Raw genomic sequence first — 57,671 nt, 5'->3', positions numbered from 1 at the left:
GCGGAGCGGCGGTGGCACCGTCACCGTCATCACCACAGACCTCTCATCGCCTGCTGATGTTCATGCGGCCGCCGATCGGGTGAGGTCTTTGCTCGCCGCGGGGCAACTGCCACCGCTGGCCGGAATCGTCGCCAACGCCGGAGTCCAGTTCACCAACGCCCTGACCGTCACCCCGGACGGCCACGAGGAAACGTTCGCGGTGAACGTACTGGCCAACCATGTCTTGATCCGAAGTCTTGCCTGCAGCCTTCAGTCCGGCGCACGCATCACCGTCACCTCGAGCGACACCCACTTCGGCGACCTGCGGCACAATCTCGGAATGATCCCGGCACCGGCGTGGAGTCACCCCGCCAGACTGGCGGCACCGGGCGCGTTCCCGAATCCCGAGTCGGCCGCGGCGGGCCGAACCGCCTATTCCACAAGCAAATTGGCGGTTGTGCACCTCGTCCACGCCTTCGCGCGCCGGCTACCCGACGGGCTGCAGATCGTCTCCTACAACCCCGGCTTCGTCCCGGGTACCGGCCTGGCGCGCGACGCGAACGGGTTCGAACGGTTCCTCGTCGGCCGAGTGATGCCTGCGCTGACCCTGACCCCGATCGCCACCACGAAGCGCGCTGCGGCCCGTCACCTCACCGACACCGCGCTGGGTGTCGTCGCGGCAACCTCCGGCGACTACATCGACCGCGGTCGGGTGGTCCGGTCGTCGGACGAGTCGTATGCCCCGCTGCGCGAGGACGAACTCTGGAACCATGCCGAGGAGCTGATGGGCGACCTCAGATGCTGATGCGACCCTCTTCGGCAGCCAGCCCGATGTCGGTGCGGAAATGCGAACCGGTGAGTTTGACGGTCTCGAGCCGGCTGTAGGCCTGGGCTCGGGCGGCGGCAAGATCTGCGCCGACGCCGACAACGCTGAGCACGCGGCCCCCATTGGAGACCACGGCACCATCAGCGATCGCGGTCCCGGCATGCAGCACACCTTCGGCGTCGGAGCCGATGATCGGATCGCCGGTACGCGGCCGTCCCGGGTAGTTCTCGGCGGCCACGACCACGGTCACGGCAGCGCCCTCTTCCCATTCCAGGGGCGGAAGCTGTTCGAGGGCTCCGGTGGCCGTGGCGTTCAGTGCCACACCGAGCGGCGACTTGAGCAGCGCGAGCACGGCCTGGGTCTCCGGATCACCGAAGCGACAGTTGAATTCGACAACGGCGGGGCCGTCGGCGCCGATCGCGAGTCCGGCGTAGAGCAGGCCGGAGAACGGGATGCCGCGGGCCACGAGCTCGGCCGCGACCGGCTTGACGACCTCGTCGACGATCCGCGCGACCATCTCATCGGACAGCCAGGGCAACGGTGTGTACGCACCCATACCGCCGGTGTTGGGTCCGGCGTCGCCGTCGCCGACCCGTTTGTGGTCCTGCGCAGGCAACAGCGGAACGACGGTGTCACCGTCGACCAGGCAGAAGAGTGACACCTCGGGACCGTCGAGGAAGGACTCCAGCAACACCGGATGTCCACTCTCGAGGAGGTCGGCGGCGTGGATCCGGGCTGCGTCGCGGTCGGCGGTGACAACCACGCCCTTGCCTGCAGCCAGCCCGTCGTCCTTGACGACCCAGGTCGGCCCGAAACGGTCGAGTGCGGCGTCGAGGTGGGCCGGGTTGTCGACGATCTCGCTGTGCGCGGTCCGGACGTTCGCCGCAGCCATCACATCTTTGGCAAATGCCTTGGAGCCCTCGATCTTTGCCGCTTCGGCGCCGGGGCCGAACGTGGCGATGCCTGCTGCCCGCAGCGCGTCGGCAACTCCGAGTACCAGGGGTACCTCGGGGCCGATGACCACCAGGTCTGCGGCGATCGATGTGGCCAGGGCCACAACGGCATCGGTCGACACCATATCGACCGCATGGTTGGTGGCCAACGCCGCGGTGCCGGGGTTACCCGGAGCCACATGTAGGTCGGTGACGGACGGGTCGCGGTTCAGACCCAGGACGAGGGCGTGTTCACGGCCGCCCGATCCGATGACGAGTACTCGCACGTGCCTGACCCTACCGCCCACCGCACGGGGCACATACCTACGCCTCCAGCACTTCCAGTGCCTGACGTCTGTGCTCGCTGCCCACGACCTCATCGACCACAATCCCCAGAGCGGGTGCCAGTGCCACGACGATCAGACAGGTCGCCACCGAAACCCCTGCCGCGGCAAGCACAACCGCCACCGCGAGTACCACCGCCATCCCGCACAGTTCGACCAGGTGGACGCGGTTGAAGCCGAGTAGAAAACCATAGAGCGAGTAGATGCACGCAAGGTAGGTCCCCACCGGGACGATCACGGCGACCACCGCGGCTGTCTCGCTGATCGTCGCCTCGTGCTCGAGGTAGAGCGCCGCCACATGGAGCCCGGCGCCCATCATCGCAATGGACATGAAGATCAGGATGTGGAAGTAGCCGAACGTGAACGCACGGCCACGGCGCGCATGCAGTGCCCGCCCGGAAGGGACCACGAAGTAGATCCACCACATGCCGAAGGTGATCCCCACACCCGCCAGACCGACGACGGCGGTCTCGACCGTCCAGCCCTGGAGGTGCACCACGGCCTGGAGCGCCACGGCTGTCCCGAGGATGCCCTCGCCGAGGGTGATGATCGCCAGCAGGCCGTACCGCTCGGCGATGTGGTGCGCATGCCACGGCGTCGGTCCTTCTTTGCCCACTTTCTCGGCGATCACCGGGACACACATCTCGGCCGCCGCGAGCAGCCCGATCACCGCCATCGTCTGGTAGAGGCCGGTGTCGAGGAATATCGCTGCCACCCAGGCGATCTGCACAATGCTGATGCCGACCACATAGACCAGACACGTGTGGCGGTAGCCCGAACTGCCCAGTGCCGCGCGAAGCCATTGCACAACCATCGCCAGCCGCATCACCACATATCCGAGAACCATCACGCGGTTGTTGACCACGCCGCCGGCATCGATGGACTCGAAGACCGGCTCGATGCCCAGCGACAGGATCAGCACGCCGATCATCTGCACCATCGTGGTCAGGCGGTACACCCAGTCGTCGGTGTCGAAGGCCGAGGCGAACCAGGTGAAATTGATCCACGCCCAGATCGCGGCGAATGTCGTGAAGACGAATCCGAACACAGCCGTCTTGTAGTGCCCCTCGGCCACATAGTGCGAGACCTGCAGACCCGCGAACGAGAAGGCGACCACGAACGTGAGGTCGAAGAACAACTCCAGGTTGGTCGCGGCCCGATCGTCCTCGTGCGGGTCGCGGCCGACCATGCGGGTCACCCGATGTTTGAGTTCGCTCACTGCGGCCACGGCCGACGGTCCGCCACCCTGTGTGTCGGTCATGTAGAGCCCCAGCCCTTCTCCATTGACGATCGCTTGCCTGAAACCAAGGATCGGCCCCGACCCAGGCTAAGTCAGCACGTGAAGGAGCGTGGATCAGGTGGGTTCGGTGAGGTCGTACAGCGTTACCGAACCCACCGTCGTACTGGAGAAGTTGGCCTCGACCCACTCGGTGATCTCAGACGCGGTGCCGCTGCCACCGCCCCCCATCTGGCCGCCACCGGCGATGAAGTAGTGGATCTTTCCCTCGTGCACATACACCTGGAACTCGGTCAAAGTCGGCGACGGATCACTCCCGTTGAACCCACCGATCGGCATCACCGAATGCTCGGTGGCCAGCTGATAGCCCGACGCACTGTTCGAGCCGATGGCGGCCGCCACCCAGGTGAACTGGTCGGCGTCCTCGTTCAAGGTCGCAACCATCTCGCCGGTTGGCGTCGATCCGGAGAGTAGTCCGCCACCGGCACCACCCATCTGACCTGCTTCCCCCAACTGCGCCCGGCCATCTGTGCCGCCACCCGGCCCCGGCATCGCACCTTGACCACCCGGTGCACCTCGCCCGTCGGTCATGCCGGGCATGCCTTGCTGTCCGGTCATCCCGGGCGGCACCATGTCGCCGGCGCCGGCGGTCATCCGCCGCATCCCACCGCCCGGCCCGAAACCGCCGTCGGAGGAAGGCCCGGCAGTGGGAATCGATCCCGATCTGGTGGACGAGACCGTCTCGATCGCATATGCGGCCGGACCCACCAGTCCCAGGGTCAGTGCCACAAACGCTGCGACGGGTGCGACACGCCGCAGCGCCGGTCTGGTCAGCTGTGAGAATGCCACAACGACCGCGGCAACGACCGAGCCGATCAACACGACGTAGCGCAACCACGGCACGAAGTCCGGTGAACGACTCAGGAGTACGTAAGCCATTGTGCCCGTTGCCAGAATCGCACCAGCCAAAACCATACGCGGCCACAACCGATCACGGCGTTGCCAGCACTGAACCGCCCCGGCACCCACCAGTGCGGCGATCGCCGGCGCCAGCGCCACCGTGTAATAGGCGTGGAAGATCCCCGCCATGAAACTGAACACAGCCATCGTCGTGACCAGCCACAGTCCCCAGACCACCAGCAGCGCACGTTTGCTGTCGGTCCGTACCGACTTGCCGCGCAGAATGATTGCGGCGACACCCAAGATGAACGCGGCGGGGATCAGCCACGCGATCTGACCACCCTGCGATGCGTCGAACATGCGCGTCCAGCCGGTTTCGCCCCACATACCACCTCCGCCCCCGCCACCGGGACCGGCGGGGAATCCCTCAGCGCCAAATCCTCCGACGCCCTCGCCACCGGTTCCGCCACCCCCCGGTGTGACGCTGCCCGTCTCGTTGCCACTGAGTCGACCGAATCCGTTGTAGCCCAATGTCAGTTCGAGAATCGAGTTGTCCTGTGATCCACCGATGTACGGGCGCGAGCCGGACGGCCACACTTCGACGGCCAGAACCCACCAACCCGCGGAGACGATCATCGCTCCGAGCGCAGCGAACAGATGCCCCAGTCGGGTGATCCAGGTTCTCTGTCCAAACGCGATGTAGGTCAACGCCAGCGGGGGGATGACCAAGAACACCTGCATCTGTTTCGTCAGAAACCCCAGTCCGACAAACACGCCCGTAAGGATCATCCACCGGATCCTGCCGTCGTCGATGGCCTTGAGCGTCGCCCAGACGGCGGCGATCATCAACAACACCAGCAACGCATCGGGATTGTTGAAACGGAACATCAATACCGCGACCGGGGTGAGTGCCAGCCCGACACCGGCGATGAGTCCGGCGACGGGACCAAAACGTTTACGGACAATCCAGTAGAGCAACGCTACCGACGCCGCACCCATCAAGGCCTGCGGTACCAGGATCGCCCACGAGTTGAGACCGAAGAGTCGTACCGAGAGCCCCGGAATCCACAGCGACATAGGTGGTTTGTCCACCGTGATCGAGTTCGCTGCATCCGAGGACCCGAAGAACCACGCCTTCCACGACTGGGATCCGGCCTGAATTGCCGCCGAGTAGAACGAGTTCGCCCACCCGTTGACACTCAGGTTCCACAGATACAGTCCCACGGTGGCGACCATGAGTACGGCAAAGGCCGGCCACTCCCAGCGCGGCCGGGGCGCTGACATCGGGGCGGGTTCCGGCGATGCCGGCTCCGGCTCGGCCGGTAGACGATCGACCAGCACCGTCATGCCGATACCTCCTTGTTGTGATGAGACGTGCGAAATACCAGGCGAAACCCGACAAAACGAAGGACCGTGGAGATCAGGTTGGCCACCACCAGCACGGTCAGCTCGACGTGCTTGGACACATCCGGAGCCCAAAGGTGCAGCAGCATCAACGATCCGGCGGTCAGCACCCATCCGAGTACAAATATCGCGATGCCCTGCAGCTGATGCTTGCCGGCGCCATCGCGACCGCGCACACGAAATGTGAACGCCCGGTTGGCGGCTGTGTTGAACACGGCGGTGATGAGTAGTGCGAGAAAATTGGAGATCTGCGCGCCGACAATGGAATGCAGCGCGAGATAGAGCCCCGCGTAGGCGACCGTGGAGGCCACGCCGACCAGACAGAATCGAACCAACTGGCCGGCCAGACCGCGCGGGACACCGGCCACCTGCGGACCGATTTCGCTACGGCCCAGGCTTTCTCTGAGCTCAGCAACCGGCAGACGTCCGGAGGCCAGTGCCCGGCCAACGCGCCAGCACCCCTTGATGTCTTCCGTCGCGGTCGCGACGATGTCCACCTTGCTGTGGGGATCGTCGATCCAATCGACCGGAACCTCCGCGATCCGCAGCCCCGCCCGCTGAGCGATCACCAGCATCTCGGTATCGAAGAACCAGCCGGTGTCGTCGATCATCGGCAGCAGCCGACGGGCGACATCGGCCCGAACAGCCTTGAAGCCGCACTGCGCGTCGGAGAAGCTCGCACCCATGGTGGTGCGGAGCATCAGGTTGTAGCCACGTGAGATGAACTCGCGCTTGCCACCGCGGACAACCCGCGACGACCGGGTGAGCCGGGTACCGATCGCAAGGTCGGAATGTCCGGACACCAGCGGGGCCACCAACGGCAGTAGTGCGTTCAGATCGGTCGAGAGATCCACATCCATGTAGGCGACCACCGCGGCGTCGCTGTCACGCCAGATGCACTTGAGCGCGCGGCCACGCCCCTTCGCATCGAGATGGGCGACCCGCACAAGGCGGCCGTTCTCAATCGATGCGGCGAGTTCCCGCGCGATCGCCAATGTGCCGTCGGTGCTGGCGTTGTCGGCGATGGTGATCCGTGCCGAGTACGGCATGTGCGCACTCAGATGTGCGGTGAGCCGGTGGATACACGACGCCAGATCTGCTTCCTCGTTGTAGACCGGGACAACGATGTCGATCACCGGTGCCGCGGGTGTGAGATCGACGACGATGGCGGCAACCTCGGCCGGGACCTCGTCAATGGTGTCTGCGCTCATGCCGTCACTGTGGAATCCCAGCCTGTCGCAGAGCTGCATCGCCGCTGTCAGGTTCCTGTAAGCGCTGCGACCAGCGGACGGGGATAAGGTCGAGGCATGGCATCGGTTTTCACAATGATCATCAACGGCGACATCCCCGGACGATTTGTGTGGAAGGACGACGACGTCGTGTCGTTCCTGACCATCAACCCGGTCACCGACGGGCACCTGCTGGTTGTCCCGCGGCAGGAGGTCGATCACTGGGAAAGTGTCGATCCCGCACTCTTCGGCAAGATCAGTTCCGTCGCGCAGACCCTCGGGCTGGCCGTCAAGGCGGCATTCGATGCTCCCCGGATGGGCCTGCTGATCGCCGGGCTCGAGGTTCCTCACCTGCACGTCCACGTGTTCCCGGCCTGGCAGCTGGAAACCTTCGACCTGGCAAACGCGCAGAAAGAACCCGACCCGGCGGCACTCGACGCCGCCGCCGACAAGATCCGGGAGCAACTACGCGCCCTCGGTCACGGTGAGTACGTCAGCGACTGATCTGGTCCCGCGGAATCCGCACCCAGAACGTCGCACCGGCGCCGGGCTCCGACTCGACGCCAACGGTGCCTCCGTGCGCGGCGACCAAGGCCGCGACGATCGACAGGCCCAGGCCACTGCCCGAGGAACTGTCGGTGCGATGACGTGATGAATCGGCGCGGTAGAACCGCTCGAACACTCGCGCCCGGTCCTCCTCGCTGAGCCCTGGGCCGGTGTCGGACACCGACAAGACCGCATCGTTGTCGACGGTGCCGACGCGAACGGTGATCGACGCATCGTCGGGCGTGTGCAAGATGGCATTGCCGACGAGGTTGCTCAACACCTGCGCGAGCCGGGCGGCATCGCCGGAGACCTCGGGAATGCCCGGTCCGTCGAACACCTCCACCGAGATATCCCGGTCCGGGGCCGCCGCCCTGGCGCTGTGCACCACGTCGGATGCCAGCGCCAACAGATCGACCGGCGCCCGTTCGAGTGGTCGCTGGGCATCGAGCCTGGCGAGCATCAACAGGTCTTCGACCAACAACCCCATCCGCTTGGCCTCGGTTTCGACCCGCGACATCAGTACCTCGGTGTCGGTCATCGCACCCTGTCGGTACAGCTCGGCGAATCCCATGATCGACGTCAGCGGTGTTCGTAGTTCGTGACTGGCGTCGGCCACAAACCGGCGCATGTTCTCTTCGGAACGGCGAGCCTGCTCCTCCGAGGCCGCAGTCGCGGCGAAGGCACCCTGAATCTGATGCAGCATCGAGTTGAGCGACTCCGCGAGCCGACCGACCTCGGTGTTGTGTGCCGCCGGGGGAACTCGTTGGTCCAGATCACCCGCCGCAATCGCCTGCGCTGTCTGCTCGACCCGTTCCAGCGGTCGTAAGCTGGTGCGCACCAACAGATATCCGAGTGCCCCGATCACCACTATCACACCGGCGCCGATGCCGAGCTGCAGCCAGATCAACCGGGTGACGGTGTCATCGACATCGGTCAGTTCCACCGCGACGATCGCGCTGCCGAACGATGAGGTCGTCTCGACAACCCGCCATCGCGGTCCGTCGCCGACCGACTTCACCGTCACCGGGTCAGTGCCAAAACCGTTGGCGTCGGACAGATCCGGCTCTGCTTCGTTGTCGTTGATGATCATCGTGCTGCCGTCGAACCGCTGGATCTGAACGTAATACGGCGTTGGCGGACGGCCGCTTTCGACATCTTGGGGGTCCATTTGTGGCGGCGGCAGAGCCCGCGGTCTCGCCCACCCCGCGGCAGCCTCCCGCAACGAATTGTCGGTACGGTCCATCAAGTTGTCCCGCATGGCCGACGTGACGGCGACACCCGAAACCAGCAGCCCCATGGTGACCAGGACCAGCGTCAGCGCCACCAACGACACCCGAAGCGGGACGCCCCGGCGCTGCCTCGTTGCGGTGGTGACCTCGGTAGCGTCTGTCACCGAGGCTCGCGCATCACATATCCGACACCGCGCAGGGTGTGGATGAGCCGCTTCTCGCCGGTGTCGACCTTGCGCCGCAAGTAGGACACATACGATTCGACGACGTTGACCTCGCCGCCGAAGTCGTAATTCCAGACGTGGTCCAGGATCCGGGGCTTCGACAGCACGGTGCCGGCGTTGATCATGAAATAGCGCAGAAGGGTGAACTCGGTGGGCGAGAGCGACACGAGCTCGCCGTTCTTCCACACTTCGTGGGTGTCGTCGTCGAGTTCGATGTCGGCGAACTTGATTCGAGAACTGGCCTCTGGCTTCTCGCCGAATCCACCGCGCCGCAACAGCACCCGTAGCCGGGCGACAACCTCTTCGAGACTGAACGGCTTGGTCACATAGTCGTCGCCGCCGATGGTCAGTCCGGTGACCTTGTCCTCCACCGAGTCCCGGGCGGTGAGGAACAATGCCGGTGCTTCCACGCCGTCTGCGCGCAGACGACGAAGCAGCCCGAAACCGTCCATCCCTGGCATCATCACGTCGATGATCAATGCGTCCGGACGGAACGTACGAGCGATGTCGAGAGCACTGGGACCGTCCGGTGCCGTCTGCACCTCGAACCCTTGGAACTTCAGCGAGACCGACAGGAGCTCGCGAATGTTCGGCTCATCGTCGACCACCAGCACCCGCGCACTCTGATCACTCATGTCTCACACCCTGCCTGACCGTCTTATCCAGAGTCTGCCAGCAACCTGGGAGGTTCCTGTGAATGACGTTCGAATCAGGCGGGCCGAGATCCGTGGCAGACCCGGTGGTCAGAGCACTCCGCCGGTAAACCGCGAAGCTGTGATCGCCCCGGGCTTCTAGAAGGTCGGTGGTGGTTCGTTCCTTCCTCGTTCTTCGCCGACTGCCAGGCGGCGGGCGGCTTCTCGCTCGCGTCGTCGGCGGTTGGCAAGTCGTTCCTGCTGACGGCGTGCGTGTTTGGCAGCGGTACGTGGCTGCGATCTTGACAGTGACGTTGGCGGCGATGTTTTCGGTGAGCCGCGCTGGTTGTCGAAGACGATCAACCGCAACGTCGGGAACAAATCGTCGCCGGTCCACCCCGGACCGTGATAGTGGCGGCGTTCGGGTGTGGTGAAGATCAACCGGGTCCGACCGGTCTCGGGGTCGGGGTACTGATCATCAAGCCAGTCGGAGTACGTCTTCAACAGATGGTGAAAACGGCACAGCGTCTTCATCTCTGACGGATGCGTGCAGCCACCAATATCGGGATCGTTGTGGTTGTACTCGCACGTGTGGTCCAGGTCAGCGCCCCAGGCCTTCTGCTCACAGCCGGGCCACATGCAGTACACATCCCGGATCCGGAGGTAAGTGTCCAGGACCACTGACGGACGGTACTGGTCACCCGGCTGGGTGGCCGGGAGCGGAATCACCTGCGGGAACGGCGCTGCGATCGCATTGTCGTCGCCGCCATCGGGGAGGTTCTCGGCTGGTGGGTTCTGCGGTCCGCGCATGTAGATCTTCGGCCGCTTGGGCTTCGGCGTCTCCGGTTCGAGCGGCTCAGGTTCCGATTGCACGGGTTCGGGTTGAGGCTCGGGGTGCACAGTAGCGGGTGCAGGTTTGTTGCCCATAGGTCGCTGGATCGTTTCCGGGCGGGCCGCGATGTCACGAATATGATCGCCGGAGATGACACCGTGACCATCCATGAATCCGGGATTGGTTGCGGTTCCTTCCAAGGTCGGCTGGTCGGTGATCACGTGCAGCACGATCTTCACGTCAACGCCTGAGATGACTTGTCCGGCAGGAACAGTGACGATCTCGGCGGTACAGGGGTGTTTGGGGTCGTTCGGGCATTCACAACGGAATTCGCGGCCCATCACCGTGGCGAACAACGCATCGGCCATCCGATCAGACTTCTTCCGAGGGTCGGCCTTGCAGGTGGCCATGGCCAGTTTTTCGAGCCTTGCCATGATCAACGTCAACTCTTCAGCGGTGGAATGCGCATCCAGAACCGCCATACCGTGGTAGTGTTGTTCGCCCACACCCCGCGATTGTTTTTCGCATCCTCCCGGTTCTTACGAACCAGATCGGGATCGCGGCGAAAGATGATGGCATCGACCATGTCCCGCATCCGGCCCTTCGACCACGAACCCCGCCGACCCAGTGCTTCGGCGATGCCGCGATCGATATCGGCCACGTGGGCTGAGCCTTCGATCAACTCGGTCCGCGCAATGATGTCAGGAATATGATGCGCGGCGACGCGACCGGCCTTCAACAACGCATTCACCGCAGGCAGACGGTCCCGCAACGCCACCCCGCGGCTGATCTGCAGCTCCGCGGTCCGCTGCGTCAGGCCTTGTGCGGCAGACAATCTCGCCGCACACTGCGCGAACGGATCCAGCGCCCGCACCTCCGCCTCGGACCCGGCGGTCGGCTCTACCAAATGCCGGTGCAACATCGCCGCAGCGGCGTATCGCTCCCACTCCATCCGCGACTGCTGGGCCATCGCGAGTTCAGTGTTACGCAACAACTCGTTGACACCCAGCGACTCGACAGGACCGATTTCATCGTCCCCACCTGCATCTTCGATCTCCCCCTCGAACATACATTTGAGTCTAAACGAGGGGTCCGACACTGTTGATTTCGAGAAGCGACCGATACCGGTCAGCCGTCGAGTGTGCGATGAAATGGCGCCGGATATCCGGGCTTGGGTCGGTGATCACCCAGCCAGTCACCGAGTTCAGCGGCTCGACGCGTAATTGCGGCGGTGGCGGCGCAATTCAGGTCCTCCAACAGATGCGTGCCGATCGACCCATCCGCCCGCTGATGCCATCCGCCCACGATCCGTCCGTCCCACCAAACCGTTTGCCCCCCATTGCCGTTCGAATCGAACAGGTGCGGGGCATGGGGACCCAGATACCAGTCCCGCTGCTTCCAGCCCATCAGCGTCGGATCAAGTTCGGGCAAGAGCAGGGCTGTCGGCGACACGGCCTCCACGTCGTCGAGATCATCGGGCAGGACGTACCCGATCGACCCGTCGTCAAGGTCCACCTCGACCACCTCGAGAGCTGAAAGAGCATTTCTCACAGCGGTTTTTGTGGACCCCAACCACCAAACGATGTCGGTTTCGGTGCCGGGCCCGAACTGACGCAGCCATCGCCGGATCAGTTCTCGGTGCCCGGTCGCGGGATCTTCGACCGGCAGCGGCTCGCCGAGCCAATCCGACATCGCTGTCCATCTGGGCCGCGAACGCATCCAGTTACCGTCGTTGGGTCCGCGGACGATCTCACCGGCGGCGCTCATGTGGTTCAGCACCCGCGGCCCCATCTGAGCGACACCGCCCCACGACTTGCCCTCGCCGTGGCTGATGGAGCCCGCCAGTTCAGGCAGTTCTTTCCGCAGTTCGGTGGACGTCGCCGCCCGACCGTCGACCAGAGCTCTGTCCACGGCTGCCCGCGCCTTGTCGATCCAGCCTTCCGGATCCGGGAAGTCATCGCTGCGACGCAAGTCGCGCAACATGTTGGTGCGTTCACTGGCTGCGACCCGCTGCCCCACCGCACTGACCGCATCGGCCAGCGCAGGGCGGGGAAACGCGAACAGCGTGCGCCGCATCGCGAGCTGCTTGACCAGCGTTCGGTCGTCGTACAGCGCCCGATCCATGTCGGGAACATCAAAGCCCGGCATGCGCGCCCATACCGACAGATAGACCGTCGCCGGGGTGGTCGCATGAAGCGCGACCACCGCTTCGGCGGCTTCCACCGGAGTTGCAGCCGCGGAGTCGGCGATCAGCCGGTGACGTCTGAGCAGCCTCGCGCGACGTTGTTCACTGCTGATCGCCGGCTTGGTCATGATGCGGGAATGGCCGCCACTGCTTCGATTTCGACCAGCTGGTCGTCGTAAGCCAGCACCGAGACACCCAGCAGGGTGCCGGCCGGCTTGTGGTCGCCGAAGACCTCGGTCACCACGTCCCACGCGACCACCAGATCGGCCTGCAGGTGCTCGGCGACGTACACGGTGACCTTGGCGACATCGGACAGTGACGCACCCGCCTCGGTCAGCGAGAGTTCCAGGTTTGCCATGCACTGGCGGGTCTGTTCACTGACGTTTCCCGGCGCGACCGTCACCCCGTCCCCGTCGAGCGGAGCGGCCCCTGCGGTGAAGACAAAACTCCCGGGGGCGATTATTGCGCTGCGCGTGTGACTGTTTTCCGGTCGGTTGATCTGCACTGGTGACATGGATCGATCCTAGGTGTTTCGACATCGACTCCACCTGACCCCGCGCGGTTTCCCGCACTCGACCGGCAGCACTGGCACAATGCCGTCATGGGACCTGGTGTCATACCGCAAAGCGCCTATTTTGTTCTCGGTATGCCCGACCATGCACTGGTCGGCGCCGGACTCGACATCAGCCAGGCCGAGGTGTTCTTCGAGGAAGAAGCCGCGCTCGCCTCGGTTGATCACCACTACACGCTTGCCCGCGACATCGCGTCCGAGAAGGTTCTGGCATCAACCGATTGGTTTGTCCTGACCGCACTGGTCGGCGATGGCGTCAGCCCGGCCTACGGTGATCACTTCTTTGCCTACGACGAAGACGACCGGCCATGGGCAATCGCAGGTGGCTTCACCCGCGCCGAGGAGATGACGGACTGGTTGCCGTTCATCTTTGCCGTCGAAGACCTGCACGAACACTGGTCACCGGGTGGGGTCGACGAACACCTTGTGCCCTTCGAAACAACCCGCGACGCGGGCATCGACCTCTCACGGGTCTGGTTTGCACCGGTGATGGCGCAGCGGGTGTACCCCGGCGTGACCGAATGAAAGCCGAGCGCGAACCCAGCCACACGACTCATGCCGGAATCGTCAACTCGATCGTTCCAAATGCCTTACCGCCCTTGCAGATCGGCGTAGTGGCATAGATACTCTGCCAGGTCCGCGATCATCGACCCGAAACCTGACGCGGCCGATCCTGCACATAACGCCTACGCCGAAGATGGACATCGTCGATGATGGATATGTGACCCAATTCATGGATGAGATCGACAACGCGATCCACGCGCTCAGGGAGCGACTGGACGCGCTGCAGGCGACCATGACGTACGCGCCCAATCAAATGACGCCGGCAGCGCGCGAGAAGCGCATCAAACTCGACCAGAGCATCGTCGAACTTTTCACGATCAAGGCGCTGGTCGCGCCTCCCAATACGGATCCGCCGACCAAGGAACTGCGGCAGCGTCTGCACCACGTGCTGTGGGAGAACGGTCTCCTCGCCCCGAAGGCTCCCCGCTCATAACGTGCGATGTGCCCGCATGCACCGGGCTCTTGGCCTGATCTTTAGCACTGAGTCAACCCGGCGAAACCGGCGAGTTGACCCTGAACTCTGTGGAGCCCCCTGTCAGGATTGAACTGACGACCGCTCGCTTACAAGGCGAGTGCTCTACCACTGAGCTAAGGAGGCAACTGCGTGCGTGAGTATATCGCGAGACTTCCCCGGCTCCTCGCCGGCAGTCGTCGAGCGACGATCGACACCATCGAACCGTTCGAACCGGCAGTGTCCCCCAGACAGCCGATCGACCTCACCGACGATGCCGCGGTGACCGAGGTTCTCGACCTTGCGATCCAGGTAGGCGCGGTGTTGCTCGACTCGGGCACCGGTGCGATCGACACACAAACGCAGGTGCGGTTTGTGGCAAGCATGTACGGAGTCGAGAACTGCGACGTTGATGTGACGTATAACACCATCTGGGTGAGTGCACGTCGCGGTACCTCGATGACCCCGGTCACCGCCATGAAGGCCGTGCACTACCGATCGCACGACTTCACCCGACTGGCGGCCGTCGACCGGTTGGTCCGGAAGATCCGCAACCTGGCGATCGACCCCGGCGAAGCCCATACCGTCATCGACGCCATCATCGCCGCACCTCACCCCTATCGGCGATGGATCGCGACGCTCGCGTGGTCGACGATGGCCGGCGCATTGTCTGTTCTGCTCGGTGGCGGCTGGCTGGTCGCGGTGGTTGCCTTCTTCACGACCGCGGTGATCGACCGAACCAACCGGCTGCTCAACAAGATCGGCACCCCGCTGTTCTTCCAGCACATGACCGGCGGTTTCATCGCGGTGATACCTGCGGCGATCGTCTACCAGAACAGTGAGGCCCTTGGGGTCGACATCAAACCGTCACTGGTCATCGCGGCCGGCGTCGTGGTGCTGTTGTCCGGGCTCTCGCTGGTCGGTTCGGTGCAGGACGCGATCACCGGAGCCCCGATCACCGGCGGCGCACGTTTCTTCGAGTTGCTCATCATGACCGGCGGCATCATCAGCGGCGTGGGTATCGCCATCCAGTTGACGGAGGCCGCAGGCGTCTATATGCCGACGATCACCTCGACCACCGCATTCGACCTCGCCAACACGCCGGTACGGGTGATCGCCGGTGGCGCCGCCGCCGCAGCGTTTGCCGTCGCGAGCTACGCGGAGTTCCGGGCTCTGCCGACAGCATTCATCGGAGGCGCGATGGGCGCCGCCATCGTCGCAACGGCCGGCCACTACAACTTCGGGCAGATCATCTCGGCCGGGATCGCGGCCTCCATGGTCGGCCTCGTCGGAGGTCTGCTCGCCCGGCGGGCGCTGACACCGCCACTTGTTGTCGCGGTCGCGGGCATCACGCCGCTGCTGCCCGGTCTTGCCATCTATCGAGGGCTCTACGGGTTGATCGGTGGTCAGACCGTCGACGGTCTTACCGCCATCGGATCAGCACTCGGCGTCGGCTGCTCACTCGCAGCCGGTGTCACCCTCGGCGAGTTCGTCGCCCGAACGCTGCGCCGCCCCCGGATTGCGACAAAGCCGACGCGAGCGCTCCTGACCGCACGCTCGGCAATCCGCCCTGGTCGCATGACAAGCGAACCCGAGGTCGACTCCGAGGCGGAGACACAGCCGCTGCGTAAGTCGGACCTGCACGCGGGCCTCACCGATAGACGAGTATGAGCAGGTAGAATATTCGCCATGCCTGCCAAGACCAGTGACAAAACAGATATCGCCGACGAAGATCTGGAACCAGTGGCCGACGAGACAGCAACCTCCGCGCGCCGGGTTGTCGCTGCTTATGCAGTCGATGCCGACGAATGCCGGATGTTGCTCGCAATGCTGGGAATTGCTCCGGGCGAAGCCTGATCTGTGGCAACCAAGCGATCGAATGAGTCCGACCCGCGCGCCGATTTTGTTGTGGTCGCCAACCGGCTACCGGTTGACAAGCAGGTACTCCCCGACGGCAGCGTCCACTGGCAGCAGAGCCCCGGCGGATTGGTCACCGCCCTCGAACCCATTCTCCGGTCACAGACCGGCGCCTGGGTCGGATGGTCCGGCCTGCCGGATTCGGCAGAGCATCCCGAGGTAGAAGGGCTGCAACTCTTTTCGGTGCCGTTGTCGGCCGATGAGATCGCCGAATACTACGAGGGTTTCTCCAACGCCACCCTCTGGCCGCTCTACCACGACGTGATCGTCAAACCCGAGTATCACCGCGAGTGGTGGAACACCTATGTGGCCGTCAATCGACGGTTTGCCGAAGCGGCGTCGGAGGCAGCCGCCGAGGGCGCGGTGGTCTGGATCCAGGACTACCAACTGCAATTGGTACCGAAGATGCTCCGGATGTTGCGCCCCGACCTGAAGATCGGGTTCTTCCTCCACATCCCGTTCCCCCCTGTTGAGCTGTTCATGCAGATGCCGTGGCGGACGGAGATCATCGAGGGTCTACTCGGTGCCGATCTGATCGGATTCCACCTGCCCGGTGGTGCCCAGAACTTCCTGTACCTCGCCCGCAGGCTCGCAGGCCAGGCCACGTCCAAGGGACAGGTCGGCGTCCGCGCAAAGTTCGGTGTCGTCCAGGTCGGCTTCCGCACGGTCCGTGTCGGCGCCTTCCCCATCTCCATCGACTCGGGCGAACTCGATGCGCGCTCGAAATCCAAGGAGATCCGCAAGAGGGCCGCCGAGATCCGCGAAGAACTCGGCAACCCGAAGAAGATCCTTCTGGGTGTCGACCGCCTCGACTACACCAAGGGCATCGACGTCCGATTGCAGGCGCTCGCCGAACTCCTCGAAGAGGGTCGGGTCAATCCCGACGACATCACGATGGTGCAGCTGGCCACGCCCAGCCGTGAACGGGTCGACAGCTACATCAAGATGCGCGGCGACATCGAACAGCTTGTCGGCAACATCAACGGCAACTTCAGCGAAGTCGGGCATCCGGTGGTGCAGTATCTGCACCGCCCCGTCCCCCGCGACGACCTCATCGCGTTCTTCGTCGCGGCCGACGTCATGCTGGTCACGCCGTTGCGAGACGGCATGAACCTGGTGGCCAAGGAGTATGTCGCCTGCCGCAGCGACCTCGGTGGCGCTTTGGTCCTGAGCGAGTTCACCGGCGCGGCAGCCGAACTCCGGCAGGCATTCCAGGCCAATCCGTACGACACCGACGGGGTGAAGCAGGCCATCGCCGATGCCCTCGAACAGGATCCCGACGAGGGCAAGCGCCGGATGCGGGCCCTGCGGCGGCAGGTCCTCACCCACGACGTGCAGCGCTGGGCGAAGAGCTTCCTCGGTGCCCTGGGCGGCGAAACCGAAACCATGCCGAGCGAAAACCGTGGACTTGACCTCGTGTGAGTGTCGGCGGGCCGGTGGGCCGCCGAGTTCGGACCATAAATTTGTGACGAGCACTGCAATTACACCCGCCTTGCGCAGTGGATTGGACTTGGCCGGGGTGCACAGACTTAGACTCGCGTAGTGAGTGCACAAGACCTGGCTCCGGAACTGCGGCGCGCCCTCAAAGCCATCGCTCGTATGCCCAGGCTGCTCGTTGCCTCGGACTACGACGGCTGCATGGCCCCCATCGTGTCCCGACCCCAAGATGCACGACCCAATGTCGATTCGGTTCGGGCCATGCGGGCCCTGGCCGAACTCGACTCCACCACCGCGGCAGTGATCTCGGGACGCGCACTGCGCGATCTGGCAACCCTGTCGCGTCTCCCGGCCGAGGTCCACCTCGTCGGAAGCCATGGCAGCGAGTTCGACGTGGGCTTCGTCCACGAGATCACCCCCGAGGCCACCGAACTCCTCGAAACGTTGATCGTCGAACTGCGCGCCATCGCCGCCGACTTCGACAACGTGACCGTGGAGACCAAACCGGCCAGCACTGCGCTGCACGTCCGGAACGCCACTCCGGCCGACGCCGACGCAGCCCTGCACCGGGTTCGCAACGGGCCGGCAACCTGGGATGGCGTGCAGGTGACCGAGGGCAAGTCCGTCATCGAGCTCGCGATCATCAAGACCGACAAGGGCCAGGCACTCGACATCCTGCGCCACGAGGCCGGGGCCAGCGCCGCCATCTTCTTCGGCGACGACGTCACCGACGAAAAAGCCTTCCAACGCCTGCACGGACCCGACTTCGGTATCAAGGTCGGCGAGGGCGACACCCTGGCGACCTATCGAGTCGACGACACCGAACAGGTTGCCGCCGCATTGGCTTTCCTCGTCGAGGAACGTCGCACCTGGCTGAGCGGCGACGCCGCCGTCCCCATCGAGCGGCTGACAATGCTCGCGTCCCCGCGCACCGTCGCACTGGTCACCCCGGAAGCCGACATCTGCTGGATGTGCCATCCCGAGCCCGACTCCGCGGCACTGTTCGCGAACCTCCTCGGCACCGACGAGGCAGGCGAGTTCTCGATCAGCCCGATCGTCGAGGGAGACAAGAAGCCACTCCCGCTGAGCCAGCGCTACATCGACGGAACGATGACCGTCCGGACCCGGTGGGCCGGACTGGAGGTCACCGACTACCTGCCGCACGACGTCAACGTCGGCCGCACCGACCTGACCCGCGTGATCCGCGGAAGTGTGAAGGCTCGGGTGCGGTTCTCACCACGCCCAGAGTTCGGCCAGGCCGCCGTTCGCATCGAGGTGTCCGACGACGGGCTGCGGGTGTCCGGCTCCAACGAGCCGTTCGTTCTGCGCGCTCCGGGGGTCGAGTGGGAGATCGAAACCGACCGCCAGCACCAGATCGCCACCGCGGTGATCCAGCTCTCCGAAGAACCGTTGGTGCTCGAACTGCGCTGCGGTTCCGAAGACCTCGAGCCCTCGTCGGTCCCGGAGCCCGAGCGCCGCGCGGAGGCAGAACGGTATTGGAGTGAATGGGCCGCGACGCTGGACCTCCCCGGCATCAAACGCGACCTGATGAAGAGGTCGGCGCTGACGCTGCGCGGACTCGTCCACAGCGACACGGGTTCGATCATGGCCGCGGCCACGACCTCGTTGCCCGAGGAAATCGGCGGAGTCCGCAACTGGGACTACCGCTATTGCTGGCTGCGCGATGCGGCCATGACCGCGTCGGCGCTGGTGTCCGTCGGCTCGTTCAAAGAGGCCGAAGACTACCTGGGCTGGCTGCACCGAGTGCTCGGCACCGTCACCGGCCCCGAGTGGCTGCATCCGCTGTACACACTGGCAGGCGGCGGGCTTCCGCCCGAAGCGGTCATCGATTCACTGCCGGGATACGCCGGTTCGCGTCCGGTCCGGGTCGGAAACGCGGCCAATCAGCAGGTCCAACTCGACGTCTTCGGACCCATCGTCGACCTGATCTCGACCCTGTCCCATGCCCGCGCCGCCGCCGACCACCCGGATCCGCTGTCGGCCGCAGACTGGGAACTGGTGCAGGACATGGTCTACGCGGTGGAGCGCCGCTGGACCGAGCCCGACCACGGTATCTGGGAGATTCGCGGCAACCCCCGCCATCACGTGTACTCCAAGGTGATGTGTTGGCTGACCGTTGACCGGGCTCTCAAGCTCGGCAAGGAGTTCGGCCGCGACACCGAACTCGGATGGCCGGTGCTTCGGGACACCATCGCACGCCAGGTCCTGAGCCAGGGCTGGAGCGAGGCGGCCAACTCCTACACCGCCGCCTACGACGGCGTCGACCTCGATGCCGCGACCCTGCAAATCGGGTTGTCAGGACTAATCGACCCGTCCGATCCGCGGTTCACCGCCACTGTCGTCGCGACAGAGGCCGAACTCCGCAGCGGCTCAACGGTGTATCGGTATCACCACGACGACGGTCTGCCCGGCGACGAAGGCGGCTTCCACCTCTGCGCCGCCTGGCTCATCGAGGCCTACCTCCTCATCGACCGGCGCAGCGATGCAGAAGCGCTGTTCGACCAGATGGTCAAGGTCACCGGTCCGACCGGACTGATCTCGGAAGAATACGACCCCATCGCCGAACGGGCCCTTGGCAATCACCCTCAGGCCTACAGCCACATCGGCCTGCTCCGCTGTGCCCGGTTGCTGAGCGAGTAGCACCGGGGCACCAAGCCCTCTCCAAGTGGACACCAAGGGCCGCCGTGGACAGTGTTCACATGAACTACCAACCACGGCGCGGGAAGAGCTTTACGTGGATCTGCTCGACCTGTACACCGAACCCGGAAACGCCGCTGCCCCCGCAACGATCTGCCGCGCCGCAACGATGCACCACCCCACGGCCCTGGCGTTCGTCGGTCCGTCGTCACAGCCTGTGATCAGCTAGCGCAACTGGACCTGTAACGACGGATCGTCGATCGGTAGATAGCCGGCCACGATCGCCCCCACCTGATAGCTGCGCAACACGACGTCGCCGCCGTGGCTGTCGAGGAAGGCGGTGTCGGCGGCATCGCGACCAGAGGCTATCCGGACCAGCGATTGACGTGGCGCGAGCCCCGTGGCATCCACGACCACCCACCGGCCGTCGATCAACGCCTCGGCGACGGCATGAAAATCCATCGGGTACAGACCCGGGGCGTACACCGACACCAGGCGGGCCGGAATTCCCAAGGCCCGCAACAGTGCAACCACCAGATGCGCGAAGTCCCGGCAGACACCCGCCCCCGACAGCAATGTGTCGACTGCGCCGTCGATCGGATCGCTGGCACCGAAGATGTACGAAAGTCGCTGCCGGACAAAGTTCGTGACCGCCACCAATTGGTCGGCCGCCGGCATACTCGTATCGAATTGACCCGCGGCGAAGCCGAAGAACTTGTCGGCCTCGGCATACCGGCTCGGCCGAAGGTAGAGCGAACGGTCGAATTCGGCCACTTGCGGCGGATCAGCCGGTGTCAGGACACTCGCCGAGTATTCGACGTAGAGCTCACCGGACTCCACCTGCAGCCAGTGGATACGACTACCGCTGGCCGTCACGATCTCATCCGGGACAATTCGGTTGCCATCCAACCGAATTGACAGATTCTCGTTCAGCTCCGTGCCCGGGAGGCGGGCCACTGCGATCTGCAATTCGATATCGGTGGCCTTGTTCACCAGTACGTCGAGTACAGCCGAAACGTCACGTTGAGCGGTTTGCCCGAAGTCACCTGACATGGATTGGATGATCCCTTCCCCGAATGGTCTGCCGAGTCAGGAACTCGAGTTCTGCAAGGCCCCGATGGGATCAGCGTAGAGCGCTCCGAGCGATACCACCACGGCTGCACCCTCCTGGACGCGCGCACCGAACCGCGGCGGCGACAGTTCCATCGGCCCCAGCCCGCTGGCCGCATCGAACGCCGCCTGCACCGGAGCCAGACCATGGCGATGTTCGGCAAAGACATGGCCGGCCAGGACCACCCGATCGGGATTGATCAGGTCGCGCACCAGAGCCACCATCTCGCCGAGCACTCGTGCTCGTTCGTCGTGCAACGCACCCGCATCGCCCCCGACGGCCACCGCGTCGTCGAACACCTTGCGGCCGACAACATCCTGCAAGACCGACTGCGCCTGCCCCGTCAACAGCGGCGCGTGCACCGGCAGATGGCCGATGTTGCCGGGACGCTCCTGGACTCTGCCGTCGATCGTGATTGCCAGGCCGACCGTCTCACGAACGTAGAAGAGCAGATCGGTGCCGGTGGTGTTGTCGGCGCCGGCCAGGAGCAACTCGGCCGCCGCCATTGCCTGAACGTGCTGACTCACCGATACCGGCAACCCCAACTCGTTCTCCAGGGCTTCACCGACCGGCGCCCGCCGCCACCCGAGTTGAGCATGGTCGACGCTGCCGTCCTCGTGGACCGTGCCACCAATAGCGGCACCGGCCCACAGCGGTACCCGCTGGGTGAAAGATCCGGCAACCAAAGCTGCCCGCCGCGCGATCAGCCGGAGAGCCTGCTTTGCCGGGCCGACCGGCGTCGACATCGCGACCGTCTGCAGTGGTCGGCCACCCAGGTCCGCAACCATCAGCAGGGTCGAACGCGCACCGATGTGCACCGCGATCACACAGAATCGATCCCGATCGAGGGTCAACGGCACCTTCGGTCGCCCGATCGCGCCGGACGCAACCAGGTCCGGACGTTCCCGTACGAGTCCGAGCCGGTCGAGTGCCTGTAATTGCCTGTTGACCGTCGCCGGCGACAAGCCTGTTGCCGCAGGCAGCCGGTCCCGCGTGACGGGTCCCTGCGTGCGGACAGCCCGGAACACCACCGCGGCAGCGCCATCACCCCGCTCAAAAGACACGGTCCGTGATTCACCGGTTCGGGCTCGTGTGCGAGATCCGCCTTCCGCTTCGTCAGACCCCATGGTGGAAAAATCTACCGGTCGCAGCGCACCTAGACTGCACACCATGACAATTGCAGCCAGCACCGCGTCCAATACTGGTGATCGCAAGGTCGCCGTTGTAACCGGAGCCAGTTCGGGCATCGGCGAGGCCACAGCCAGACTTCTTGCTGCGCAGGGCTATCACGTAGTGGTCGGCGCCCGCCGCATCGACCGCCTCGAGAAACTTGCCGACGAGATCGATGGAACGGCGCTTGCCCTCGATGTCACCGATGAGGAATCCGTGCAGAAGTTCTGCGCACAGATCCCGGCGGTCGACGCCCTGATCAACAACGCCGGGGGTGCGAAGGGTCTTGCCACCGTCGCCGAGGCAGACCTCGACGACTGGCGCTGGATGTGGGAGACCAACGTCCTGGGAACCCTGCGGGTGACCAAGGCGCTGCTGCCGAAACTCATCGACTCCGGCGACGGACTGATCGTCACCATCAGCTCGATCGCCGCCATCGAGGCCTACGACAACGGGGCCGGCTACACGACGGCCAAACATGCTCAAGCGGTTCTGCACCGGACGTTGCGGCCCGAGCTTCTCGGCAAGCCGGTCCGGCTGACCGAGATCCAGCCGGGCATGGTCGAGACCGAGTTCTCACTTGTTCGCTTCGACGGCGACGCCGAGAAGGCCGACAAGGTCTACGAGGGACTGACGCCACTCACCGCCGAGGATGTGGCCGAGGTGATCGGCTTCGTCGCCAGCCGTCCGCCTCACGTCAATCTCGACACGATCCTGCTGATGCCCCGAGACCAGGCCTCCGCCCGCCGAAACATCAAGACGGGCTAGGGGTTTTCGTATGTTCGTATGAACATCCCAAGGTTCGGTAACACATCGCGCACCCCGTTCGAAGTCCAGACATAATCCTTGAGCGGGTAACCGGTCCCCACCATGGCGGGCCAGGGTCCGCACCGGACCTTGGAGACTCGAGTGAGCTATCCGTACGATGCTGCACCCACCGGACCGATCTCGACTCCACCCAACGACCGCAAGCAGATCGTCATCGTGCTTGCGGTCGTTGCGGCATTGCTGCTGGCGTTCCTGGGCATCGGTGCGGCATACCTGTTCACGAACTCCGAAAGCAAGGTCAAGGCAACGACTGCGCCAGAGCTCGTATTGGAGGCGGCCAACAGCACCGGCACCGACCCGTTCACACCGTCGGTCGCAGTCAGCAACCGCCCTCTGGACTCGGCCGTGACCGGACTCGCTCCCGTGGGAGCGCCCACCGTCCGCGGTGTCGAAGGGATCGACGGCACCACCGGCGGTCTCTATGGCGCCGATGGTGACGCGGTCTGCGACACAGCAGCTCTGGCCAACTACCTGGCCGACAATCCGGCCAAGGCCAAAGCCTGGGCGAGCGTATTCGGGATCAGCACCGAACAGATCCCGTACTACCTCGACACACTCACCCCGGTTGTCCTGACCCGCGACACCTGGGTCACCAACCACAGCTACTCGAGTTCCGGTGCGTATGCATTCCAATCTGTGTTCGAGGCAGGCACTTCGGTACTCGTTGACGCCTACGGCGTACCACGCGTTCGCTGCTCGTGCGGCAATCCTCTTGCGCCACCGGCAGGTACACCGGTCGCCGGGTATCGAACCGTCGGTGACCCTTGGCCGCGCTATGCACCTCGGCAGGTCGTGTACGTGACCTACAACAACGAGCACACGACGATCGTCAACAACACCACGACCGTCGTCCCGGCACCCAACCCGGCACCGACACCGGTCGCACTGACCCTGCTGGACCTGAACACACTGCAACCACTGATCCGCGCGGTCGGCGGCATCCTGAACCTCGAAGGCCTTCCGCCACTGGCCGAACCACTGCCGTCACCGGCAGCCCTCAATACTCCGTTCACGTCCGCCGATCCAGAACAACAGGCGGCCAACGGAATCCAGGCCGACGGGCAGCCGGATCCGGAGGTCCAGCGTCGCGCGGCAGCTGAAACATCTGAGTCGTCGACAACCGACGTGCCGGCGCCACAAGCTGAGGTTCCCGGCGAATCAACGGTCCCGGCAGCTCCGGTGCCTTCCGATCCGGCAGTGCCCGTGGCCCCTTCGTCCTCCAGCGCACCTGCCAACCCGCCCGCCGACGAGGTTCCGGCAGTACCGGCGCAGAGCTCCAGCGTGGCCCCGACGCCGACGGTGTTCACCGGCAGCGGTGACATCATCTCGAGTTTCACCTTCACCGCCGAAAAAGCATCGATCACCTGCACGGTCCCCGACCCGACTCAGGCAACAGCAGAACTCAGCTGTACGGACGATGTGAAACGAACGGTGTCGACGAGCTCGCTGACACAGTCGTCGGTGACCTCGTCGACGGACAGCCTCGGGATCTGGACGGTCAAGCTGACCGACGTCACCGATCCGGAGAATCCGGCGACCGAGACGGTGACGATCACCAAGGCGGCGTGGACCGTCCTCCCGACCGCCACCGTGGCCCCGCCGGAACCCGAAGTCGCACCGGCGACGGAGACTCCGACCACGCAGGCCCCGACGGTCACCAGTGAGCCCGCCACCGCATCATCGGCACCTGCGGCGGGCTGACCCAGCACGGAACACAACGATGCCCCGAAGCGAAACCCTTCGGGGCATCGATGTGCGGCAACTCCGCTGCCATCATGGGCTGTCGTACTAGACTGGCGAGCACATTTCCAGGACGACCGGGGGGTCACTCATGGGTGAGTTCAATCTGGACTCTGATGCGTTGGGGCGCGTCACCGCGTCAATCCAGCAGTTGGCGGAGCGAATCGACAGGTACCACCTCAAAACCGGTACGACATTCAGCGAGATCTCCTCAGCATTCACCGGCGCCACCGCATCAATGACAGATGTCGCTGTCAGTGGCGACGATGCGGTACAGACTTCGTTGGACAACGCGGCCGGTCAGATCCAGTCATGGTTCGAACTGCTCTCCAACACTGCAGTGGCCTTTGAAGACAAAGACCTCGAAAATTCATAAATGATTCACAACGCGGGCGCACTGCCCACGGCCTACGTCATCGACCCGAACAACCAACGGTAACGGGCACGAATGACACCGACCTACAACAGCATCTCTACCTGGAAGCCAGAGATGCTGACCGAGATCGCAAGCGCCGTGCGCGAGATCCAACACGGACTCAACTCAGAGACCGCCAACATCGGCGACCCGGTCCTGAACCTCACCGACACAGAATGGTCAGGGAACACTCGCTCAGCTGCCGACATCCGCGCGCAGGCTGAAACCCGTTGGTTACGAACGCTCTCAGACAAGTTCGGAGATCTTGCCACGAATCTGGAAGATGCGGTTTCCGACATCAGAAGTGCGATCGATGTGCTCAAGGCCACCAAAGGTGATGCCGACGAAGCCGGTTACGTGCTCCGCACCGACGATCCCGGCTACACAGTCGACTTCGACAGCGAGCTGGCGCCTGAGGGCACCGAGTTCGACCAAGATTCGGCCGACTACTGGCATTGGCGACTCTCCTCGCAAGCCACCGACGCGGACAGCACCGTGACTTCTGCCGGAACGGCCATCGCCAGCGGTCTGACTTCCATCTCGAATCTGACGCCGGCGTCCCTCGCACAGAACTCGATGACCATCGACCCACAAGAGGCACAGTCGGACGCAATCGCCGTCATGAATGGGACCGCAACGCCTGAGCAACGCGCACGGTTCGACAATGCGATGACCCTGACACGTGATCAACTCAGTGCACTCAACCGGGGTGAGCCCATCTTCGTTCCAGAAGCACAACTGCAGTACATTGCACACGCTACAGGTGCAATCGATGTCGGCAACGGAAGAGTAAGTGGCATCAGCAGTTTCGACCAGTTCGGTACGCGGCCAGGGGAGGAGGGCCTCCGCACATCGCTTGCCAATGGTTTGCAGATCTTGTCCAATCCAAATGTGAAGTCCAGCGGAAATTGTCCGTACGACAAGGGTGGATTCGATCTCCTCCCGCAGTCGATCAAGGATTCGCTCACGAGGGAAGACCTCGCTGAGAGCGGTGACTACGGGCGCTTTTGGCTCAACGGCGTGAACGACAATCAAGCCATCGGCCGGTTGCTCCAGGCTGGAGATAGCCGCTACCAAACCGGCACGGATTTGGACAAACGCATGATCGAAGTTGGTCGCCAATATCTTGACCTGCAAACGAGGTACGAGCAGGAGACAACTGACGGTTTCCGCAACTTCTTCGTCGACGGAAAGCAAGTCGAAGACCCGGGCACCATCACCGAGGACATATTTGCCGGCGCCGGACCCGACGATATCGCGGTCCATGCGTCGCTGACCAATCCAGACAGTGGCCAGGACTTCATCCATGATCTGCTCACTCACGAGTGGACCGACGACGGAAAAGCCGCGGCGACGCTTCTGACCACCGACGTCAACGACGCAACGGTCGAGGATCCATCGAACCTCAACGACGCGTTCACCGCCAGAAAAACGGGCGAGACCATGGAAGCCGTTGCAAAATACATGGCATCCAACGACGGTTGGTCAACACTCAGCGACATGCCCGGCTTGGGTGGACAATCGGTCGGCCAAGTCAATCCCGAGCTACTCCGGACAATCTCGGATTCGATGTCCCCGTACATCCTTGAGCTGGCAGGCGGCAACACTCCGAACACACCGGGCTTCGATCCCGATGACAACTGGACAGATCCTGGCAAGACCACGAACACCGGCCACTACGCCGGCACCGCAAATATCTTCGCCACGATGAATACTGACGAGAAAGCGGGCACCAACTTCATGGGGCACGCAATAGATGACATGTGGAATGAAGAGGGCAAGTACGGCGAGGATCCAAACGCCAAGGGGTCAGGCGCACACCTGACAAACATAGGAAACCTGCATGGTCTCATCGACAAGTCGACAATGATGGCCACACAAGACGCATACGACGACGAATACGACGAAAACCTCAAAGCCTGGGAGATGAAAGGGAAGGCATTCGACTTTGCAGCCGACATTGCCGGAATAGGGATCGACAAAGTTCCTGGCAGCGAACTGGCAGAACCGGGGATCAACCACGAGAGAGAGCTCCTGAAATCGAGCCTGATCGGTGACGCGCCGACCCACCAAGAGGCCGGACTTTCCGGACCCAATTTCGATGAGATCCGATACAACGTCGCTCAACAGATACCCCCTGAGGTGTTTCGCGATATTGCACCTGAGTTTGTAGTGAAGTACGGGGACTGGTTTGACCCCAACGGATATCTCTTACCACTAGAAACAATCCGCGATATGAGGGGTGACGACGGCGAAAAACTCTACTACGACTCAGATGTCTCGAGTGGCCTGTCTGCCGCGATACGAACAATCGACACATCGCCACATAGCGATAACACCGATATCAATATCGCCTACGGTAAGATCGTCAAAGACCAAGGGTCCGAGACACCTTCGGAACAGGAGCCACGTTGAAAAGGCCTCCTCTTTCCACGTTAGTCCTGAGTGCGATTCTCTGCCTCTTCGCTTGCAGCACGACTGATCACGAAGTACCAAATTCATCGACACCACCGGAACCGACACCAGTCAACTATTCGATTCTCTGGTCCACAACACCCGGCGTCGACCTACAGGCGCGCCCCGCCGAGCTAATCCGCGCAGTCATTGGCGGTGCCGAAATGACGCAGTGGTACGGATCGCTGAAGTCATTTCCGGGCTATGCGGCTGCTATCACCGGATCGGAAGGCCGACTACTTGAACCGTGGGCTCGGCAGATTGTGCCGATCGACTTACGGAAACCAGTCCCCTCGGTGGTGTATTCGTATCATCTCCTCGATGTAAAAGCGTCCGGCGACACGATCACAGGCACGACATGTGGGTTCCGGCAAAGTATGGTCCGTTCAAATCCACCATCGTCCCCACCGTCCTCGACCTACGTCGCACCGAAGAACTTCAGATCCGCGTTCCACGAGACGGCATACCGGATAACCATGACCAAACCCGCCGATCAGCCCGCGGGAGCCAGCGGCACCCGTGACGAGGACCCCGCGGAAGAAACGTCAAGGTCTCCCCGTGTTCCCACCTGGAATGTGTATGGCTCGTGGACGATTCATGACATCGAGATCCTCGGCCCGGACTCTCCCGACCGCAATCCTGTCGGCTGCACCGACTGGTGGAAGCAACGTTTCCCGTCGATCGTCCCCGACGGCGCAGGAGACTTCACCGCGCCGCCCGAAGGATTTGAAACGAAGCTACCCCAACCCCAACCCGCGACCTTCCCCGAGTGGATTTCACCGGGAAAGACTGCAGCATAGGGCAATAGCGGCCGACCAGGTCAGCCGACCGGTGCTTGCGGTGCCCCGGCATCCCGGCATTGCCGGGATGCCGGACACGTCCGGCGCATTCGTCGGTGTGGTTCAGATGTCTCAAGTGGCCTGTCTGCCGCGATACGAACGATCGCCACATCGCGACAACACCGACATGAATGTCGCCTACGATAAGATCGTCAAAGACCAAGGGGCCGAGACACCTTCAGAACAGGAGCCACGTTGAAAAGGCTTCCTCTTTCCGCGATTGCCCTAGGCGCGATTCTCTGCCTCTTCGCATGCAGCACAACCGATCCAGAAGCCCCAAGCCCATCCACAGCAATAGAACCGACCCCGATCAACTATTCGAGTAATTGGTCTTCATCCCCTGGACTCGACCTCCAGGACAGGACCGCCGAACTCATTCGCGCGGCGCTGGGTGGTGCGGAAATGACGCAATGGTACGGCTCACTGAGGTCGTTCCCGGGCTACGCAGATGCGATAGCCGGATCTGAAGAACGGCTGCTCGAACCGATGGCCTGGCAGATTGTGCCAACCGACTTGGCGACCCCGGTGCCAACGTGGGCGTATTCATATCATCTACTGAACGTCGACACCTCAGACAGAAGCATCACCGGCGAGGTCTGCTCGATCCGGCAAAGCATGATCCGTCCAAATCCACCATCGTCCCCACCGTCCTCGACCTACGTCGAACCAAAGAACTTCGGACCCGCGTTCCACCAGACGGCATACCGGATAACCATGACCAAACCCGCCGATCAGCCCGCGGGAGCCAGCGGCACCCGTGACGAGGACCCCGCGGAAGAAACGTCAGAGTCTCCCCGTGTTCCCACCTGGAATGTGTATGGCTCGTGGACGATTCATGACATCGAGATCCTCAGCCCGGACTCTCCCGACCGCAATCCTGTCGGCTGCACCGACTGGTGGAAGCAACGTTTCCCGTCGATCGTCCCCGACGGCGCAGGAGACTTCAGCGCGCCGCCCGAAGGATTTGAGACGAAGCTGCCACAACCCCAACCCGCGACCTTCCCCGAGTGGATTTCACCGGGAAAGACTGCAGCATAGGGCAATAGCGGCGGACCAGATCAGCCGACCGGCGCTTGCGGTGCCCCGGAGTTCGCAGGCGTCGTCGGGATGCCTGATATGTCCGGCGCATTCGTCGGTGTCGCAGGCGCCGACTGCACGTCGGGCGTACCACCGATCGCCGACAACGACTTCCAGGTTTCCCAGTCGTAGATCCAGTCGAAGATGTCGCCATCGGCCTCGGACAGTGGGATCCGGGTGTTGATGACCTCGACCGGGTCGCCGTACATCGCGGTGCTGAAGTACTGCTCGGCGTCTTCGAGCGAGAGGTTGATGCAGCCGTTGGTGACGTTCGAAGATCCCTGGACTCCAAGGGTTGCCGGGTTGGCGTGGATGAACTCACCGTTGTTGGAGATCCGGACCGCAAAGCGCTCGAGCACGTTGAAGTAACCGGCGGCCGGGTTGCTCATGTAGAACTGCTCATGCTTTTCGCTGACGACATGGATGCCGGAGCGGGTGACGTTGCGGTCGAGGTCACCTTCGCCGTAGCTACACGGCAACGTCATCAGTGTGTTGCCGTCGTTCTGCACAACGATCTGATGTGAGTCGGCGTCGGCCTTGACGATCTGGTTGCGTCCGATCACGAAGTCGCTTGTGACGTCGGCCTCGCCGTAGCTGCCGTCGCCGTAGTTCACGCCGTAGAGTTTGCCGACCATCGACACCGTGGTGCCCGGTTGGTAATAGTCCTTGGTGCGCCAGTGCACACGGGACCCACCGTCTTCGCCCAGCCAGCCCCAACTACCCTCGGTCGCCGGTGTGGTGGTGACCGTCAGCGCCTTCTCGACGGCTTCCTTGTCGGTCACGACGCCGTCGAACTTGAGCATCAGCGGTGCCGCGATCCCGACTTCCTGACCGTCGGCGATGTTGATCACCAGACCGATCTGGCTGTCCGGGGTGAGGGTGCCGAAAGTACCGTTGATCGGGACAGCCTTGCCGTCCTCCCCCATCGCCGAACCCGCCCACGTGTACTGGCCGCCGTAGCCAAGCGGTTCGGTGATCGTGAAGGTGGTGCGGTCGGCCGACAGTTCGCCGGATACCACCCGTCCGCTCGCATTGGTCAGTTGCACATCGGGATTGAGCACACCGTCGGAGACCTTGACCGACACCACCTCGATGGGTGAGGCGTCGGTCACGTCAAGAGCGGGGCTGTACGAGATATCGGCTTTCGGCTCCGACGGCGCCTTGCTCCCGCCGGCACCGCCGGTCGAGTCGTCGCCGGTACTGCAGGCCGCAGCAGTCACCCCGGCCGCACCGACGGCTATCGCCGTGAGGGCCGCGCGCCGAGACAGCAGCAGACGGTCACGGTATTCAGTCATGCGCCAAACAGTACCTGCGTCGCTGGTCGCCACCATCTGTCGCGTCTATGACCTGCGCCAACAGTGTCGGCTGAACGAACTACAACGAACAGCCGACCAGCACCGGTTCCGGCTCGAGCCACAGCCCGAACTTCTCGCGCACGCCGCCGCGCACCTGGTGAGCCAGATCGATGATGTCTGCGCAGGTGGCCTGCCCTCTATTGGTCAACGCCAACGCATGTTTGGTGGACAGGCGGGCGCGCGCATCGGCGTCGGGATAACCCCGCGCAAAGCCCGCCCGCTCGATCAACCATCCGGCCGAGAGTTTCACCCCGCCCTCAGCAGGGAACTGTGGCACGGTCGCCTCCGAACCCAGCTCCTGGACGATCTGCGTCAGGACCCTGGGCAAATATTCGTGCGGGACAATCGGATTCGTGAAGAACGAGCCGACACTCCAGGTGTCGTGGTCGTCGGGGTCGAGGACCATCCCCTTACTCGCCCGCAACGCCAGCACGGCCTCGCGCACCTTCGGCGCCGGGGCTCGCGCCCCGTCCTCGAGACCCAGAACCCGAGCCAATTCTCCGTATCGGATCGGCTCACTCTGCCCGTCGTCACGGAGCCGGAACGAAACACGGACCACCAGTTCGTCATTGCGATGTTTGAGTCGGCTGGTGCGGTAACCCAGGTCCAGGTCACCCGAGTCGACCCAGTTGAGGGCGCCGGAACGGCGATCGAGGATCTGCACCGACCGCAACAGAGAACCGACCTCCACCCCATACGCACCGACGTTCTGGACCGGTGTGGCACCGGCAGCGCCGGGAATCCCGGACAGGCATTCGAGCCCGCCGAATCCACGCTCGACGCTCTCGGCCACCAGCGCATCCCAGTTCACACCGGCATCGGCGACAACATGGTCGGAACGCCAGTCGAGTTCGGTGTTTTTGATCCGGACCACCGTCCCGTCGAATCCGTCGTCACCGACCACCAGGTTCGATCCGCCGCCCACCAGCAGCACCGGAGTGCCCGCGGCATCGAGGCGACCGACCGCGTCGATCAACGACTCGGAGTCTTCGCAGTTCACGACGTCGCGGGCGGGACCGCCAACGCGCAGGGTGGTGATCTCGGACAGCAAGAGGCGGTCATGTGTTTGTGCGGCCACCCCGCAACGGTAGCCTGCACTCATGGCGACCAAGCTGCAGCATTCGATCGACTTTCCGTGTCCCCCGGCCGACTTCGCTGCGGCGGTCACGTCCGAGCAATACTGGAATGACCTGGTGGCCAACGTTGCAGCCGACGTCTCCGAGCTCGAATCGTTCAAAGCCACCGATGACGAGGTCACCGTGGTCCTGCAACAACGTGTCCCAGAAGACAAACTGCCGTCGATCGTGACGAAGGTCCGTCCCGGCGACCTCCACATCGCCCGCACCGTCATCTGGTCGATCGTCGACGGCGCCATCTCCACCGGCACGTTCGCCGCAGTGGTCGAGGGCGCACCGGCCAAGGTCCACGGCACCCAGACCCTGGCCGCGACCGCATCGGGCAGCACGGTCACGTTCGACGGCACCGCCGACGTGGCCATTCCCTTCGTCGGCGGCAAGGTCGAGAAGGCGATCATCGAGAACATCACCGAGTTGATCTCGGCCGAGCACGACTACACGATCGAATGGATCAACGCGCGCTGACCGGCGCCGCACACCCCCGACCGCAAGGCGGAGCACAGGCCTGACGTCCCCGCGGGTTACCCTGTGCCCATGGCACGACGTCTGTCCTACTCCGCCCGGTACCACCATGCCCCGAAGAAGGTGTATGAGGCCCTGACCCTCCGGGAGTTCTGGGACGCGCAGATGGAAGAGTTCCGCAAGCTCACCCCGCAGTCCGAGATCGATTCCCACATCGTCGGCGACAACGGGGTCGACGTCGTCCTCAAGCAGGTCCTCCCGCGCACAGAACTGCCACCGATCGCGCAGACGGTGATGTCCAAGGACATGATCATCACCCGCACCGAATCACTCGGCCCCTTCGACCCGGACAGCACCAAGGGCACGTATGCGGCGTCGATCCCGGCTGGCCCGGGCAGCCTGACCGGCGTGCAGGAGCTGTTCCCCACCGAGACCGGCTGCACCCTCCGGCGGACCACCGAGGTAAAGGTCTACATCCCGTTCATCAACGGCAAGCTAGAGCAGCTCATGCTGGTCAACCTGACCGATCTGTTCCGAGGTGAAGCAGAATTCACCTCGGGGTGGATTGACGCCAATCTCTGAGCGGCGGCCGGAAGGGACGATCACCCGCGGTACAACCGGTATCAACCGGCTCCGTCGTGTCGATCGCTGGATAGCCCACCACCGGCCGATACTTGCTGCCCTGGAGTCGGCGCGGCAACCGCTGGCCGTCGACCTCGGCTACGGCGCCCGCCCGGACACCGCACTCGAACTCACGGCACGGCTCCGTGCCGTGGTGCCCGCCACCGAACTCGTCGGACTCGAAATCGATCCGGCCCGCGTAGTGCCGCCGCAGGACGGCGTGCGGTTTGCCGTCGGGGGTTTCGAACTGGCCGGACTGCGACCTCAACTGGTCCGGGCCTTCAACGTGCTGCGGCAATACGACGAGTCACAGGTCGACGCGGCCTGGGCGCGCATGCAGCAACAACTTGCACCGGGCGGCTACATCGTCGAAGGAACGTGCGACGAACTCGGTCGCCGGTGCTGCTGGATCCTGCTCGACGCGCACCACCCCCTGACCTTCACGCTGGCGTGGGATCCCACGCGCAGCGCACGTCCCTCAGACCTGGCCGAACGCCTCCCCAAGGCGCTCATCCACCGCAACGTTCCCGGCGAACGGATCCACGACCTGCTGGCCAGTCTGGATCGCTGCTGGGACATCGCAGCGCCGTTCGCACCCTTCGGTCCACGCCAACGTTGGCATCGCACGCTGGAGTTGTTGTCCGGCTTCGGTTTTGCCCCGACACCTGATCGTCGGCGCCATCGCGACAACATCGTCACCGTTCCCTGGGATCAGGTCGCACCCCGAATCTGACCTCCGGTCGTAGGGTGGACGTCATGCGTATTGCCATCGCTCAGATCAGCAGCGGATCCGACCCGGACAAGAACTTGGCGACGGTTTCGGAGCAGACCGCGGCCGCCGCAGCGCAGGGCGCGGAACTGGTCGTCTTCCCGGAAGCCACGATGTGCCGGTTCGGGGTGCCCCTCGGTCCGGTCGCGCAACCTCTCGACGGCCCGTGGGCGACCGCGGTCGGCAAACTCGCCGCCGAACACCAGATCACCGTGGTCGCCGGGATGTTCACCCCCGGCAGCACCGATCGGGTGCGCAACACACTGGTCATCGCAGGCCCGGACGGCCAGATCACCGGGTACGACAAAATCCACCTGTACGACGCGTTCGGATTCGCCGAGTCGAAGACCGTGGAGCCCGGTGACCACACGGTCACGTTCGACGTCGGAGCGGTCACCGTGGGCACGGCCACCTGCTACGACATCCGTTTCCCACAACTGTTCACCACGCTGGCCGACCGCGGTGCGACCCTGATCGTCGTCCCCACGTCGTGGGGTGCCGGCCCGGGAAAGCTGACGCAGTGGCAGACCCTCGCAGCGGCCCGCGCACTCGACAGCGGCTGCTTCGTCGCCGCTGTGGGACAAGCGGTTCCGTCTGATCCCGCGGTCGCCGAATCGACGGCGCCGACCGGCATCGGCCATTCGATCCTGGCCGGACCTTTCGGAAACGTGCACGTCGAACTCGGTGAGTCGCCCGAGCTTTCGGTCATTGACCTCGACTTCGACGAAGTCGACCGGGCCCGTCGTGCGATCGCCGTTTTGCCGAATCGTCGCGACATCAATTCATTGCCCTCTACCAGCGTCGATACCGAAACACAGTAAACTCTTAGGCGCGGTTGCGCGCTGACCATGCATCATCGTTGGTGATGAACAATCGCGACGACGCCGAGTCGACACCGGACGACGAAACCCAGCCTGCGCCCTCCACTGAGGGTGCGCCGTCGCCCGCTGTGTCCGAGAATGCAACCAGTGATGACCTCAACTCGGACACCGACCAGTTCCCACCGGTTCCGTCCGGCCCTGCCCCCGAGGCCTATTCGAGCGGTCGCCAGGACACCGCGCAGCTCGAGGTGCCGCCGGACGGGTTCGAGCCGTACTCCGGTTCTGGCGGGCCCCCGCCCGCAGGCCCGGCATACGGTCCGGTATCGCCGGAACGGCCCAAACGTCGGACCGGCATGATCGTGAGTGTTGTCGCGCTCAGTGTCGTGCTCCTGCTGGTGATCATCGGTGTGGGCAGTGAGCTGGTCATCCGGAACAAGGCCCAGGACTGCCTCGAGCAGTCGTTCGGTGAACTCACCGGCGCCTCGACGTCGGTCTCGTTGAGCAAGCGGCCGATGTTGCTCCAGTGGGCCTCCGGAACGGTTCCTTACGTCCAGGTCGACACGAGCAACGAAGGCGACTCGTCGATGCGCCTGCACGCCCGCGGCGACGACATCCAGAGCGGCGACAACGAGACCACCATCGGTGAAATCCAGGGCTCGGGCTACGTGCCGTTCGCCCGCATCATGGAACTGAGCCAGACACCCCAAGCAGAACCCACCGAGCCGTCCGAACCCTCCGGCGGCGGTCTGAGCGGACTCCTCAGCGCGATGGGTGGCGGGATGACCGTGGACAGCGTCACCGGCAATGCCGCCGCAGGCACGGTCACCGTCAAAGGCAACTTCCAGCTGCTGATGCTGCCGATCCCGGCCGAAGCAGAGCTCAAGCCGGTCACCCAGAACGGCAAACTCACGTTCGAGGTGGTGCAGGCCAGCGCCGCCACCCTGGGCATCCCGAACTCCTGGGCCCAGGCCCTGGTCGATCAGATCAGCGCGGGACTGTTCCCACCGCTGTTCAACGAGCTCACCTTCGAACAGCTCACCGTCTCCGACAAGGGTGTCGAGTTCGCGGTCTCCGGCAGCGATGTCGCGCTGAACAACCAGACCACCGGCTCGAACGAGTCCGGTGAGAGCTGCACCGTCCTCTGACGACCGGGGAACGCTCGATCAGCTGAAGACGACCGTCTTGTGGCCGTGCACCAGCACCCGGTCTTCCAGGTGCCACCGCAGTCCGCGAGCCAGCACCAGCTTCTCGATGTCGCGGCCCTGCCGCACCATGTCGGCCACCGAGTCCGAATGATCGACGCGGATCACGTCCTGCTCGATGATCGGTCCGGCGTCGAGTTCGCCGGTGACGTAGTGGCAGGTGGCGCCGATCAGCTTGACGCCCCGCTTGAAGGCCTGGTGGTACGGCCGCGCTCCGATGAACGACGGCAGGAAACTGTGGTGGATGTTGATCGCCTTGCCTGCCCAGTGCTCGCACAGCCCTTCGGGCAGGATCTGCATGAACCGCGCGAGCACCACGGCGTCCGGATCGTGTGAGTCGACAAGCGCCTGCAACTCTTCGAATGCGCCGGCCTTGTCCTTGTCGAACGGGATGTGATGGAACGGCACGCCCAAGCGGGTGCTGAAGTCCTCGAGGTCTCGATGATTGCCGATCACGGCGCTGACGTCCGCGGGCAGCTCACCCCGATACGAACGGCCCAGCAGATCGCCCAGGCAATGACCCTCTCTGCTCACCAGCAGGACGGTCTTCTTGGAAACCGACGAATCACTCACGCGCCACTCGGTTTCGGGGCCCAGCTGCGCCACCACTTCTGCTTCGAAGCGGGCGCGCAGTTCCTCGAACGTCAGCGCCACCGAATCGGCACGGACGGCCTGGCGGGTGAAGAACCAGCCGGAATCGGGATCGGAGTGATAGGCGGCCTCGACGATCCAGGCACCGACCTCGGCCAGAAAACCTGAAATGCGGGAGACGATTCCCGTGGTGTCGGGGCATCCGAGCGTCAGCACGTACCGATGGCCATCTGGCGGCGAGAATGTGGTCACAACTGTCCAGTGTGCCAAGCTCGATTCATGCCCGACACCCCGACCGGTCCACAGCTCACCCGATCAGTCGTCGCCGCCATGGTCGACCACACACTCCTCAAGCCCGAAGCGACCCGCGCGGACGCTGCGGCGACAGTCGCCGAGGCCAACGACCTCGGTGTGCTCGCCGTCTGCCTCTCACCGTCGATGCTCCCCATCAACACCGGATCAGCGCGCAGCTGCGTTGTGGTGGGCTTCCCGTCGGGTAAGCACCATTCGCTGATCAAGGCCACGGAAGCGAAGCTGGCCGTCGACTCCGGTGCGCAGGAGATCGACATGGTGATCGACGTCGGCGCGGCGGTCGACGGCAAGCTCGACGAGGTGTTCGCCGACATCTTGACCGTCCGCGAAGGGATCGGCGCCGGGGTCACCTTGAAGGTGATCATCGAATCGGCAGCGCTCCTTGCCCTCGCCGGACCGGAAACCGTGACGGCGGTCTGCAAGGTCGCGGTCAAGGCCGGTGCGACGATGGTCAAGACCTCGACCGGCTTCCATCCGGCAGGCGGCGCCAGTGTCGAAGCCGTACAACTGATGTCGGCAGCCGTACCCAACCATGTCGGCGTCAAGGCCAGCGGTGGGATCCGGACTGCGGAGTTCGCCGCCGAACTGATCGCGGCAGGCGCCACCCGGCTCGGCTTGTCCGGATCTCGGGCCGTGCTCGAGGGCTTCCCGGAAGCCTGAACCGGGTTACGGGGTTGTCGCCCGCGCGATGTGATTCATCCTGTCGCATCCGGCGGGCGTCCGTGCAGGCGTCGGCTGTCACTGTCCCGCCGTCCCGAAAGCCGCTTGTGCAGAAGGGTTGACCACGACGTGGGCAGCACACCGGGTTCGTCGAGCAGTCGCCGAATGGCAGGCGCGTCCCCGCGGTCGATGTTGAGTACGCGGTGAACCTCGGCGACTGTGATGCCATGCTTGGGAGCATGTTGCAGGACGAGGCTGTCGCCAGCTGAAATACGGCCAGGCACAAGCACTCTCAGGTAGAAGCCGGTCCGTCCCGTGCGCTGGGTCGCCACTGCGAGGTCGTCGATGCCGTGGAAGGCTGCGAGTTTGAAGCACGGGCGCCGGGGCTGGCTCACCTGTACCGTCACACTTCCGATATCGAACACCGAGCCGATCAGGGCATCGGTTTCGAGTAGCCCGGTGATGGTGAGGTTCTCACCGAAGGCGGGGAGCCCGAGCGTCCCGAGCGCGTCGCCCCAGGCTTCGTAATGCTCGTTGGGGTAGACCAAAATCGCTTTGTCCGGTCCGCCGTGGTTTCTTCGGTCACCTTGTTCGTCACCAACCACGCCACGTTTGCCCACGGTGACCGGGCCCGATACCGGCACCTTGGCGATCGCGGACGGGACACCACGTCCATGCCATCGCAATGACTGCACGCTGCCGACCGACACGTAGAGCACGCGTGGCTCCGTCATCGCGCACTCTCCGCCACCAGGTCGGCGATGACGGCGTTGAACCGGTGCGGTTGCTCCCAGTTCAGCAAATGTGTTGCATTCCTCCAGGTTTCGAACCTCTCAAGCGATCCGGCACAGCGCAGGGCCTCGGCGAGTGGAACCGCGAGCCGGGGAGGCGTGAGCCGATCGCGACCTCCGACGAGAACGGCGACAGGGACCGCCATCACCGACAGGCCCCGAGCCACGTCCAGGTTCTCCAGACAGCGTCCGACCTTTTCCCTCGTACGCCGATCGGTGTCACGCAAGATCTCGCCGAGGAAGGCAAGTTGCGCCCGGGTCGCTCCAGGGAACAGCGCACCGGCGGCCACCATGCCGGATCGCATCAACAGGTCACCGCCGGGCCGGTGGATGGCACTGAACGCCAGCCACGCCATCTCGTATTGGACGCGCCGAAGGAACGTGACCGGACTGGCCAGACGGACAGGACCTTTCGTCACCGGTGAGGTTGCCGCCGTACCGGCGAGCACGATCGACCTCGCGTAGCTCCCGACCTCGGCCGGGTACTGCGTGGCCCAGCTCATCACCGACATCCCGCCCATGCTGTGTCCGACGACAACAGCTTTCCGGCTGCCGGCGACGGTGTGCTCGAGCACTGCCGACAGGTCTTGCCCGAGGTGATCGTTGATCATCGACCCGCTGCCGAGTTCAGATCGGCCGTGCCCGCGCTGGTCATAGGTGATCACCCGGAATCGATCGGCCAGACCATTGACCTGCGGATGCCAATAGCGCGCACTGACGGCGAAACCGTGCACGAGCACCACCGGATCGCCGTCGACCGGACCATATTCGTACGTGGCAATCGAAGCGCCCCCTGGGCGGTCGATGACGGTGTGCCGCATGTCGATCTGCGGGGCCTGCATCAACGGCTGCCCCCGAGACATCAGCCGGCCGTTCGATCCAGCAGGTCGGTCAGCAGTGCGTTGTAGCCCACCGAGTTCTCGATACTGCTCATGTGCCCGATCCCCGGCCACACCACCAGGTCGTCGAGATGGCCGTGGCCGCGGAGCGCGGTGGCCATCGCTTCGGCATGGACGGCCGGGGTGAGTTTGTCGTCGGCGCCGACCACCACGAGCGTCGGCACCACCAGCGCGTCCAGACCACCCGATACGTCCAGGTTGACCAGTGCATTGCCCCACTTGCCCCGCGACCGTCCCGGACAGGCTGCCACCATCTCGTCGCAGAAGTCGACATGCGATCCACGTGAGGTCGTATTCAGCGCGATGTACTGGGTGACCTTGCGCGACACCTTGGTTCGCGGCAGGTGAATGGTGGCGCCGGCGACGAGACGACTCGTCAAATACTCGATCGGCGAGAGTGCGTCAGGCAAGTCGAGCGGAATGAGACCGAGATTGGGCAGCAGATGCTCGGCGCAGGTGGAGGTCAGCACCACCGCGCGTGCCACCTCGGGTACGCTGCCCGGAAACTGCTCGGCCCACGACAGAATCGTCATGCCACCCATGCTGTGTCCGGCTATCAGCGCTTTACGGCCTTGCGGGACAACCGCACTGAGCACAGCCTGCAGATCCTGCCCCAGGAGTTCAGCGGTCAGCTTCGAGGTTCCGCGCGGCGAACTGCCATGCCCGCGCTGGTCGTAGGCGACCACGCGGTATCGGTCGGAGAAGGCGTTGATCTGCGGGTACCAGTACTGGGTGCTACAGGTCCAGCCATGCACGAGCACCAGCAACTCACCATCGGGCGGCCCGTAGGCGAGCACGTTGAGTTCGGTACCGTCCCCGGCCCGAACGGGTATCCGGTCGGGTTGCGCAGTGGGTGTGGCCAGGAGCGGATCCGGCTGGTCCTCAATGGGATCCGGCGCCAGCAGCGCTGCGCGAACGATCGATCCCAGGAACGTTCCGGTGATCGCAGCACCGGCCGCTATCACACCGCCCCCGACTATCGCGCCCCCGAGCGCGATCTTCTTTCCGTTCACGCGTACCCCCTCATGCCTGTCTAGTGACTTTCCACATCGCCTGTGGCGACCGGCTTTTCATCGTCAGAGGCCATCATCAGCTCGGCACCGCGATCAAGAGCCTTGGAGATCTCGGCATCCATGGCTTTGCTGAAGGCGACTTCGACGATGTCGTGCGCCATCGGGCGAACGGTCTGCACCAACTCGGCGAGCCGGATCACCTCGCTCTCCTCGAGTTCGAAGGGTTCTCCTTCGACGAGGTATTTGTCGGTGACGATCGAGACGAAGCTCGCGGCGATGTCCTGCAGGTCATCCTGGACGCGTTCCCAGCGGTCGAGCAGGACTTCCAGGTCGATCCCGGCTTTGACGAGGACCTCGGCGCCGGCCAGGACCTCCGGGTTGGTGACGGCATATCCGGCACCTTCTTTGACCAGCAGACCCAGACGCTGTCCGAGCGCGATGCTGCTGTCGGTGGCACCGAGACCCTTGCGCAGTTCCGAGATCGTGATCGTGGCGACGCGGCGAAAGTTCTTCCAGCGGCTGCCACGTTTGGGCTCGCCTTCGAGTACGTGCTCGACCTTGAGCCCATATCGCGCCGCCATCAGCAATTCGCTGATGGTCGCAAACGTGTAGCCCCGCTCGAGCATCTGCGAGATCATCTTCAGACGGCTCAGGTGCTCGGAGGAGTACCACCCCGTGCGTCCCTTGATCTTCGGCGGAGGCAACAGTCCGCGATCCTGATACACCCTGATGTTGCGAACGCTGACGCCGGAGACATCCGCGAGCTCATTGATCCGGTATTCAGCCATCTGCTCATTCTAGGTCGACCACCAGCGGTTCTTGGCGATGGGACCAGCGTGCTATATGACACCCGGCATTGTCAAGGTTTGGCGTCCCAGGGTCTCGACGACGTCGACCCCGCGACGACGGCGCCGATCAGACCTTTCGGAACCACGACTTGTTCTGGATCGAATCGACCCGCGGCCGAACATCCACGATGTACACCAGCGTCGCGACCACACCGACGATCCCCAAGATGCCGATGGCACCGAACAGCCAGATGAACACCGTTGCAGCAGCCAGTATCGACACCCAGATCACCTTGCTCTGGCGATCGACCGCCGGAAACGCATCCGGCCGCTGGAGCGCGGCATGCACCAGCGAAACCGCCGCCGCGATGCCGGCCACAACCGTCAGAGCGAGAAGGACAAAGCTCTGCGCGTAACCCATGAAAGATAGAATGTCCACAAGTTCACCTTACTGTCCAATTCACCTGACGGTGGCGCCGTTGCATCACAGCGCCGGTTTGAAACTCGTAGCCCGACCTGGCGGAGTCCCCTACTTCGGCGGAGCCTTCTTGGCCGGAGCCTTCTTCGCGGGGGCCGCTTTCTTGGCCGGAGCCTTCTTCGCGGGGGCCTTCGCGGCCGGAGCCTTGGCCTCGGCGATCTTCTTGGCCGGGGAGTCGCTTGCGGTCCGCGCCTTCGCCTCCACGGTCCCGGCTGCGCCGGCGATCTGTTCGGCAGCCTCCTCGGAGGTGTCCTCGATCTTCTCCGAAGCCTCGTCGATCTTGGTCGAGGCGATGCCCGCGAGCTTGGCCGCACGCTGCCCGACGGCCCGCGTCTGCGACGAGATGGTGCCGAGGGTGTCCTCGGTCAGGTCGACGGCGTCGCCGTACGCCTTCTCGACGCGGCTGAGCTGCTCGTCGACGGCGGGGGTGGCACGCAGGCGCTCCACGGTCTCTTCGCCACGCTCGGCCAGCGAGTTGTAGATGTTGGTCGCGACCTCGATGTAGGCCTCGGCGACCTTGCGTAGTTCTTCGGCGGTGAACTTCGAACGCAGTTCATCAATATTCGACGGAACCTCTTCCGGCAGAGCCGAAATCCGCTCACGAGTCTCTTCCAGACGGCTCTGCGCGGTGGTGCGGGTTTCTTCGAATCGAGCCTGCGCTGTCCCCGTTGCGGTCTCGGTGCGTTCACGCAACTGCGTGATCACATCATTCACCTGCTTCAGTGCCAGATCTCCGGCACCGACAGCGGCGTACAGCGGGTTTGCGAGATTGCGGTCAGCTTTGGTCATCATGTCCCTCCAGCGTGGACTTTGAAGTGTTTTGTGTTGTGCCACTTTCGACCTCGGCCCGGTTCTCTTTACAGAACGACTCGTAGATCTCGAGCAACACTTGCTTTTGGCGTTCGCTGATGACGGTGTCGGCCATCAACGCGTCGCGCACCGGGCTCGCAGGACGCTCTTCGAGAATCCCGGCCCGCACATAGAGCACTTCCGCCGACACGCGTAGGCCCTTGGCGATCTGGGCCAGCACGTCGGCCGAAGGCTTGCGCAACCCTCGTTCGATTTGACTGAGGTACGGATTGCTCACCCCTGCGCGCTCGGCGAGCTGGCGTAGTGACACCTCGGCGGCAATCCGCTGAGACCTGATGAAGCTGCCGATGTCTTGGGCTGCAGTGGCAACGTTGGCACTGATGTCCTGGGCCGCGTTTGCAGCGGCCGCCACCGGCCCGTCTTCTGGATCAGTTGGCATTGGAACCATCGGTGACTCCTTCAGGTTTCGAGACCCATAGTGCCACTTCTGCTAGCAATTGCAAGCAATGTGCTAATTCGTGACGAAGGCCACAAACAACCTGTCCTTTTTAGGTGGTTTGTTCAGTGGAAAAGCAGCACGGACACGGTGTATATCGCCAGCCCGGCCAGCGCACCGACAACGGTGCCGTTGATGCGGATGAACTGGAGATCGCGTCCGACCTGCAGTTCGATCTTGTTGCTGGTGTCGTCGGCGTCCCACCCACGGACGGTCTCGGTGATGACCGAGATGATCTCCTGCGAGTAGTTCTCCGACACGTGTCGCGCCACCCGCACCATCAGCAGGTTCATCTTGTCCTGCAGTTCGTGGTCATCCCGGATCCGCACGGCGATTCCGATGACCGAATCGGTCAGGGTCTTGCGCAGGGTTCCGTTCGGGTCGGCGAGCAGTTGTTCGATCAGGGCCTTGCCCGCATTCCAGGCCGTCGAGGCCGCACCGGTCACCTCGTCGCGCTCGAGCATCTCCGACTTGATCGCCTCGAGCCGCGCGATCGTCGCCGGGTCATGCTGGAGGTCGTCGGCGAGTTGCACCATCATCGTCGTCATGGCAGTCCGCACCTGATGGTGCGGGTCGGTCTTGACCTTGAACGAGAACTCGACCAGCTCTCGGTAGATCCGATCTCCCACAAAGTGATTGACGAACTTGGGCGCCCACGCGGGCCCGTCCTTGTCGATCACGCGGTCGATCAGCTCCTCACTACCGAGGGCAAAGTCATGCGCACGATCGCAGACGAGCTGGATCACCGGTTCGAGCCGGTTCTCGGCGATGAGTTGTTCGAGTACGCGCCCGGCCGGGGGACCCCATTCCGGTTCGGCAACCCACTTCATCCCCGCCAGGATCAGCTGTTCGATGTCTTCGTCATCGAGCATCTCTGCGGCAAACGCGATCCCGCGCGCGGCCTCCGCGCCGACACGCGGCGCATTCTTCGGATCGGCGAGCCACGACGACACCCGTTTCGGCAGGGCCAGCTGGGCGACCTTGTCCTCGATCACGTCCGGTGTCATGAAGTTCTCTTCGATGAACTCCCCCAACTGATCGCCGATCTGATCCTTCTTCTTACGGATCAGTGCGGTGTGCGGGATCGGAATGCCCAACGGGTGCTTGAACAATGCCGTGACAGCAAACCAGTCGGCGAGCGCACCGACCATGCCAGCCTCGGACGCCGCCCGCACATAGCCGACCCAGGCAGCGACGTTCTCTCCGTCGCGATCTTCGAGCCAGCGGCAGAAGAAGTAGATCACCGCCGCGAGCAGCAGAAATCCGGTCGCGACCATCTTCATCCGTCGCAATGCGGCCTTACGCTGCGCGTCAGCACCCCCGATCCCGGCGATGTTCCGCTTGGGTGCGGAAGGCACTGCCGGTGGCGCCTGTGTCGTTTGCATTCAACCAGTGTTACCGAATGTCGAGATTTCAAGCGGGTTGGCGTGAGCGACCCTGCTCTCAATGCACTGCCCGCGTGCCGGGGAACATAAGGTGAACGGGCAACTACCGGCAACGAAGAAGAGACTTGTGTGATGTGCCCTCGACCGAATCCGGCAGCAGCCGCGCGCGCTGCGGTCGCAGCCGCTGCGACGGCAGCCGCCAAGGGCGCGTCGCTGCCCAAGGCCATCCGCGGCCAGGTCGGCATCGACGAGGTCAAGACAGACGGTCGAAAGCGTCGCTGGGAGGGCCACAAGGAGGCCCGCCGCACCGAACTGGTCGACGGCACGCTCGCCGCGGTCCGGGCACTCGGGCCAGACGCCGGTATGGACGAGATCGCCGCCGAGATCGGTGTCTCGAAGACCGTCCTCTACCGATACTTCAGCGACAAGGGCGACCTGACCACTGCCGCGATGATGCGTTTCATCGAGACGGTGCTGGTCCCTCGGCTGAGCAGTGCGATCAACGAGGACCTCGAAGAGTTCGACCTCACCCGGATGGTCATTTCCGTCTATGTCCAGACCGTCGCCGATGAACCGCAGATCTACTCGTTTGTGACGGCGGGTGGTTCGGGCGCGCAGGTTCTTGCCGACTCGCAGAAGCTCGTGGCGCAGATGCTCGCATTCGTGATGATCAACCGAATGGTCGATCAGGGATCCGAGACCGCAGGCGTGGAAACGTGGGCCTACAGCCTGGTTGGCGCGATCCAGCTCGCGGTGCACTGGTGGATGGTCGAACAGCGGCTCGGCAAAGAAGAGCTGATCAACTACCTGACGATGCTGGTCTGGTCGGCGATCTCCGGGATCGCGGCGGCCGGCGGCTCCAGCGAGTATTTCAACGCGCAAGAACATCCCCTCCCCGAGGCGCCTTCACCGATAGATTGACGCCCATGGGCGAGGACAAGGCAGCGGCTCCGGTCGCACTGGTGACCGGGGCGAGCCGCGGGGTCGGCAAAGGAGTGGCGACCGCACTGGGTGCGGCCGGCTGGACGGTCTACGTAACCGCGCGTGGGGGCACCGGGCCCGAGGATCCGCTGGGCCAGACCGTTGCCGCCATCAACGACGCCGGTGGCTCCGGGTTCGGCGTGCGTTGTGACCACACCGACGACGCGGCGGTGGCTTCCCTGTTCGAGACGATCTCGGCCGAACAAGGTCGGCTTGACCTCCTCGTCAACAACGCTTGGGCTGCACCAAAGGGTTTCGGTGGTTTCAGTGACAAGTTCTGGGAACGACCGGTCAGCGACTGGGACACCCTGATCACCGTCGGCCTTCGAGCGCACTACGTGGCGTGTGTCCACGCGGCGCAGCTCATGGTGCCGCAAGGGCAGGGGCTGATGGTCAACATTTCCTCGTTCGGAACCCGCGGCCACCTGCATTCGGTGCTCTATGGGATGAGCAAGGCCGCGCTGGACAAAATGGCCTTCGACATGGGCCACGAATTGGCCGGAACCGGCGTGAGCGCAATTTCCCTGTGGCTGGGCCTGATTCAGACCGAATTGTTGCTGTCGTTCGGTATCGACGAGTTCGCCGGTTTCAAGATCAGCGAAGCCGAACACCCCGAGTTCGTCGGACGTGTGATCGATCGGCTCTGGCACGACCCGGATCTGCGAACCCACAACGGGCACACACTGGTGACCGCCGAACTCGGCGCCGACTACGGATTGTCGAACAACGACAGCGTCGTGCCGAAATCACACCGGGCCCCATTCGGCGGCGGCCCGCTGTTCCCACCCGCTCACTGACCCCCACCCCACCCAGCCACGAAGATTCGCGCCACTTGCCTGCGTTCGCGCCAGTTGCAACGGGCGCGAACGCAGGCAAGTGGCGCGAATTTTCGGTGGGCAACCCAGCTCCCGCTGTAATGGGATCGTATCAATTTCAACGAATTTCCATAACAGGTCAATTGACCTCCTTCAAGCCCCAGTTAATGGACACCTAAATGCACCAACGAGGATCGGTATTGCTCAATTTGTTCAGAACAGCAAACCTCAAAGGGCAGCTTTTCGCTACCAAAATACGGACGTACAGCCTGCTCAAAGCTGGTCTGGCGCACTGTTTCTCAAAACCATTAGCGGATCTCACCGATTAACATACCGATGATTCCCAGATTTAGAACCCTTGCTAAATGTCGAATAATTCAAGGACATCACCGTTTGCATTCACGCATACGACAGTTGTTAAGTTGACGTGACACCAACGCAACAAACCAACCTTCTGGGGGTCGATTCACAGCTATGAACCGCACTTTTGTTCGCGCCACCACCGCTGCCGCCGCAGTCAGCGCCGCCGCTCTGTTCTTTCCCGCCGTGGCCTCCGCCGCGCCGGTGACGGGCTCCAACTGCTCGACCGTATCCACCGGAACCGACGCCAACGGCTGGGGTAACCCGTTCCCGGAAGAAGCCGGCGCCGCGTACAGCGACACCACGGCTATCGATGCAGACGGTTCACTTGTGCTGGCCACCGAGCCGTCCTCGGCACGGAAGGCGTGGTATCACCCCGCGGGTGAACTGAAGGCCTCGGACATCGGCGGGTCCCTGACGTTCAAGCAGACCGCAGGCAATGCCAACTGGCAGATCCGGGTCACCGGCGCGGACACACAAGACGCTCCCGAGTCCGAGAACGGGTTCGCCACCTTTGCCTGGGCGAGCCCCGGCACCGCCGGCGACCAGGATGCCACCGACGCAACGAACTGGTGGTCGACCCGGAATCTGCCCGGTATTCCCAAGGGCACCCCGTCGACACTCGATGCATTGATCGCGGCCGCCGGCGACGCAACTGTCGTCACGAATTATGGGGTCTCCGCACAACCGGCCACTCCCGGCGAAACCGTATACGTCGACTCGGTGTCGTTCAACGGTTGCACCACGAACTTCAAGGCCACCGGCCCTGCGGGCGGCGACAGCAGCGGCTCACTCGGCGGTCTCGGATTGGGCAACCTGATCCCCGGACTGTTCCCGTAACCTCTGCGCACGTACAGCAACATCTTCCAGGAGTGCCCTTCCCATCATGGGGAGGGCACTTCTCGTCGCGGTGTCTCAATCTGCGACGACAGTGCCCACTCCCGGCGATACCTGCCAGATCTCGGCCCGCACCACTAGCATTTTGGGAGGTGCACCCGTAGTCGACATTTGTGGAGGGCGAAGTGATTTTCATCGTGGTGAAGTTTCAGGTGAAGCCCGAGTGGACCGAGAAGTGGCTCGATCTGGTCGGTCCGTTCACCCAGGCAACGCGGAATGAGCCCGGCAACAAGTGGTTCGAGTGGTCGCGCAGCGTCGATGATCCCAGCGAGTTCGTGCTGGTGGAAGCATTCGACGACGATGCGGCCGGCGCCCACGTGAACAGCGACCATTTCAAGAAGGCCACGCAGCAGGAGATGCCGCAGGCCCTGATGGCCACACCCAGGATCGTCAGTCAGCAGATCGAGGCCGACGGTTGGTCAGAGATGGGCGAGATCACGATCGACTGACGTTCCCATCCAAACGGATCAAGAGGTGCCGGCGGCCTGTGCCTGCCGGGCCTCGACCCGGCGCCGTTCGCGCCGGGTCGCGGCGACCATGTTGCGCAACGCCGGCTCCAGTTGCCAGTAGTGCCTGGTCTTGAGGCCGCCATCCGGATTCACCCAGAGCCGATCGGGATCGATGGCCTGTGCTGCTCGCTGGATCCGTTCGTCGATCTCGTCGATGTCCGGGATCGCCGCGCTGCGGCTCTCATAGACACCTGGGCCGACCTCACGTTTGATGGACGTTCCCGAGGCCACGATCTGATCCAGCACCCAGTCGATCGCCCGGGTTGCCACGATCGAGGTGACATCGGCATCGAGCGCGTCGAACGCGTCCACCACTTTCGCGATACTGGAATAGCCGATGTGCGTATGGATCTGGGTCTGCGGCTCGGCACCGCCGACCGCCAGCTTGAACGCCGCGACCGCCCAGTCGAGATACCCCTCGCGACCGCGTTCGCGCAGCGGTAACAACTCCCGGATCGACGGCTCATCGACCTGGATGATCTTGACCCCGGCCTTCTCGAGGTCGGCGATCTCATCGCGGACAGCCAGTGCCAGCTGTTCGGCGGTTTCATAGAGCGGTTGGTCCTGGCGCACAAACGATCTCGCCAACATGGTCACCGGTCCGGTGAGTATGCCCTTCACCGGCTTGTCGGTCAGGGACTGCGCATAGGTGATCCACTCGACGGTCATCGGGCCTCTACGCTTGATGTCGCCGTAGAGGATCGGCGGCCGCACACAGCGCGAACCGTAGACCTGAACCCAACCGAAATGTGTTGCGGCATAGCCGTCCATCAATTCGGCAAAGTACTGGATCATGTCGTTGCGCTCGGCCTCACCGTGCACAAGGACATCGAGGCCGATGTCCTCCTGCAGGTCGATGACGCGTTTGATCTCGTCGAGCAGCAGCTGCTTGTACTCGCCCCAGGCCACTCGTCCCTGGCCGTAGTCGTAGCGGGCCTGCCGGATCTCTGCGGTCTGCGGAAACGATCCCAGCGTCGTGGTCGGGATCAGCGGAAGTCCGATGGCCTGTTGCTGGGCTGCCCGGCGGACATCGTAGGGCGCCCGCTCGCGCTGATCCGGGCGGATCGCCGCAACCCGTTGGCGCACATCATGCTTGAGCTTGAAGTGCACCGACGTCGGCCGGTTGTACCAGCGTTCCGGTGCACCGTGGGTGACCGCCTTGGCCAGCGCCACCACCTCACCGACCTTCTGCTTCGCGAAGGACAACCGGTCGGCAACGTCACCGGGGATGTCATATTCGATGAGCAGGTCGACGGGGACGTGCATCAAACTGCACGAGGTCGACACGACCACGTCCGGGATCACCGCTTTGATGGCCAACAGGTAGTCGAGTGCCTGTGCTTTGTCGGCCTTCCACACATTCCGTCCGTTGATCACACCCGCGTACAGGCGCTTGCGCTTCAGACCCGGGATTTTGCCCAGAGCGGCGGCGCTGATCGGCTCCGACACCAGATCCAGACCGATGGCCTCGGCCTTCGTCGCCGCCAGGATCGGCAGGGCCGCACCGAGATCGCCGTACTGGCCGGTGACCAGCAGACGCGGTCGCTGGCTCACCGCGGACAGCGCGTTGTACACGGTCCCCAGCAGTGCCAGCTCTTCCTCGGAGCGGTCACCGGTGAAAGCGGGCTCGTCGAGCTGGACACATTTAGCGCCCTGCGCGGCCAGGTCCTTGAACAACTTCAGATAGACCGGGAGCAGCTCCTCGATCTTGTCGATCGGCGAGAAACCCTCGGGCGCATCAGGGCCAGCCTTCGACAGCAGCAGCAGCGAGATGGGTCCGAGGACCACCGGCCGCAGTTCGATGCCGTATTCCTTGGCCCGCTTGTGCTCGGCCAGCAACGATTCGGCGTGCAGCGAGAACTCGGTGTCGGCGCTGATCTCGGGCTGGCGGTAGTGGTAGTTGGTTCCGAAGAACTTCACCAGTTCCAGCGGCGGAATATCCGGTTTGCCCCGGGCCATCGTGAAATAGAAGTCCAACGGATGCAGCTCGCCGGCCAGCGGCTTGAACCGATCGGGGACGGCACCGAACATGAGCGCATTGTCGAGCACGTGGTCGTAGAAGGAGAAGATGTTCCCGGGGACCTGCTCGAGCCCGGTGGCCGCGAGCTCCTGCCAGATGCTGTCTTGCAACTGATGCCCGGCGACGATCAGGTCGTCCACCGAACCGCCGTTGTGCCAATGTCTTTCGAGCGCTCGTTTGAGTTCACGCCGGGCGCCGATGCGCGGATACCCCAGGATCGAGGATCCGTATTCGATCTTCTCCGCGGGGCTGGTCATGTCCGCGCCCGTTAGTTCTTGACGCCGGTCTTTGCTGCTTCGTACTGGTAGAAGCCGTGGCCGGATTTCTTGCCGAGCCGGCCGGCCTCGACCATGCGCAGCAATAGCGGCGGCGGTGAGTAGAGCGGTTCCTTGAACTCCTCGTACATCTTGTCGGCGATGGCCTTGACGGTGTCCAGGCCGACCAGGTCGGTGAGCTTGAGCGGCCCCATCGGGTGCGCGCAACCCAGGACCATGGCCTTGTCGATGTCCTCGACGGTGGCAAAGCCGCTCTCCACCATGCGGATCGCCGACAGCAGGTACGGAACCAACAGCGCGTTCACCACAAACCCGGAACGGTCGGACGACCGCACGACCTGCTTGCCGAGGATGTCGCGGGCGAACTCTTCGGCGCGGGCGGTGATCTCCGGGGCGGTCATCAACGTGGTGACCAGCTCGACCAGAGGGAGCACGGGTACCGGGTTGAAGAAGTGCATCCCGACAACGCGATGTGCGTTGGCGGTGGCCATCCCGAGCTTCATGATCGGGATGGATGAAGTGTTGGAGGCGAGCACCGCGTTGGGATCGGTGACCACCTTGTCGAGCTCTTTGAAGATCTCGGTCTTGACCGCTTCGTCCTCGACGACGGCTTCGCACACCATCTGCCGGTCGGCGAAGTCGCCGAGGTCGGAGGTGAAACGCAACCGCCAGGAAGCCTGTTCACGTTCCCGCTCGGTGAGCTTCCCGCTGCTCACACCGCGGTCGAGCGAGCGCAGGATGCGCGAGCGTCCGGCAGCGGCAAGCTCGCGAGTGGTCTCGTAGACGAGCACATCCGCATGCGCACGTGCACACACCTCAGCGATGCCCGCACCCATCTGCCCGGCACCGATGACACCAACCCGCGTGATCTTCTCGCTTGCCATGACAACTCCTTGAAAACTACGAAACCGCACTATCTTTGAACCAAAAGGAACCAACACAGAAGGCCGAGATGAGGGTAACCCTGCATGGGTACGCCCAAAAGCCTCCTAAAAACCAGCAGGCGGCCCGCAACGGTAGCTGCGGACCGCCTGACTAGTTCGTAAAGGCCCCGGAGTGGCGGTCCAGCCTAGTGGAACTGGCCTTCTTCGGTGGAGCCCTTCAGCGCAGTGGTTGAGCTGTTGGGATCAACGGTGGTGGCGATGCGGTCGAAGTAGCCGGCGCCGACCTCACGCTGGTGCTTGACTGCGGTGAAGCCGCGCTCGTCGGCTGCCTTGAACTCGCGGTTCTGCAGGTCGACGAATGCGGTCATCTGCTCGCGTGCGTAACCGTAGGCAAGGTCGAACATGCCGTAGTTGAGGGCGTGGAAGCCGGCGAGGGTGATGAACTGGAACGTGAATCCCATTGCGCCGAGCTCGTTCTGGAACTTGGCGATGGTGGAATCGTCGAGGTGCTGGCTCCAGTTGAACGACGGGCTGCAGTTGTAAGACAGCAGCTGGTCCGGGAACTCGCTCTTGACGGCTTCGGCGAACTTACGAGCCAGTTCGAGATCGGGGGTACCGGTCTCCATCCAGATCATGTCGGCGTACGGCGCGTAGGACTTTGCACGAGCGATGCACGGCTCGATGCCGTTCTTCACGTGGTAGTAGCCCTCGGCAGTGCGCTCACCGGTGACGAACGGCTGGTCGCGCTCGTCGACGTCGGAGGTGATGAGGGTGGCGGCCTCGGCGTCGGTCCGGGCGATGACCACGGTCGGCACGTTGGCAACGTCAGCGGCCAGGCGAGCCGAGCTCAGGGTGCGGATGTGCTGCTGGGTGGGGATCAGCACCTTGCCACCGAGGTGGCCACACTTCTTCTCCGAGGCGAGCTGATCTTCCCAGTGGGTTCCGGCGGCGCCGGCGGCGATCATGGCCTTCTGCAGTTCGTAGACGTTCAGTGCGCCACCGAAGCCGGCTTCGCCGTCGGCCACGATCGGCACAACCCAGTTGTCGACAGTGTTGTCACCCTCGACGTGAGCGATCTCGTCGGCGCGCAGCAGAGCGTTGTTGATGCGGCGAACAACCGAGGGAACCGAGTTCGCGGGGTACAGCGACTGGTCCGGGTAGGTGTGTCCGGACAGGTTCGCGTCACCGGCGACCTGCCAGCCGGAGAGGTACACGGCCTTCAGGCCTGCGCGAACCTGCTGCACGGCCTGGTTGCCGGTGAGAGCACCGAGCGCGTTGATGTAGCTGCCATCACCCTTGGTGACACCCTCCCAGAGGATCTCGGCGCCACGACGTGCGAGGGTCTGCTCCTCGACAACGCTGCCCTGCAACTCGACGACCGACTCAGCGGTGTAGTCGCGGGTGATGCCCTTCCAACGAGGATTGGTGTCCCAGTCCTGCTGGATCTCGGCGGCAGTCCTTGGTTTTCCGACGGTGCTCATATTCTCGCGCTCCATATTCGTTGAGCTTGTGCTGTGTGGCGGTCCGCCCGAGTTCTGATCGAGCTGAACTCGTTCGGGGCTAATTAGCAATTTCATAACCCCCGAGGGGCGTCTGCCTCACCGAGAGTGCCACAGGCAAAGCCGCAGGTCTACACCCCGCAAGTGCGAATTCAGGCCACGTTTTCACAAGGCTTTGCAAATGTTGCGAATATTGCGGTGTAAACAACTTCCGATTAGTTACTGGTGAGTACGCCAAAAAGTACGCGCGTACTGCAACTTTGCGAGCCGGCCATCTCCCGAAGCGGCGCTCCGCGCCGGTCCACATCGACACCCGGGTTTCCGACCCCGGATCCTGCCGTGGTGAGCGGAATCACAGCGATCCGCCCGCAGATCACGTGCTCGCAGCGTCCACCCGGCCGACTGCTTCGGCGAACAAATCGGCGAATTCGACTTCGCTCAGGCCCTTTTCGGTCGAGTTGGCGACCAGCTGCACGGTGATCCCGTCGACCACGGCATAGCCCGCCAGCGTGCGCGACGCGGCCGTCCGACCCCCGGGATATGTGGTGGTCGCCACGGAACTCACCATCAGCGACAGTGAGGTGGGCAGGGCCGGCGGCGTCAGTCGGCGGTTCTGGTTGAGCACGGTGGTCCCGGCCGTACTGCCCTGTGTGATCGTGATCGTGAACTGCGCGCATTCGCCGACACTGACCCGCACATCGGCGTCGATATCCCGGGGCACCGTCGTCACCAATTCGGTGATGGTGCCGCCCGCCGGTGATTGCCATGCCGACACCGCCGCGTTGGAGACGTCGAGCTGATCGTTCAGATCGGCATCGGCGGTCGGGCGGCACTGCGGCGGATCGAACTGCGCCGAGCCCGCCGACTCGAGGGCGGCCGCGTTCTGCCTTTGCAGGTCGATGATGCTCAGTTCGGCGGGTTGATAGCCCTTGGGAAACTCGCGGGCGGGCAGCAGGAGCGCGGCAGGTGTGTTCGACGAGGACTCCGGCGGTGCCGACGACTCGGACGCCGGAGAGGCGTCGTCGGAACATGCGGTACCGAGCAGACACAGAGATGTGAAAACAATCGTCATCACAGACAGCTTCCCCCGCATTCCCACAGCCTAGACATCGCCGCCTGCGGTGTTCGATCGGTAACCTGCGCTGGTCCCGCGCCGCGCCGCATACCCTAGGAGAATGTCCAAGACCTACGTCGGCGCACGTCTCCGGCAGTTGCGCTCCGAGCGCGGCATGTCGCAGGTTGCGCTGGCGCAGTCACTCGAGATCTCTCCGTCCTATCTGAACCAGATCGAGCACGATGCCCGGCCGTTGACGGTTCCGGTCCTGCTCAAGATCAGCGAGGTCTTCGGGGTCGACACCGGGTTCTTCAATTCTCAGGACAACGCCCGGCTCATTGCCGAGATGCGCGAGGTGATGATGGACGAGGACCTCGACGCGAATGCCGACGCCCAGGAGATCACCGACCTGGTCACCACTCATCCCGATATGGCCAAGGCCATGGTCAATCTGCATCGCCGGTATCGGATCGCCACCGAACAGCTCGCTGCTGCCACCGACGAACGCGGCGACGGCACCATGAGGGGTTCCATCAGTGCACCCCACGAGGAGGTTCGGGACTACTTCTATCAGCGCCGCAACTACCTCCACGAACTCGATGTCGCCGCCGAGGAGCTCACGTCCCGGATGCGGATGCATTCCGGTGACGTCCGGAGCGAGATCGCGAACCGTCTGCAGAACGTCCACGGCGTCCAGATCGTCCGACGCGTCGACCTCGGCGACACGGTCCTGCACCACTTCGACCCCGAGACCCGGCGCCTGGACATCTCCGGCCACCTCTCGCAGGGTCAGCGGGTGTTCAAGATGGCCGCTGAACTGGGTCACCTCGAATGCGGTGACCTCATGCGAGAGATGGTCGACGAGGGCAACTTCACGTCCGACGAGGCCCGCGCGCTGGCACTGCTCGGGATGGCGAACTACTACGCCGCCGCTGCGGTCCTCCCCTACTCCCAATTCCACGGCGCGGCCGAGGACTACCGCTACGACATCGAACGGCTCTCCGCGTTCTACGCGGTCTCATACGAGACGATCTGCCACCGGCTCTCGACGTTGCAACGGCCCAACCTGCGGGGTGTCCCGTTCACCTTCGTCCGGGTCGACCGCGCGGGCAACATGTCAAAGCGGCAGTCCGCCACCGGTTTCCACTTCTCCAGCAGCGGCGGCACGTGTCCCCTGTGGAATGTGTACGAGACCTTCGCCTCGCCAGGCAAGATCCAGACCCAGATCGCACAGATGCCCGACGGCCGCAACTACCTCTGGGTGGCGCGCACCGTCGAGCGCCGCGCCGCGCGCTACGGCCAGCCCGGCAAGACTTTTGCGATCGGACTGGGTTGCGAGCAGCGCCATGCCGCGCGACTGGTCTACTCCGACGGTCTCGAGATCGGCCCACAGGCCAATGTGACACTCATCGGTGCGGGTTGCCGCGTCTGCGAACGGATGAACTGCCCGCAACGTGCGTTCCCGGCACTCGGGGCAAAACTCGACATCGACGCGCACCGCAGCACAGTGTCGCCATATCTGGTGCAGTGAGGCGGCTAGACCGGGTCGAGGATCCGGCGTAGAAACTGTTTTGTCCGTTGGTGTTTCGGTTCGGCGAGGATCTCGGCCGGCGGACCCTGTTCCAGCACGATGCCGCCGTCGACGAACAACACCTGGTCGGCGACCTTCTGCGCGAAGTGGATCTCGTGAGTCACCACGATCATCGTCCAGCCCTGGGTGGCAAGGTCTTTCATGACCCCGAGGACCTCCCCGACGAGTTCGGGATCCAGCGCGGACGTCGGTTCGTCGAACAGCATCAGCGTGGGTTTGAGCGCCAGCGCCCGGGCGATCCCCACGCGCTGTTGTTGTCCCCCGGAGAGTTGATGCGGGTACTGGTCCCGTTTGTCGGACAGACCGACCTGGGTCAGTAGCGCCTCGGCTTCAGCGACGGCCTCCGCGCGTGGTCGCTTCTGGACGATCACCGGACCCTCGATGACGTTCTCCAGCACCGCCTTGTGTGGAAACAGGTTGTGACCCTGAAAGACCATGCCCGACTGCGCGCGGTATTTGACGAGTTGCGCCTTGGGTACCGGTTTGTCGAAGTCGACGGAAACATCGCCGATGGTGATCTGCCCGCCATCCGGCACGTCGAGGGCATTGAGCGAGCGCAAGATCGTTGTCTTGCCCGACCCCGACGGACCGATGATCGTGGTCACCGAACCGGCCCGGACGGTGAAGTCGATGCCGCGCAACACGTGGTTGTCGCCATACGATTTCTGCAGACCGGTCACGGTCACGAGGTTGCCCGTCTCGCCGGTGGGTTTCGGCGGGGGTCCAGGAGTTTCGGTCATTTCGCCACGTACCTATCCAGTCGGATCTCGATGCGGCCCTGTACCGATGACAATACGAGGCACACAACCCAGTAGTACAGGGCCGCGGTCCCGTACAGGGCGAAGAACTCGAAGGTCGGCGCTGCCGCGATCTGGGCGGTGCGCAGCAGTTCTGTCACCAGGATCGTCGAGGCCAGCGAGGTGTCCTTGACCAGCGAGATCAACGTGTTCGACAGCGGTGGGACCGCGGTGCGAAGCGCCTGCGGCAAGATGATGCGCCGCAACGCGACCGGATAGCTCATGCCGATCGTCTCGGCGGCCTCCCACTGCCCCTTCGGAACACTGCTGATGGCCGATCTGATGATCTCGGCGGCATAACCACCGACGTTGAGACTGAAGGCGATTGCCGCTGCCGGGAACGGATCGATGAGGATGTTCAGTTCCGGGAGCGCATAAAAAATGATGAAAAGCTGGACCAACAGCGGGGTACCGCGAATCAACGAGATGTAGACCCGCGCGACTGACGACAACGCCCGATTCTTGGACATCCGCGCCAACGCCACACCGAGCGCGATGATCAAACCGAAGAAGAAGCTGATCGCGGTCAACGGGATGGTCACGGTGATGGTGGCCTTGGCCATCGGCCACAGGTTGTCCGCAATCAGTTCCCACGTACTGGGCGCGGTCTTCGGCTCCGACGTGCCTGCGGCATTGGCATCCAGATAGGCCTGGGAGATCGCCGCGAGGGTGCCGTCACTCTTGAGCTCTTCGAGCGCCGCGTCGATTTCGTCGATCAGCCCACTGTCTTTGCGTGCCGCGAAGGCCTGCTCGCTCTTCTCCCCGATGTTCGCCGCGATCTTGATGCTGGTGTCACCGGTGGTCGCCTGATAGGCGAGAACGGACAGGCTGTCGTTCACCGTTGCCTGTATCCGCCCTTGGTTGAGCAGCTTGATGGCCTGGGTGAAACCCTCGACCGACTCGACGTTGGCTCCGGCATCCCGCGCCACCTGCGCCCAGTTGCTGGTCTCGGACTGCGCCGTGGTCTTGCCCTTGAGATCGGCAAGCGAGGTGATCGAGTTGTCGTCCGCCCTCGTCACGATCACGCCTTCACCGATCGCATACGGCGTCGACAGATCGTATTTCGCCTTGCGTTCGTCGGTGATCGTGACCTGGTTGGCGACCACGTCGAACCGGTCGGATTCCAGTGCCGCGAAAATGGAATCCCATGGGGTCTCGACGAATTCGACCCGGAGACCCATCTTCTCGGCGACCGCCTTCGCCACGTCGACGTCGTAGCCGACGAGTTGGCCGGTGGCCGGGTCGTGGTAGCTGAACGGCGGGTACGTACCCTCGGTCCCCACCCGCAGCACGCCCGACTCCTTGAGTCGGTCAATCCCGGTGCCGTCGTCACCGCCGCAACTCGCCAGCACCGACATCGCGGCGAGCACACCCACGAACACGATCAGTATCCGACGCACTGATAGGACTTTAGTCCCCCAACGAGCAGGTCGGGGAAGGCCACCACCGACGCGCCGGGCCTGAGGCGGGTGCGGTCGGCGCCCGGGTACGGCGAGCGGTGGTGATCCGGCGTTACTCAACACTCCTTCCGCTAGGTTGGCAGAGGTGACCACACCACGCATCGACCCCGGGAATTTCCGTCAGCTCGGGCCCTTCAACTGGGTGTTCAGCCGCGGGGCCGCCCGCGTCATCGGAGTGCCGGACGCGCACATCTTTTCGACGCTGGGGC

53 protein-coding genes, 1 tRNA gene and 1 pseudogene (2 of these 55 cut by a window edge) are annotated in these 57,671 nt (G+C 63.8%); 26 read left to right on the top strand and 29 right to left on the bottom strand.

Annotated elements, in window-relative coordinates; translation table 11 throughout:
- Positions 1-784 carry the 3' portion of an SDR family NAD(P)-dependent oxidoreductase gene (locus tag AC1D75_RS20610; protein ID WP_495517189.1) on the top strand. It extends 224 nt beyond the left edge of the window, so only the last 784 of its 1,008 coding nucleotides appear in the window; the start codon falls outside the window, past its left edge; its stop codon occupies positions 782-784.
- On the opposite strand, the gene purD is transcribed toward AC1D75_RS20610, so the two are convergent.
- From purD to AC1D75_RS20590, 4 genes are all read right to left on the bottom strand, one after another.
- Complete coding sequence (gene purD, locus AC1D75_RS20605; RefSeq protein WP_495517188.1) at positions 774-2,024, bottom strand: phosphoribosylamine--glycine ligase; 1,251 nt, start codon at positions 2,022-2,024, stop codon at positions 774-776. The two genes, AC1D75_RS20610 and purD, sit on opposite strands and share 11 nt — an antisense overlap.
- Before the next feature lie 37 nt (positions 2,025-2,061).
- Positions 2,062-3,342, bottom strand: coding sequence for a low temperature requirement protein A (locus AC1D75_RS20600; RefSeq protein WP_495517187.1), 1,281 nt, complete (start codon positions 3,340-3,342; stop codon positions 2,062-2,064).
- A 93-nt stretch (positions 3,343-3,435) separates the two neighbouring features.
- The gene (locus AC1D75_RS20595) at positions 3,436-5,565 is read right to left on the bottom strand and encodes an ArnT family glycosyltransferase (protein WP_495517186.1); all 2,130 of its coding nucleotides are present in this window, start codon (positions 5,563-5,565) and stop codon (positions 3,436-3,438) included.
- A complete protein-coding gene (locus tag AC1D75_RS20590; RefSeq protein WP_495517185.1) occupies positions 5,562-6,833 on the bottom strand; it encodes a bifunctional glycosyltransferase family 2/GtrA family protein in 1,272 nt (423 codons plus the stop codon). Before AC1D75_RS20590 ends, AC1D75_RS20595 begins: the two co-directional genes overlap by 4 nt.
- Positions 6,834-6,929: 96 nt before the next feature.
- Between AC1D75_RS20590 and AC1D75_RS20585 the strand changes: the two genes are divergently transcribed.
- Complete coding sequence (locus tag AC1D75_RS20585; protein ID WP_495517184.1) at positions 6,930-7,355, top strand: HIT family protein; 426 nt, start codon at positions 6,930-6,932, stop codon at positions 7,353-7,355.
- Here the strand turns inward: AC1D75_RS20585 and AC1D75_RS20580 are convergent.
- The 5 genes and pseudogenes from AC1D75_RS20580 to AC1D75_RS20560 all read right to left on the bottom strand — a co-directional run bounded on the left by AC1D75_RS20580 (position 7,345) and on the right by AC1D75_RS20560 (position 13,013).
- A complete protein-coding gene (locus tag AC1D75_RS20580) occupies positions 7,345-8,790 on the bottom strand; it encodes a sensor histidine kinase (protein WP_495517183.1) in 1,446 nt (481 codons plus the stop codon). The genes AC1D75_RS20585 and AC1D75_RS20580 overlap by 11 nt on opposite strands.
- The gene (locus AC1D75_RS20575; protein WP_495517182.1) at positions 8,787-9,485 is read right to left on the bottom strand and encodes a response regulator transcription factor; all 699 of its coding nucleotides are present in this window, start codon (positions 9,483-9,485) and stop codon (positions 8,787-8,789) included. The genes AC1D75_RS20580 and AC1D75_RS20575 overlap by 4 nt, the downstream gene beginning before the upstream one ends.
- 156 nt (positions 9,486-9,641) lie before the next feature.
- Positions 9,642-11,236 (bottom strand): annotated as a pseudogene (locus tag AC1D75_RS20570) (HNH endonuclease signature motif containing protein).
- Between the two features lie 206 nt (positions 11,237-11,442).
- On the bottom strand, positions 11,443-12,627 hold the full coding sequence (locus tag AC1D75_RS20565; protein ID WP_495517181.1) for a winged helix DNA-binding domain-containing protein: 1,185 nt from the start codon (positions 12,625-12,627) through the stop codon (positions 11,443-11,445).
- On the bottom strand, positions 12,624-13,013 hold the full coding sequence (locus AC1D75_RS20560; protein WP_495517180.1) for a RidA family protein: 390 nt from the start codon (positions 13,011-13,013) through the stop codon (positions 12,624-12,626). The genes AC1D75_RS20565 and AC1D75_RS20560 overlap by 4 nt, the downstream gene beginning before the upstream one ends.
- Before the next feature lie 87 nt (positions 13,014-13,100).
- On the opposite strand from AC1D75_RS20560, the gene AC1D75_RS20555 reads away from it, so the two are divergent.
- Positions 13,101-13,595 (top strand): hypothetical protein, encoded by a 495-nt coding sequence (locus tag AC1D75_RS20555; RefSeq protein ID WP_495517179.1) that lies wholly within the window; start codon positions 13,101-13,103, stop codon positions 13,593-13,595.
- 172 nt (positions 13,596-13,767) lie between these two features.
- A complete protein-coding gene (locus tag AC1D75_RS20550; protein WP_495517178.1) occupies positions 13,768-14,067 on the top strand; it encodes a hypothetical protein in 300 nt (99 codons plus the stop codon).
- A 90-nt stretch (positions 14,068-14,157) separates the two neighbouring features.
- On the opposite strand, the gene AC1D75_RS20545 is transcribed toward AC1D75_RS20550, so the two are convergent.
- Positions 14,158-14,232: transfer RNA gene (locus AC1D75_RS20545), tRNA-Thr, on the bottom strand.
- 6 nt (positions 14,233-14,238) lie between these two features.
- On the opposite strand from AC1D75_RS20545, the gene AC1D75_RS20540 reads away from it, so the two are divergent.
- From AC1D75_RS20540 to otsB, 4 genes are all read left to right on the top strand, one after another.
- The gene (locus AC1D75_RS20540) at positions 14,239-15,756 is read left to right on the top strand and encodes a threonine/serine exporter family protein (protein ID WP_495517177.1); all 1,518 of its coding nucleotides are present in this window, start codon (positions 14,239-14,241) and stop codon (positions 15,754-15,756) included.
- Between the two features lie 18 nt (positions 15,757-15,774).
- Complete coding sequence (locus tag AC1D75_RS20535; RefSeq protein WP_495517176.1) at positions 15,775-15,942, top strand: hypothetical protein; 168 nt, start codon at positions 15,775-15,777, stop codon at positions 15,940-15,942.
- A 3-nt stretch (positions 15,943-15,945) separates the two neighbouring features.
- Positions 15,946-17,424, top strand: a complete 1,479-nt coding sequence (locus AC1D75_RS20530; protein ID WP_495517175.1) for an alpha,alpha-trehalose-phosphate synthase (UDP-forming) — start codon at positions 15,946-15,948, stop codon at positions 17,422-17,424.
- A 120-nt stretch (positions 17,425-17,544) separates the two neighbouring features.
- Positions 17,545-20,100 (top strand): trehalose-phosphatase, encoded by a 2,556-nt coding sequence (gene otsB / locus AC1D75_RS20525; RefSeq protein ID WP_495517174.1) that lies wholly within the window; start codon positions 17,545-17,547, stop codon positions 20,098-20,100.
- Between the two features lie 222 nt (positions 20,101-20,322).
- On the opposite strand, the gene AC1D75_RS20520 is transcribed toward otsB, so the two are convergent.
- Positions 20,323-21,150: a transglutaminase-like domain-containing protein gene (locus tag AC1D75_RS20520; protein ID WP_495517173.1), complete on the bottom strand. Its 828-nt coding sequence runs from the start codon at positions 21,148-21,150 to the stop codon at positions 20,323-20,325.
- A 36-nt stretch (positions 21,151-21,186) separates the two neighbouring features.
- Complete coding sequence (locus tag AC1D75_RS20515) at positions 21,187-22,272, bottom strand: ROK family protein (RefSeq protein WP_495517172.1); 1,086 nt, start codon at positions 22,270-22,272, stop codon at positions 21,187-21,189.
- A gap of 106 nt (positions 22,273-22,378) precedes the next feature.
- Between AC1D75_RS20515 and AC1D75_RS20510 the strand changes: the two genes are divergently transcribed.
- The 6 genes from AC1D75_RS20510 to AC1D75_RS20485 all read left to right on the top strand — a co-directional run bounded on the left by AC1D75_RS20510 (position 22,379) and on the right by AC1D75_RS20485 (position 29,692).
- Complete coding sequence (locus tag AC1D75_RS20510) at positions 22,379-23,146, top strand: SDR family NAD(P)-dependent oxidoreductase (protein WP_495517171.1); 768 nt, start codon at positions 22,379-22,381, stop codon at positions 23,144-23,146.
- A gap of 141 nt (positions 23,147-23,287) precedes the next feature.
- Positions 23,288-24,907, top strand: coding sequence for a DUF6777 domain-containing protein (locus tag AC1D75_RS20505; RefSeq protein ID WP_495517170.1), 1,620 nt, complete (start codon positions 23,288-23,290; stop codon positions 24,905-24,907).
- A gap of 130 nt (positions 24,908-25,037) precedes the next feature.
- Positions 25,038-25,322 carry a hypothetical protein gene (locus AC1D75_RS20500; protein ID WP_495517169.1) on the top strand — a complete coding sequence of 95 codons (285 nt, stop codon included), beginning with the start codon at positions 25,038-25,040 and terminating at the stop codon, positions 25,320-25,322.
- Positions 25,323-25,394: 72 nt separating this feature from the next.
- Positions 25,395-27,776 (top strand): TPR repeat domain-containing protein, encoded by a 2,382-nt coding sequence (locus AC1D75_RS20495; protein ID WP_495517168.1) that lies wholly within the window; start codon positions 25,395-25,397, stop codon positions 27,774-27,776.
- Between the two features lie 515 nt (positions 27,777-28,291).
- On the top strand, positions 28,292-28,615 hold the full coding sequence (locus AC1D75_RS20490; protein WP_495517167.1) for a hypothetical protein: 324 nt from the start codon (positions 28,292-28,294) through the stop codon (positions 28,613-28,615).
- A gap of 753 nt (positions 28,616-29,368) precedes the next feature.
- A complete protein-coding gene (locus AC1D75_RS20485) occupies positions 29,369-29,692 on the top strand; it encodes a hypothetical protein (protein ID WP_495517166.1) in 324 nt (107 codons plus the stop codon).
- Positions 29,693-29,712: 20 nt separating this feature from the next.
- On the opposite strand, the gene AC1D75_RS20480 is transcribed toward AC1D75_RS20485, so the two are convergent.
- Together AC1D75_RS20480 and AC1D75_RS20475 are read right to left on the bottom strand one after the other, a co-directional pair.
- Entirely contained in the window at positions 29,713-31,026 is a 1,314-nt protein-coding gene (locus AC1D75_RS20480) for a L,D-transpeptidase (RefSeq protein ID WP_495517165.1), read from the bottom strand.
- A gap of 79 nt (positions 31,027-31,105) precedes the next feature.
- Entirely contained in the window at positions 31,106-32,188 is a 1,083-nt protein-coding gene (locus AC1D75_RS20475) for a UDP-N-acetylmuramate dehydrogenase (RefSeq protein ID WP_495517164.1), read from the bottom strand.
- Between AC1D75_RS20475 and AC1D75_RS20470 the strand changes: the two genes are divergently transcribed.
- The 5 genes from AC1D75_RS20470 (at position 32,187) to AC1D75_RS20450 (ending at position 36,040) form a co-directional block, all read left to right on the top strand.
- On the top strand, positions 32,187-32,687 hold the full coding sequence (locus AC1D75_RS20470; RefSeq protein WP_495517163.1) for a DUF2505 domain-containing protein: 501 nt from the start codon (positions 32,187-32,189) through the stop codon (positions 32,685-32,687). The genes AC1D75_RS20475 and AC1D75_RS20470 overlap by 2 nt on opposite strands.
- 69 nt (positions 32,688-32,756) lie before the next feature.
- Positions 32,757-33,266, top strand: coding sequence for a DUF2505 domain-containing protein (locus tag AC1D75_RS20465; RefSeq protein ID WP_495517162.1), 510 nt, complete (start codon positions 32,757-32,759; stop codon positions 33,264-33,266).
- On the top strand, positions 33,259-34,038 hold the full coding sequence (locus AC1D75_RS20460; protein ID WP_495517666.1) for a class I SAM-dependent methyltransferase: 780 nt from the start codon (positions 33,259-33,261) through the stop codon (positions 34,036-34,038). Before AC1D75_RS20465 ends, AC1D75_RS20460 begins: the two co-directional genes overlap by 8 nt.
- A gap of 23 nt (positions 34,039-34,061) precedes the next feature.
- On the top strand, positions 34,062-34,895 hold the full coding sequence (locus tag AC1D75_RS20455) for a carbon-nitrogen hydrolase family protein (protein WP_495517161.1): 834 nt from the start codon (positions 34,062-34,064) through the stop codon (positions 34,893-34,895).
- Positions 34,896-34,939: 44 nt separating this feature from the next.
- Positions 34,940-36,040, top strand: a complete 1,101-nt coding sequence (locus AC1D75_RS20450) for an LmeA family phospholipid-binding protein (protein ID WP_495517160.1) — start codon at positions 34,940-34,942, stop codon at positions 36,038-36,040.
- Between the two features lie 18 nt (positions 36,041-36,058).
- Here the strand turns inward: AC1D75_RS20450 and purU are convergent, their stop codons facing one another.
- Positions 36,059-36,940 (bottom strand): formyltetrahydrofolate deformylase, encoded by an 882-nt coding sequence (gene purU, locus AC1D75_RS20445; RefSeq protein WP_495517159.1) that lies wholly within the window; start codon positions 36,938-36,940, stop codon positions 36,059-36,061.
- A gap of 27 nt (positions 36,941-36,967) precedes the next feature.
- Here purU and deoC point away from each other — a divergent pair, with 27 nt between their 5' ends.
- On the top strand, positions 36,968-37,660 hold the full coding sequence (deoC, locus tag AC1D75_RS20440; protein WP_495517158.1) for a deoxyribose-phosphate aldolase: 693 nt from the start codon (positions 36,968-36,970) through the stop codon (positions 37,658-37,660).
- A 35-nt stretch (positions 37,661-37,695) separates the two neighbouring features.
- Here deoC and AC1D75_RS20435 read toward each other — a convergent pair whose 3' ends face one another.
- The 8 genes from AC1D75_RS20435 to AC1D75_RS20400 form a co-directional block, all read right to left on the bottom strand.
- Positions 37,696-38,394, bottom strand: coding sequence for an MOSC domain-containing protein (locus AC1D75_RS20435; RefSeq protein ID WP_495517157.1), 699 nt, complete (start codon positions 38,392-38,394; stop codon positions 37,696-37,698).
- On the bottom strand, positions 38,391-39,314 hold the full coding sequence (locus tag AC1D75_RS20430) for an alpha/beta fold hydrolase (RefSeq protein ID WP_495517156.1): 924 nt from the start codon (positions 39,312-39,314) through the stop codon (positions 38,391-38,393). The genes AC1D75_RS20435 and AC1D75_RS20430 overlap by 4 nt, the downstream gene beginning before the upstream one ends.
- Entirely contained in the window at positions 39,314-40,363 is a 1,050-nt protein-coding gene (locus tag AC1D75_RS20425) for an alpha/beta fold hydrolase (RefSeq protein ID WP_495517155.1), read from the bottom strand. Before AC1D75_RS20425 ends, AC1D75_RS20430 begins: the two co-directional genes overlap by 1 nt.
- 20 nt (positions 40,364-40,383) lie before the next feature.
- Positions 40,384-41,151, bottom strand: a complete 768-nt coding sequence (locus tag AC1D75_RS20420) for a MerR family transcriptional regulator (protein ID WP_495517154.1) — start codon at positions 41,149-41,151, stop codon at positions 40,384-40,386.
- Positions 41,152-41,278: 127 nt separating this feature from the next.
- On the bottom strand, positions 41,279-41,572 hold the full coding sequence (locus tag AC1D75_RS20415) for a DUF2516 family protein (protein WP_495517665.1): 294 nt from the start codon (positions 41,570-41,572) through the stop codon (positions 41,279-41,281).
- A gap of 108 nt (positions 41,573-41,680) precedes the next feature.
- On the bottom strand, positions 41,681-42,418 hold the full coding sequence (locus tag AC1D75_RS20410) for a heparin-binding hemagglutinin (protein ID WP_495517664.1): 738 nt from the start codon (positions 42,416-42,418) through the stop codon (positions 41,681-41,683).
- Positions 42,405-42,878, bottom strand: a complete 474-nt coding sequence (locus tag AC1D75_RS20405; RefSeq protein WP_495517663.1) for a helix-turn-helix domain-containing protein — start codon at positions 42,876-42,878, stop codon at positions 42,405-42,407. Before AC1D75_RS20405 ends, AC1D75_RS20410 begins: the two co-directional genes overlap by 14 nt.
- 122 nt (positions 42,879-43,000) lie before the next feature.
- On the bottom strand, positions 43,001-44,320 hold the full coding sequence (locus tag AC1D75_RS20400; protein ID WP_495517153.1) for a DUF445 domain-containing protein: 1,320 nt from the start codon (positions 44,318-44,320) through the stop codon (positions 43,001-43,003).
- Positions 44,321-44,452: 132 nt separating this feature from the next.
- Between AC1D75_RS20400 and AC1D75_RS20395 the strand changes: the two genes are divergently transcribed.
- The 4 genes from AC1D75_RS20395 to AC1D75_RS20380 all read left to right on the top strand — a co-directional run bounded on the left by AC1D75_RS20395 (position 44,453) and on the right by AC1D75_RS20380 (position 47,822).
- Positions 44,453-45,241, top strand: coding sequence for a TetR/AcrR family transcriptional regulator (locus tag AC1D75_RS20395; protein WP_495517152.1), 789 nt, complete (start codon positions 44,453-44,455; stop codon positions 45,239-45,241).
- Positions 45,242-45,246: 5 nt separating this feature from the next.
- Positions 45,247-46,098 (top strand): SDR family NAD(P)-dependent oxidoreductase, encoded by an 852-nt coding sequence (locus tag AC1D75_RS20390; RefSeq protein WP_495517151.1) that lies wholly within the window; start codon positions 45,247-45,249, stop codon positions 46,096-46,098.
- A 492-nt stretch (positions 46,099-46,590) separates the two neighbouring features.
- A complete protein-coding gene (locus tag AC1D75_RS20385) occupies positions 46,591-47,316 on the top strand; it encodes a hypothetical protein (protein ID WP_495517150.1) in 726 nt (241 codons plus the stop codon).
- 182 nt (positions 47,317-47,498) lie between these two features.
- The gene (locus tag AC1D75_RS20380) at positions 47,499-47,822 is read left to right on the top strand and encodes a putative quinol monooxygenase (RefSeq protein WP_495517149.1); all 324 of its coding nucleotides are present in this window, start codon (positions 47,499-47,501) and stop codon (positions 47,820-47,822) included.
- Positions 47,823-47,840: 18 nt separating this feature from the next.
- On the opposite strand, the gene metE is transcribed toward AC1D75_RS20380, so the two are convergent.
- The 4 genes from metE to AC1D75_RS20360 form a co-directional block, all read right to left on the bottom strand.
- Positions 47,841-50,159, bottom strand: a complete 2,319-nt coding sequence (gene metE, locus AC1D75_RS20375; RefSeq protein WP_495517148.1) for a 5-methyltetrahydropteroyltriglutamate--homocysteine S-methyltransferase — start codon at positions 50,157-50,159, stop codon at positions 47,841-47,843.
- An 11-nt stretch (positions 50,160-50,170) separates the two neighbouring features.
- Positions 50,171-51,061 carry a 3-hydroxybutyryl-CoA dehydrogenase gene (locus tag AC1D75_RS20370; RefSeq protein WP_495517147.1) on the bottom strand — a complete coding sequence of 297 codons (891 nt, stop codon included), beginning with the start codon at positions 51,059-51,061 and terminating at the stop codon, positions 50,171-50,173.
- Positions 51,062-51,246: 185 nt separating this feature from the next.
- Positions 51,247-52,542: an isocitrate lyase gene (gene aceA, locus AC1D75_RS20365; RefSeq protein ID WP_495517146.1), complete on the bottom strand. Its 1,296-nt coding sequence runs from the start codon at positions 52,540-52,542 to the stop codon at positions 51,247-51,249.
- A 391-nt stretch (positions 52,543-52,933) separates the two neighbouring features.
- The gene (locus AC1D75_RS20360) at positions 52,934-53,632 is read right to left on the bottom strand and encodes a hypothetical protein (RefSeq protein WP_495517145.1); all 699 of its coding nucleotides are present in this window, start codon (positions 53,630-53,632) and stop codon (positions 52,934-52,936) included.
- 103 nt (positions 53,633-53,735) lie between these two features.
- On the opposite strand from AC1D75_RS20360, the gene ramB reads away from it, so the two are divergent.
- Positions 53,736-55,145, top strand: coding sequence for an acetate metabolism transcriptional regulator RamB (gene ramB, locus AC1D75_RS20355; RefSeq protein ID WP_495517144.1), 1,410 nt, complete (start codon positions 53,736-53,738; stop codon positions 55,143-55,145).
- Between the two features lie 5 nt (positions 55,146-55,150).
- Here the strand turns inward: ramB and AC1D75_RS20350 are convergent, their stop codons facing one another.
- Positions 55,151-55,945, bottom strand: coding sequence for an amino acid ABC transporter ATP-binding protein (locus AC1D75_RS20350; RefSeq protein ID WP_495517143.1), 795 nt, complete (start codon positions 55,943-55,945; stop codon positions 55,151-55,153).
- The gene (locus tag AC1D75_RS20345; RefSeq protein WP_495517662.1) at positions 55,942-57,360 is read right to left on the bottom strand and encodes an ABC transporter permease subunit; all 1,419 of its coding nucleotides are present in this window, start codon (positions 57,358-57,360) and stop codon (positions 55,942-55,944) included. Before AC1D75_RS20345 ends, AC1D75_RS20350 begins: the two co-directional genes overlap by 4 nt.
- 187 nt (positions 57,361-57,547) lie before the next feature.
- On the opposite strand from AC1D75_RS20345, the gene AC1D75_RS20340 reads away from it, so the two are divergent.
- A protein-coding gene (locus AC1D75_RS20340; protein ID WP_495517142.1) for a carboxymuconolactone decarboxylase family protein crosses the window boundary here: on the top strand, positions 57,548-57,671 show its 5' end (the start). It continues 407 nt past the right edge of the window; the window shows 124 of its 531 coding nt (coding positions 1-124); its start codon is at positions 57,548-57,550; its stop codon lies off the right edge, out of view.

Source organism: Williamsia sp. Y712 (assembly GCF_059445525.1).
Note: the sequence above shows the minus strand (reverse complement) of the source record. Positions and strands in the feature narration are given on the sequence as shown.

What these genes read in the sequence shown, in the direction of transcription:
- AC1D75_RS20600 (WP_495517187.1), bottom strand. Translation starts at nt 3,342, where the DNA reads ATGACCGACACACAGGGTGGCGGACCGTCGGCCGTGGCCGCAGTGAGC.
- AC1D75_RS20595 (WP_495517186.1), bottom strand. Translation starts at nt 5,565, where the DNA reads ATGACGGTGCTGGTCGATCGTCTACCGGCCGAGCCGGAGCCGGCATCG.
- AC1D75_RS20590 (WP_495517185.1), bottom strand. Translation starts at nt 6,833, where the DNA reads ATGAGCGCAGACACCATTGACGAGGTCCCGGCCGAGGTTGCCGCCATC.
- AC1D75_RS20585 (WP_495517184.1), top strand. Translation starts at nt 6,930, where the DNA reads ATGGCATCGGTTTTCACAATGATCATCAACGGCGACATCCCCGGACGA.
- AC1D75_RS20575 (WP_495517182.1), bottom strand. Translation starts at nt 9,485, where the DNA reads ATGAGTGATCAGAGTGCGCGGGTGCTGGTGGTCGACGATGAGCCGAAC.
- AC1D75_RS20565 (WP_495517181.1), bottom strand. Translation starts at nt 12,627, where the DNA reads ATGACCAAGCCGGCGATCAGCAGTGAACAACGTCGCGCGAGGCTGCTC.
- AC1D75_RS20560 (WP_495517180.1), bottom strand. Translation starts at nt 13,013, where the DNA reads ATGTCACCAGTGCAGATCAACCGACCGGAAAACAGTCACACGCGCAGC.
- AC1D75_RS20555 (WP_495517179.1), top strand. Translation starts at nt 13,101, where the DNA reads ATGGGACCTGGTGTCATACCGCAAAGCGCCTATTTTGTTCTCGGTATG.
- AC1D75_RS20550 (WP_495517178.1), top strand. Translation starts at nt 13,768, where the DNA reads ATGGACATCGTCGATGATGGATATGTGACCCAATTCATGGATGAGATC.
- AC1D75_RS20535 (WP_495517176.1), top strand. Translation starts at nt 15,775, where the DNA reads ATGCCTGCCAAGACCAGTGACAAAACAGATATCGCCGACGAAGATCTG.
- AC1D75_RS20520 (WP_495517173.1), bottom strand. Translation starts at nt 21,150, where the DNA reads ATGTCAGGTGACTTCGGGCAAACCGCTCAACGTGACGTTTCGGCTGTA.
- AC1D75_RS20510 (WP_495517171.1), top strand. Translation starts at nt 22,379, where the DNA reads ATGACAATTGCAGCCAGCACCGCGTCCAATACTGGTGATCGCAAGGTC.
- AC1D75_RS20500 (WP_495517169.1), top strand. Translation starts at nt 25,038, where the DNA reads ATGGGTGAGTTCAATCTGGACTCTGATGCGTTGGGGCGCGTCACCGCG.
- AC1D75_RS20495 (WP_495517168.1), top strand. Translation starts at nt 25,395, where the DNA reads ATGACACCGACCTACAACAGCATCTCTACCTGGAAGCCAGAGATGCTG.
- AC1D75_RS20490 (WP_495517167.1), top strand. Translation starts at nt 28,292, where the DNA reads ATGACCAAACCCGCCGATCAGCCCGCGGGAGCCAGCGGCACCCGTGAC.
- AC1D75_RS20485 (WP_495517166.1), top strand. Translation starts at nt 29,369, where the DNA reads ATGACCAAACCCGCCGATCAGCCCGCGGGAGCCAGCGGCACCCGTGAC.
- AC1D75_RS20480 (WP_495517165.1), bottom strand. Translation starts at nt 31,026, where the DNA reads ATGACTGAATACCGTGACCGTCTGCTGCTGTCTCGGCGCGCGGCCCTC.
- AC1D75_RS20470 (WP_495517163.1), top strand. Translation starts at nt 32,187, where the DNA reads ATGGCGACCAAGCTGCAGCATTCGATCGACTTTCCGTGTCCCCCGGCC.
- AC1D75_RS20475 (WP_495517164.1), bottom strand. Translation starts at nt 32,188, where the DNA reads ATGAGTGCAGGCTACCGTTGCGGGGTGGCCGCACAAACACATGACCGC.
- AC1D75_RS20465 (WP_495517162.1), top strand. Translation starts at nt 32,757, where the DNA reads ATGGCACGACGTCTGTCCTACTCCGCCCGGTACCACCATGCCCCGAAG.
- AC1D75_RS20455 (WP_495517161.1), top strand. Translation starts at nt 34,062, where the DNA reads ATGCGTATTGCCATCGCTCAGATCAGCAGCGGATCCGACCCGGACAAG.
- AC1D75_RS20450 (WP_495517160.1), top strand. Translation starts at nt 34,940, where the DNA reads ATGAACAATCGCGACGACGCCGAGTCGACACCGGACGACGAAACCCAG.
- deoC (WP_495517158.1), top strand. Translation starts at nt 36,968, where the DNA reads ATGCCCGACACCCCGACCGGTCCACAGCTCACCCGATCAGTCGTCGCC.
- AC1D75_RS20435 (WP_495517157.1), bottom strand. Translation starts at nt 38,394, where the DNA reads ATGACGGAGCCACGCGTGCTCTACGTGTCGGTCGGCAGCGTGCAGTCA.
- AC1D75_RS20430 (WP_495517156.1), bottom strand. Translation starts at nt 39,314, where the DNA reads ATGTCTCGGGGGCAGCCGTTGATGCAGGCCCCGCAGATCGACATGCGG.
- AC1D75_RS20420 (WP_495517154.1), bottom strand. Translation starts at nt 41,151, where the DNA reads ATGGCTGAATACCGGATCAATGAGCTCGCGGATGTCTCCGGCGTCAGC.
- AC1D75_RS20415 (WP_495517665.1), bottom strand. Translation starts at nt 41,572, where the DNA reads ATGGGTTACGCGCAGAGCTTTGTCCTTCTCGCTCTGACGGTTGTGGCC.
- AC1D75_RS20410 (WP_495517664.1), bottom strand. Translation starts at nt 42,418, where the DNA reads ATGACCAAAGCTGACCGCAATCTCGCAAACCCGCTGTACGCCGCTGTC.
- AC1D75_RS20405 (WP_495517663.1), bottom strand. Translation starts at nt 42,878, where the DNA reads ATGCCAACTGATCCAGAAGACGGGCCGGTGGCGGCCGCTGCAAACGCG.
- AC1D75_RS20400 (WP_495517153.1), bottom strand. Translation starts at nt 44,320, where the DNA reads ATGCAAACGACACAGGCGCCACCGGCAGTGCCTTCCGCACCCAAGCGG.
- AC1D75_RS20395 (WP_495517152.1), top strand. Translation starts at nt 44,453, where the DNA reads ATGTGCCCTCGACCGAATCCGGCAGCAGCCGCGCGCGCTGCGGTCGCA.
- AC1D75_RS20390 (WP_495517151.1), top strand. Translation starts at nt 45,247, where the DNA reads ATGGGCGAGGACAAGGCAGCGGCTCCGGTCGCACTGGTGACCGGGGCG.
- AC1D75_RS20385 (WP_495517150.1), top strand. Translation starts at nt 46,591, where the DNA reads ATGAACCGCACTTTTGTTCGCGCCACCACCGCTGCCGCCGCAGTCAGC.
- metE (WP_495517148.1), bottom strand. Translation starts at nt 50,159, where the DNA reads ATGACCAGCCCCGCGGAGAAGATCGAATACGGATCCTCGATCCTGGGG.
- AC1D75_RS20370 (WP_495517147.1), bottom strand. Translation starts at nt 51,061, where the DNA reads ATGGCAAGCGAGAAGATCACGCGGGTTGGTGTCATCGGTGCCGGGCAG.
- aceA (WP_495517146.1), bottom strand. Translation starts at nt 52,542, where the DNA reads ATGAGCACCGTCGGAAAACCAAGGACTGCCGCCGAGATCCAGCAGGAC.
- AC1D75_RS20360 (WP_495517145.1), bottom strand. Translation starts at nt 53,632, where the DNA reads ATGACGATTGTTTTCACATCTCTGTGTCTGCTCGGTACCGCATGTTCC.
- ramB (WP_495517144.1), top strand. Translation starts at nt 53,736, where the DNA reads ATGTCCAAGACCTACGTCGGCGCACGTCTCCGGCAGTTGCGCTCCGAG.
- AC1D75_RS20350 (WP_495517143.1), bottom strand. Translation starts at nt 55,945, where the DNA reads ATGACCGAAACTCCTGGACCCCCGCCGAAACCCACCGGCGAGACGGGC.
- AC1D75_RS20345 (WP_495517662.1), bottom strand. Translation starts at nt 57,360, where the DNA reads ATGTCGGTGCTGGCGAGTTGCGGCGGTGACGACGGCACCGGGATTGAC.